Origin of the sequence: Paraburkholderia saeva, from assembly GCF_907164555.1 — a bacterium.
Classification (GTDB): domain Bacteria; phylum Pseudomonadota; class Gammaproteobacteria; order Burkholderiales; family Burkholderiaceae; genus Paraburkholderia; species Paraburkholderia saeva.
Window position 1 is genome coordinate 57,672 of sequence record NZ_CAJQZC010000014.1, and the last position, 57,671, is coordinate 115,342.

The following is a 57,671-nucleotide window of genomic DNA, read 5'->3' on the forward strand; positions in this document are numbered from 1 at the left end:
CGACCAGCCCATCACGACCGCCGAAGTGACAGGCGTGGGCGCGCTGAATCTTCTCGAAGGCATTCGCATCGTGAACCCGAAAACGCGCTTCTACCAGGCGTCGACATCGGAAATGTTCGGCAAGGTGCAGGCCGTCCCGCAACGCGAAGACACGCCGTTCTATCCACGCAGCCCGTACGGCGTCGCAAAGCTGTTCGCGCACTGGTCGACGATCAACTATCGCGAGTCGTATGGACTCTTTGCGAGCAGCGGCATTCTGTTCAATCACGAATCGCCGCTACGTGGCCGCGAATTCGTCACGCGCAAGATCACGGATACGGTCGCGAAGATCCGGCTCGGCAAGGTGGACGCGCTCGAACTCGGCAACATGGATGCAAAACGCGACTGGGGTTTCGCGCTCGAATACGTCGAGGGCATGTGGCGCATGCTGCAGGCCGATGAACCGGATACGTTCGTGCTGGCCACGAACCGTACCGAAACCGTGCGCGACTTCGTACGCATGGCGTTCGCGGCGGCGGGCTATCAGCTCGAATGGTCCGGCAAGGCCGAACAGGAAACCGGCATCGACGTCGCGACCGGCAAGACGCTCGTGCGCGTGAACCCGAAGTTCTATCGCCCCGCCGAAGTCGACCTGCTGATCGGTTGCGCGGACAAGGCCCACGAAAAGCTGGGCTGGAAACCGGAGACCACGCTAGAACAGCTATGCCAGATGATGGTTGCCGCCGATCTCTCGCGCAACGAGCATCACCAGACGTTCTGACGCTACACGTCCGAAAGAAAAGCGCGACCTCGTATTGAGGTCGCGCTTTTTGTCTGAAGCACACGCTATGCGGCTTGCAGGACGCTCCCCGCCGCAATCGCTTCGTCATAGACCGAAGCCACGCGCTTCGCGATCACCGCGTTGTCGAAGTTCTCACGTGCATATGCGCGGCATGCGTCGGCATCCGGCAGCCTGAGCGAGCCATCGAGCGCCGCGGCAAGCCCGCTCGCGATCGCCTCGGCGCCTGTGGACGGCAGCACCAGATCCTGCGACAGCCCCGCCACCGCTTCCGGCAATCCGCCTACTGGGGTGACGAGCACAGGCGTGCCCGACGCGAGCGATTCCACCGTGATCAGCCCGAACCCCTCGAGCGCGACGGTCGGCACGACGCTGATCGTCGCGGCGCGATAGAGCGTCGCGAGATGCTGGTCGGGCACGAAGCCGAGCAGTTTGACGTTGTCCGCGAGACCGGCTTCGTCGATGCGTGCCTGCAGTTCCGCCTCGAGCCTGCCCTTGCCGGCGATCAGCAGCAGCACGTCGGGCTGCTGGCGTTTGAGGAGCTTCACGGCATCGACGAGGTCTTCGAGTCCCATGCGGCGCACAAGGCGCCGCACGGCCAGCACGATCGGACGGCCGAGCGGCAGCTGCAGTTTGAGCCGCGCCTCGATGGGCGTCACCGGCAGGTTGAACTGCTCGACGTTCACGCAACCCGGCACGACACGAATGCGCTCCGGCGAAATGCCATAGCGCGACGTCAGGATCTTGCCGAACGCATCCGAAAGCACGATCAGGCGCGACGAGCGCGAATACACGGCCTGTTCGAGATAGCGCTTCGCGCGCTGGCCGAGCGAATCGGCGCCTTCGACGTGACTTTCGTCGGCCCACGGCCCCTGAAAATGCGAGACCTGCGGAATGCCGCGCGTCACGTCGAGGCCCGGAAACGTGTACAGCGCGAAGTGCGACGAGATCACATCGGGCCGCTCGATATCGATTGCATCGCGCAGCGCGCGGCGCGCGGCCATCAGACGCCGCGGTAGCGACTGCGCCGCGGAACCGAAGCCGCGAATCGCGCCATCGGTGTCTTCCGCGACCCGCGACGAGCCCGCGACGACGCCCCGTACCGCGACGCCCGCGCCCGGCAGTGCGCCGACGAGCGAGTAGTACATGCGGTCGAGTCCGCCGGCACGCTCGGGGAACCAGTGCATGCCGATTTGCAGCGATTTGATTGAACGGGTTGTCATGGCTGTTCCCTCGTTATTTTTGAACATGACCGCAACGGCGCGCTGCGGTCAGCGTAGCGATGATCGATACGTGAATCATTCGGCCGTCTCGCGGCGCGCGAGCATACCGGCGCGCCCTGCTTCGCCCTGGGTGCTGCGCACGTTGCGCGGGCCGCCGCGACGGCCGCTGATCTGCCGGTACAGATCGATGTACTGGCGTGCCATACGCGCCCAGCCGAAGCCGGTCGCGAGTTCGCTGGCGGCACGGCCCATCGCGCGGCGCACCGGGTCGGACGCCGCGAGGCGCGCGATTGCCCCCGCAAGCGCATGTGGATCGTCCGGATCTTCGAGCACGATGCCGCACTCGGGCGTGATGATTTCCGCGCCCCCTGCCGTGCGCGCGGTAACAACGGGCAGACCGGCCGCCATCGCCTCGAGCAGCGACAGGCTCATCGCCTCATAGCGCGACGGAAAGACGAACGCATCGACGGAATGCATCAGCACCGGCATCTCTTTCACGAGCCCGAGAAAATGCACGCGATGCTCGACGCCGAGCGCACGTGCTTCGTCCGGATACGGGCTGCCTGGCAGATAACCGGCCACGGCGATATGCACGTGCTCGGGCAGTTCCTTCAGCGCCTTGAGCACAGTGCCGAGGTTCTTGCGCGGCGTGCGCAGATCGCCCACAAAGAGGAGCAGAAACGCGTCGTCCGGCAGGTTGAATTTCGCGCGATCCTCCGTAGCGGCCGCGAAACCCTCGGTATCGACGCCGTTGTAGATCACGTCGACGCGATTGCGCGGCGTCAGACCGAGCGCGCGGATTTCGTCGGCGACCTTCTGCGAGACGGCTGTGATCACGCTGGAGCGCCGGTACGCCCAACGTTCGAGCTGCGCGTTCACGCCGGTGTAGAGAAACTGGTAGGCAGACCACACGCCCTTCGCGAGCCCGAACGGATAGTAGCGGCTGTCGAACCAGCCGCTGTGCACGAAGTGCGCGGTGTTGACGTCGGCGGCGATCCACGAGATAAAGCCGTTCACATGCAGGACGTCGTATTCACGACGATGCCGGCGCAACCACCATGCGCTCTTGAGCGCGAACACCTGCTGGCGGAGCAGGTTCGACGGCCACCATTTGCCGATCCGTATCGGGATCCAGCGCACGTCGGGATGCGCCAGCAGTTCCGGCGCGACGTGCGACGCAATGAGGGTCACCGCAATATTTTCATCCAGGGCCGCGCGCGCAATTTCATGGTTGACGCGTCCCTGGCCGTCGTTATGACGCACGACGTGCGTGACGATGGCGACTCTCAATCAGTGCCCTCCATGGAGTATGAGATTCCGCCGGCGGTTCAGCTTTTGCCAGTGCGCCGCGGACAGAATCGAGAAGAAGCTCATGAACAGCAGCAGGCCGCCTGTGCCCACGAGCGAATTGGTGAAGACCAGCATCGAGAAACACGCAAGCCCGAGGCTCAGGCACGCGCCCGCGAACTTGTCGTCCTTGAGCGAGAACGAAGCGAGTACGGCCCGCATCAGGAGCCACACAATGCCCGACATGTAGAGCAGCGTGCCAGGCCAGCCCAGCACGAACGGAATGTTCATCACGCCGCTGTCGAAGTTGCCGTACTTGCCGAGCTCGCCGCCGCTGTCGCTCGACAGTTTGGTCGACGTGCCGGTGGCGCCGAGGCCTTCGCCCTGCACATCGGTGAACGCGGTTTTGGCGAAGGTTGCGTAGAACTGGTTACGCGCTGCGTAGCTCGTGTCGTCGTTGAGGTTGACGATGGTTTCCAGACGCGTCTGCATCCGCTCCGCAACCGGGCCGACGGCCAGCAGCGGCACGCACAGGCCCCCGAGCAGCACGGCGGTCGCGATGATCCGCACGCGCACGCGGTTGCTCGACTTGATGAGCTGGATCATCAGCGCGACGACCCAGCCGCCCCACGTCGAGCGCACGAGGCTCAACGCGAACGCGAGAAAGCCGAGCGCGCCCGCGATCCAGCGCACGCGATGCTGCGCCGCCATCACGAACACCATCGCGCCCATCATCGCCAGCGCGAACGGGCCGGACGAATTCATCGTGCTGAACACGCGCACGCCGAGCGGCACGGCGTCGCCCTGTGAGTTCATCTGCGAACCGAGCATCCACATCACGTCCCATGCCGGCATGATGAAAAACTGCACGAGACCGTAGGCGCCCATCGCGAGCATGCCCCAGATGAACGTGTTGACGATCACCTCGCGGTACTCGGGGTACTGGCGCGTGTGCGCCATGATGTGAAAACCGATCAGCACCGGATAGAGCCAGTTCGCAAGGTCGTACAGCGCGGCGAGCGGCCCGCTCGACACCACGCCGACCAGAAACGCGTAGGCCAGACCCGCGAGGATCAGCAGCACCGGCAGGCCGCGCCGCTGCGCGAGCAGCGGGTAAAAACGAAGCAGCGAGAGGCCGCTGATCATCGTGACGGCGAGCGGCGCGACCTGAATCAGGCTCGTCGGCGTGAACGAGCCTTTCGACCAGTCCGCGAGACGGCGCACTTCAGGGCTCAGGAACCACAGCCACCACATGAAGCCGACATAGTGCGCGGGGCTTTTGAAGTAGAGCCAGAAGCCCGTGAGAATCGCGAGCACCGGAAACGCGAGTGTCAGCACGGTGCCCTGGTGCGCGCCGATCAGGACGGCCGTGACGAGCCACAGCAGCGCCTGCGGCAGCCAGGCCTTGCGTTCGCTGCTGAAAAAGCGCGACGGACGTGCGTCGATCGGGGCGCGTGCGACAGCCATCGTCATTGCCCCCTGCCGGCCTGATGCCGTGACTGCGGCTGCGCGCTGCTGCCGCCCGCCCGGCGCCGCGCTTCGTCGACGGAGCGGCCGCGCGGCGCGCTCCGCCGGCTCATCAGCTCGCGCGTGATGCGCACGTGCTGCAGCGCGAATTGCTCGGTCGTGAGCTTGCGTGCGATCAACTGGCGCGCGGCGGCCTGCGCCTGACGCAACCCGTCTGCCGGCGCGGCGACGAGGCGCTCGACCGCCTGACGCAGCGCCTCCGGATCGAACGGCGGCACGTAGGCCGCCTGCGAGTCAGTGAAATAGTCCTTCAATGCGCCGACATCGGTGACGATCATCGGCTTGCCGACCGCCGCTGCTTCGAGCATCACCGTGATGCCCGACGCGTGCGCGTTCGGCCGCAGCGGCACGACGATCACATCGGCCCAGTCATACAGTTCGTGTTGTTTCTTGAGGCCGGCTGCGGGCGCGATCTCGACGTTCGAAGCGCGCAGCGACGAGGGAATGCGCCGGCGTGTCGCCAGCCTGACGGTGTAGCGCGCATCGTTGCCATAGGCGCTGATCAGACTTTCCCAGTCGCGGTCGCGATCGTTGCCGATCGCCGCGATGCGCACCGGCGTGTGCGGCTGCCATGCGACCGGTTCCCGCACCGGGAAATCGTGCGTATTCAGGCCGTAATACACATGCAGCGCGTCGCGCCCGAGGTAACGACGGCACAACGCGGCGTTTTCGGAGGCGAGCGTCGTCAGCACGTCGGCGCGCGCGACCAGCTTGCGATACGCCCAGCGACGCAGCGCGCCGTAGTCCGGCCATTTGTCGAGCAACCAGACGCTCTGCGCGAGCAGCAGCGGCTGGCGTTTCTCCCGGCGATTGAGCAGCAGCAACAGCGCCACCGAAAGGTATTCGTGTTCCGTATGCGTCCACACGACGTCGGAGCGCATGATTTCATCGCGATTGCGCAGTGTGTGGATGAAGTCGAAGCCCAGCACGGCCTTCAGTCCACGACGCAGGAGCCGCATCGGCAGACGCTCGCGCGCGTCCTGCGAATAGCTCAGCGCAAACTCGTCCGATTCGGCATGGTGATAGCCGTACAGGCAGCCGATGTTGTCGCCCTTGCGGTAAAAACGCGGGTCGGCACCGTAAAACAGATGGACGTGGACGTGGGTCACACTCATGCAGTAACTCCGGGCGGGTGATGGAAGGCAGCAGCCTGCGTTTCAGGACGCCGTGCGGCGTCGCGCCTCATGCGCGCCGGTACGCACCGCGCGCCAGCGCGACAGCGTCGCGCGGCCGCGCTTCGAGGCAAGCGCAAGCACCGCATGCGCCATGCCCGGATACACCCGCGTGCCGACCAGCGTGTACCACCACCACGCGGCCTCGCGGCGCAGCGGCGGCAGATGGTCGCGCAGGATCAGGTGCAGGTTGTACGCGGCGTTGCGCACGGCCTGCATCGTCTGCGCGTCGCGCCGGTCGTCGTCGAAACGTTCGGCGGGAAAGTGATCGACGGCGACCTGCGGGTCGTACACGAGCTTCCAGCCGGCATGCTTCACGCTCATGCTGAACGCCATGTCGTTATGTACCTGGGCGCCCGCGCCTCGCAGGCGCGGATCGAAGCGGATCGTGCGGATTGCTTCGCGCCGGTAGCTCATGTTCGCGCCTTTCAGCAGGTCGACTTCGCGCGCACCGCCCACACCAAGATGGTGATTGCCGATGATCCTGCCCGACGCGCGCAGCTTGCCGACGAGCGGCCGGGCGCCATCGAGAATGCCGCCTTTCTGGTGTACCCAGTCGCGCCCGCCGAGCGCGCCCAGCAGCAGGTCGTTCGAGAACGCGTCGGCGATGCGTTGCGCCCAGTCGGGGCGCGGTGCGGCGTCGTCGTCGGTAATGGCGATCACGTCGCCCGTCGCCGCATCCAGCCCGCGGTTGAGTGCGGCGACCTGCCCCGGCGTTTCGACGATCGCAACGCGCAGCGGCAACGTGCCCTTCACGGCAGGGTCGTGGAGGCACGCGAGCGTTTCGGCGTCATCAGGGCGCACGACGACGATCACTTCATCCGGCGCGCGCTGCTGGCGCTGCAGCGCGGAGAGACAGCGCGCGAGATCGGCGGGACGGCGAAACGTCGGAACCAGTACGGTGACTTTCATGGTGGGTCCTTTCGTGCGCTCAGGCGCTCAGATATTCCTGCATGGCTGCATAACCACGCGAATAGTTGCCGCGCGAGCGCGCCGGCATCGCGTTGAATATCGCGCCCTGCACGGTCACGCCCGCGTTGTTCAGGCGCTTTAGCGCATCGTTGATTTCCGGCTCGCTGTGCATGCCCGAACGCAGCACGAGGAACGTCGCGCCCGCGTGCACCGCGACAATCGACGCATCGGTCACGGCCAGCACCGGCGGCGTGTCGATCAGGATCACGTCGTAGCGTTTCGCGAGTGCTTCGAGATACGTCTGCAGACGCGGCGACATCAGCAGTTCCGACGGATTTGGCGGACGGTGACCGCACGAGATAAAGCTCAGGTTCTCGGTTTCCGTGTGACGGATCGCTTCCTCGAGCGAGATCTGGCCGCTCAGCAACTCCGACAGGCCGATATCCTGCGCGCCGCCGAGATAGCGCTCCAGCGCGCCGCGCCGCATGTCGCCGTCGATCAGCAGCACGCGCTTACCGGAATGCGCGAGCAGCGTCGCGAGATTGACGGTCAGGAAGCTCTTGCCGACACCGGGCATCGGGCCCGTCAACACGACGATGCGGTTGCGTGCGTCCATCATCGTGAACTGCATCGACGTGCGCAGGCTGCGCATGCTTTCGACGGTCGCATCCTTCGGGCGGGCCGCGGCCAGCACCTTGCGCAGACGGTTGCCGCCGCGCTCGAAGCTGTTTTCCAGCACGGCCTGCTCAGGGCTCATCGGCACGAGACCGTATACGGGCAGATGGAACATGCGCTCGATGTGTTCCGGATCGTCGATACCTTTGAAGAGATTGCGGCGCAGGAACACAAAACCGGTGCCGAGGATGAGACCCAGGATCACGGCCGCCGAGATGATCAGCATCTTCTTCGGCTTGACCGGCGCGCCCGGACGCAGCGCCACGTCGACGATATGCACATTGCCGCCCGTGCCGGCCTTCTGCACCGACAGTTCCTGCACGCGGTTCAGGAGCAGCACGTAGATGTCTTCCGCCACCTTCGCGTCACGCTGCAACTGCACGGCCTTCACTTCGGTGGCCGGCAGATTGCGGAATCGGTCGGCGTATTTTTCGCGTTGCGCCTGCAGTTCGGCGAGCTGTGCACGCGCCGCGATGAGCATCGGGTGATCGTTGCCAAAACGCTGTTCGAGCGACGCGATCTGAATACGCAGCGCGGAAATCTGCGATTCGTACTCGACGCTGCCCTGCAGATACACCTTCGCTTCGTCGCTTGCGTTAATCGAGCCTGACTTGCTTTGATAGGCGGTGAGCGCGGCTTCGGCACGTTCGAGATCGCCCTTCAGGCGCGGCTCCTCGCTCTTCAGGAAGTCGAGCATCTTGCTCGCGTCGGCCTGCTTGCTCGCGATGTGCTGGCGCAGATACGACTGCGCGAGCGCATTCGCGATTTCAGCGGCGCGCTGCGGGTCCTGGTTTTCCAGCGAAATCTGGATGACGCCCGTGCCCTTGCCCTGCTCCGACACCTGGATCGCCGACTGGAACGACGCGATCGCATCAAGATCGTTCGCGCGCATCACGTTGAACTGGGTGCCCGGACGCGCCACCAGCCGGTTGACGAGAATCGACACGCCGCTGCCCTGCGCCGGCTGGCCTGCCTGGCCGCGCAGCAGCAGCGAGCCGTTGGGCGCCTGCAGTTCGTACTGGTCGTTCTCCAGCGCGGTCATCGTCATCTTCTGCCCTTCGAGCGCGGGCGGCACTTCGACGTAATCGACGTCGGCGATTTCGCCGCCCCACGCGTAGCCGCCCAGGCGGTCGAGAAGCGGCCACGGGCGCGCCGGCTCGCCCGGCGTCGCGAGCCGTGCGGCGAGGCTGCCGATCACCGGCAGCATCTTCGGCGCGACGCTGAAGTTCAGCTTCAACTGCTGGACGACCGGCGCCACCACGCCGCGACTCTTGATCATCTCGATCTCGGCGTCGGTCGGCAGCGCGGTCTGGCCGGACGAAATGTTCGCGCCGGTCTGCGTCTGCGTGAGTGCCTGCGACGTGTTGTCGGACTGCTCGACGCGCACGTGCGCATCGGCCGAATACACCGGCTTCGCGATGTAGCAATAGAACACAGCGACCGCGACGATCGACAGCGCAATGGCAATCAGCCACCAGATGTCGTCGATGATCACCTGCACCAGTTGACCGAGGACAACGTCCTCTTCTTCGGTCCTGGCCGGTCCGGCCAGAGGAGTGTTTGCGTGAGTGCTCACAGTTCGATCCTGGTTGGTTCACCTCGGGCCCGACGGGTCCGCCACGATGTTCCGTGCGGGCCCGCCGGGCTGTTGGCGGTCATACGACTAGCGCGTCAGCTGCTTCAGATAGAACAACGTCTGGATGGTCGGCAGCACCTGCTGCAGCACACGGTTGAACGTTGTCGACGCGGCAGTGCCCACGTAGACCACATCCATCGGTTGCAGCTGGAACTGTGTGGACAGCATGATGGCGTCCGGCTGCGTCATGTCGAGGCGATACACGTCGGGCGTCGTCGGGTTGTCCTTCATGCCGCGCATCACGTAGATCTGGCGCGGGTTCGCATCGGTGTCGAGAATGCCGCCAGCCTGCGTGAGCGCATCGGCGATCGACAGACGGCCCTTGATCATCTGCAGCTGGACCGGCGCCTTCACTTCACCCATCACGAACACGCGGCTGTCGATGCGGTCCGGCACGTTGATGATGTCGCCGTTCTGCAGCATCACGTTCTGCGAGACGTCGCCGTTATCCAGCATGCGGTTCGCGTCGAGCACGTACAGCTGCTTGTTGCGCGTCAGGCGCACGCGCTGCAGGTCGGCGTCGTTCGTGAGGCCGCCCGAGCGCGTAATCGCATCGACGAGCGAAAGCGGCACGTCGCTGATGGCGAGTGGCCCGGGCGTCTTCACCTGGCCTGTCACCTGCACTTTCTGGCTGCGGTACGACAGGATGCGCACGTCCACCTGCGGATTCTTGATGTAGCGCACGAGCCCGGCTGTCAGCTGGTCACGCAGGTCGCCCACCGTCTTGCCGGCGGCCCGGATGCGGCCGATGAACGGGAAATAGATCGTGCCGTCGGCGGCGACGGTCTGGCCGTACGGATCGGCCTGGCCCGGCAACGCGGTGGTGTACGGCTGCTGCAGCACCGCGCCGACCGACTGCGTCGTGTTGCCGCCTGAGGAGAGCGTGCTGCCGTTCGGGGTAGTGAGTTCAGGGTGATCCCAGACCGTCACGCCGAGAATGTCCTGCGGCATGATCCGGTAGACCCACTGCGACGGATCGGTGTAGCGCGACTGCGGCAGCAGCTGCGGCGCGGCGGCGGCCTTCGCCTGATCCATCACGACCTGCGCGTTGATCACATGCACCGGATAGTCTTCAGCAGGCGCCTGCTGCTGGTCTTCCTTCAGGTGCGACGTGTCGAGGTAATTCCCCGGCGCGGTCGCGCAGGCCGACAGAAAGGCCGCGAGCAGCAGAGAGAGTGTGAGGTTTCGCATCAGCATATTTTTTTTAGCCATCCCATGACCAGGTGTTCGATGAGCACGAGACTTGCCCGATAGCCGGCAACGTGTCCGCCATGCGGATCGGCGACATCGGAGTCCTCCCATTTGCCAAGCGGCCAGACCTTGCCGCGCGAAGTCGGATCGAGCGCTTCGACCTCCTTCACCTGCGCGCGCTCGGTGACCAGCACCAGATCGGCGTCGCGCACGAGGCGGCGGTTCAGGCGTCGCGCCCGATGTCCGCTGGTGGCGACGCCCTGCTCCGTGAGCAGGCGCCGCATGACGGGGTCCATGCTCTCGCCGTCGAACGCACAGATGCCCGCCGACTGGAAGGCCATGCGCGCGCCCAGACGGGGCAGCGCACGGGCCTTGAACAGCATTTCCGCGGCCGGCGAGCGGCACACGTTGGCGTGGCAGACGATGAGTACGTTGGCGAACATGGTCCGGTTCCGTGAGGTGCGTGGTGCGTTCAGCGGGCCGTGGTCTCGACCGCCTGCGGCACGGCACGCGCGGGCGTCGAATCCGCGTGTGTTGCACGTGCAGGCTGCCGACCAATCGCGTGGTACTCGATGCCGAGTTCCACCATCGATTCCGGCTCGTACAGATTGCGGCCGTCGAAAACCAGCGGCGACTTCAGCAAGGCCTTCAGGCTCTCGAAATCGGGGCTCTTGAAGACCTTCCATTCGGTGAGGATCACGAGCGCGTCAGCGCCTTGCGCGACATCCATTTCCTCGTTCATGAATTCGAGGCGGGCAAGCTGTTGCGGTGCGTGCTGCAGATCGAGCGCGAACACGCGCTTCGCCTCGTCGATCGCAACCGGGTCGTACGCCTTCACGCATGCGCCGCGCGCGAGCAGTGCCGCGATCAGACGGCGGCTCGGTGCTTCGCGCATGTCGTCGGTGTTTGGCTTGAATGCGAGACCCCAGACGCCGAAGGTGCGGCCCGTCAGATCGGCGCCAAGGCGCATCTCGATCTTGTGCGCGAGAATTTCCTTCTGGTCGTGATTGACGGCTTCCACCGCGTTCAGGATGCGCAGATCGGCGCTGTGTTCGCCGGCCGTGCGGATGAGCGCCTGCACGTCCTTCGGGAAGCACGAGCCGCCGTAGCCGCAACCCGCATACAGGAAGTCATAGCCGATGCGCGGATCGGAGCCGATGCCGCGGCGCACGGCTTCAATGTCGGCGCCCACGCGGTCGGCGAGATTCGCGAGTTCGTTCATGAACGAAATACGCGTGGCGAGCATCGCGTTCGCCGCGTACTTCGTGAATTCGGCGGAACGCACGTCCATGTACAGCGTGCGTTCGCGGTTGCGGTTAAACGGCGCATAGACGCGCTTCATCACGTCGCGGGCCTTTTCGCCGGGCACGTCCTCATCGCAGCCAAGCACAATCCGGTCAGGCCGCGTGAAATCCTCGACAGCGGCGCCCTCCTTCAGGAACTCCGGATTCGACACCACGGAAAACATGTGCTTTGCGCCCCGCGCGGCGAGTTCTTCCGCGATCACTTCGCGTACCCGCAGCGCGGTGCCGACCGGCACGGTCGACTTGTCGACGATCACCTTGAAGCCGTTCATGTGGCGGCCGATATTGCGCGCCGCCGCCAGCACGTACTGCAGGTCGGCGGAACCGTCTTCGTCCGAAGGCGTGCCGACGGCGATGAACTGCACGTCGCCGTGCGCGACAGCCGCTTCGATGTCGGTCGAGAACCTGAGGCGCCCGGCCTTGCGGTTACGCGCGATGACTTCCTGCAGGCCCGGTTCGTGGATCGGCACGCCGCCGCCGTTGAGCACGTCGATCTTGCGTTGATCGAGATCGAGGCAGAACACGTCGTTGCCGATGTCGGCAAGACACGCGCCCGTTACGAGCCCCACATAGCCGGTACCCATGATCGTCAGGTTCATCTGTTACACCTCGAAAATTTGAACATTCCAGAAACGGAAAACGCATGTGCCGCGGTTCGCTGTCGTGCCCCGCGCTGCGGCGCGCTCAATAAGCGTTGCGACCGGCAAAGCCCTTGTAGAGCGTCAGGGCGACGATCTTGATGTCGAGCCAGAAGGTCCAGTGCTGCATGTAGTACAGGTCGAGCTTCACGCGTCCCATCATTTTTTCGATGCGGTCCGTCTCGCCCCGATACCCGTTGATCTGCGCCCAGCCCGTGATGCCCGGCTTGATGCGATAGCGGTGCATGTAACCCTTCACCAGATCCTTGTAGATGTCATCGTGTTCGAGCGCATGCGGACGCGGACCCACCACCGACATCTCGCCCTTCAGCACGTTGATGAACTGCGGCAGTTCATCGAGGCTCGTCTTGCGCAGGAATGCGCCGACTGCCGTGATGCGCGGATCGCCGCGCGTCGCCTGCGTGACCTTGCCGGCCGTTTCCGCGTGCACTTTCATCGAGCGGAACTTGTAGATCTCGAACTCGTGGCCGTCGATGCCCTTGCGCTTTTGCCGGAAGAACACCGGCCCCGGCGACGAGAGCTTGACCATCGCTGCGATCACGAGCATCAGCGGCGACAGCGCCGCAAGCGCCGCAAGCGCGAACATGCGGTCGAACACGAACTTCGGCAGCACACGCACATCGGTGATCGGCGAAGCCGCGAGGTTGATCGCCGGCACGCCCAGCAGGTCCACCACCGGCTGGTTGAAAAGACTCAGGCTGCGCACATCCGGAATGAAGCGGATGTTCACGAACTCGTTGCGAAACTCCATCACGAAGCGGTGAATCGTTCGCTCGTGCGACATCGGCAGCGCGAGCCACAGTTCGCGGATGCCGCGCGTGCGCACCGCGCGCACCATCCGGTTGAAATCGCGCTCGACGGGAATACCTTCCAGTTCGACCGGCAGGTTCGCCGCGCCCACAGGCGCCTCGATGCGATCACTTTCGCGACGGCCGCCCGGCTCGTCGAACACGATGACGGGGCTGAAGCCCGCTTCCGGGCGGTCGCGCATCTGCTCGATCAGAAAGCGTCCATACAGCGCGCCGCTGACGATCGCCACCGCCTTCTGGTTGTAACCTTCGCGACGCAGCCCTTTCAGCACGCCGTGTACCAGCGCCTTGGTGATCATCAGCAGCACGATCGTCGCGACGGCCCAGTACACGAGCCACAGACGCGACAGCAGGTCCGAGCGGTGCAGGCTGAAGCTCATCAGGATGCCGGCGCCCTCCACGATCAGCCAGCCGCCCGATACGCGCCACAGGAGGTCGTACACGGGCTTGCCGCGCCATGACTGATAGATGCCGAGCGCAGGAAAAAACAGGACCATCAGCAGGCAGTTGAACAGCAGCGAGACGCTCTGCATGTCGTTCAGCCATACGAACGTCCCGCGTTGCACGGCAGCCGCGATAAGTGCGCCGAGGCCCACCATCGCGATGTCGATAATCCTGGATAGAACGCTCAGCATGAGCCGCTCCTCGGTTCGTCAGTCAAGTTCCGTCCGTGTTTGATTGCACTTCGCGCTGCCCGAACGGGCGGCATGGACAGGTGGTCGTGCCACTCAGCCAGACGCCTGTCGTCTGCTGATAAAGGCGAATCCCGGCTATTGACCTGTCGAAGCGAAATTTCTGGTCTGAATGAGTAAATACCCTCGTACAGGTATAGATAAAGCGATATTAAAATTCGGGTTGCAAGGCGGCAAAATATCTCAAATTGTATCGGCAATTGTTACGCTATTTTCTGGCTTTTTGATCAGTAATAATTGCCACAAATATTGCCTTTTTCCCAATAAACAGGCAGAACGGGCACATCTTCTGACCGCCAGCAGCAAGCGACTCGAAACGCCATCTCCCTCTCTCCCGTCCACTATTTCCGGCAAAAAAATCTGGCGCCTCTTTTTACGTCAGTTTTTTTCTGTTTTTATTTTCTTTCGTAAATAACAAGGACATATAAAAGTTATTGTCCATTAATTTCCTTATTACATTTGAGCAACAGGAATTTAGTGCTTCTTTTATTGGCAAATTACGTCGTGATACAACTCGACGCATTGATCCAGCCTTCAGGAGCCCTCGCATGACAGCGCACATCGCAGCGCCCGACGTCGACATTCGGTCTTCAAATGCCGCCACCGTGAAACTCAAAGTTCATCCCGTGATTCTGGCCGGCGGGTCCGGCACCCGGTTGTGGCCGATGTCGCGCGAGCAGCATCCGAAGCAGCTGATCGACCTGCTCGGCGACGAATCGCTGCTGCAGTCCACCACGCGCCGTCTCGATGCGCTCGATGCGGGCTACCCCGTTGCTGACCAGCTAGTCGTGGTCAGCAACGAGGAACATCGCTTCACGACGGCGGAACAGTTGCGCGTGAGCGGCAAGGCCGCGCGGCTGGTTCTCGAACCGGTCGGTCGCGATACCGCGCCTGCGCTGACGATCGCCGCGCTGTCGATCATCGCCGACGCGCAGGATGGCCTGATGGTCATCATGCCCGCCGACCATGCGGTGTCCGACATTGCGCGCTTCCATGCGAGCGTGAGCGCAGGCGTGCAGCAGGCCGCGCTCGGCCACATCGTGACGATGGGCATCGTGCCCACGCGTGCGGAAACGGGCTACGGCTATATCCGCGTGGGGGAAGCTGCGCCGAACGCCGGTACGTCGGACGCGCGCAAGCTCGACCGCTTCGTCGAAAAGCCGCATCTCGAACTGGCGCAACGCTATGTGAGTTCCGGCGAATACTGGTGGAACAGCGGCATTTTCATCATGCGTGCGTCAACGTGGATCCGTGCGATCAAGCACTTCCAGCCGGCGATTTATTCGGCCTGCGCGCAGGCGTTCGCGGGCGGCAAGACCGATGGCGATTTCTTCCGGCTGCAGCGCGATGCGTTTTGCGCGTCACCGTCGAATTCGATCGACTACGCGGTAATGGAACGGCTGAACACGGATACGTCCGTGTGCGCGGGCGTCGTCGTGCCGCTCGATGCAGGCTGGTCGGATGTGGGTTCGTGGGACGCGATCTGGCAGATCCTGCCGAAAGATGCGGACCAGAACGTGGGGCGCGGTCATGTGATGTTCGAGGGTGCGGCGTCGACGTTCGCGCATTCGGAAGGCCGCCTGATCGCGTGCGTCGGCACGCAGGATCTCGTCGTCGTGGAAACCGCGGACGCGATTCTCGTCGCCGACCGCTCGCGCGTGCAGGACGTGAAGAAGGTGGTGGGGCGCATCCGCACGCAAAACGGCCCCGAAGCGGCGAATCATCGCAAGGTTCACCGTCCGTGGGGCTACTACGATTCGGTCGATACGGGCGAGCGCTTCCAGGTGAAACGGATCGTGGTGAAACCGGGCGCGCGCCTGTCGCTGCAGATGCATCATCACCGCGCGGAACACTGGATCGTCGTTCGCGGTACGGCGCTCGTCACACGGGGTGAAGAGCGCTTCATCGTCTCCGAGAACGAGTCGGCCTATATTCCACTGGGTGTCACGCACCGCCTCGAAAACCCCGGCAAGATGCCGCTCGAAATCATCGAGGTGCAGTCCGGCTCCTATCTCGGCGAAGACGACATCGTGCGCTTCGACGATACGTACGGACGCCAGTAAAGCGACAGCGTGATGTGTTGTTGTGATTCCCGTGTGTCGGTCGCTAACGTCACGCTACCGGCCGCGGGTATCTCCAGCGCTCATCCCACGTGGGAGATGCATTCGGAAGCCGGCGCGAAACGGTCACGGCCTTTGCTGCTGTCATCGGTGCTGCTGTCCGTGCTGCTTTCCGCGCTGGTTTCCGGATAACGGCGCAGCGGCATCCGGCGTGCATTCACAGCTGCTTGCGCGGCAGCGTGCACATTCGCCGGACTGACGTTGACGGCTTGCGGGACGGACGACGCAGCAGACTGGGCGAGCGCGGGTACGCGTGCAGTTGTACCCGGCGCGGACACAGCACTGCCGGTCGCGACCAGGCCTGACGACGCGACAGGTGCCGCTGGGCGCGGCGCCGGCATCGGACGCGACACCGGACGCAACGACCCGGCGTGCAGCGTGTCGTCATGCGCGGCGGCGACGAGCGTGCGCTCGTCACGATCGATCCATTGCTGGGCCCAGTCGAGTGCGTACTGCTCCGCCGCTTCCGGCGTTTCGAAGCGCGGGCCGACAAGGCCCGAACGCTCGACGCGCCTGCCATCCTTCATGATCTCGGCCCACGCGCGATACATGTCGCCGGGCACCGGTTGCGCGATCACATCGATGACATAGCCGCGGCGGTCCGAGAACTGCGTCCCATGCGAAGAGAGACCCATCCGCATCGCAGAGCGACTGCCGTCGTCCTGATGCGCGGTGGCGTGATGCGCCGCTCCATCAGGATGATGGGCCGCATGGGCATGACCTGCCACTGAAACACGCGCCTGCGCGTCATCATCGGGCGAGCCCGACAGTTGCCGCGTGATCTCGGCGAACGGATCGACGGGACGCCATGCTTCCGCGTCGTCGTGCGGTGCCTGCCACGATTCGGGGCTCTTCCAGAACACGCCGCGCACGCCTTCATCCTCGCGTGCGGCTGGGGTGGCGACGGGTTGGGCAGCGCGTTGCGGCTCAGCGGGTGTCGACGGTTCCGGAATGTACGCGAACCGGCGTCCGGTCTGCGACAGCAGCTGCACCATCCCGGCCAGCGTGCCGTTCAGCTGCCACTCTTCAAAGCGGCGACGGCATGTCGGACCCGAGGGATAACGGCCAGGAAGTTTGGACCACGGTTCACCGGTGGTCAGGATCCACAGCACCGCGTTTGTCACGATGCGCGGTTCGGCGCGGGGGCGGCCACGTCGATTGAGACGGACCGCTGGTTCATCTGAAACGAGCGCTGAGAGTAGCGCCCACTCGTCATTGCTTAGCTCATCGAAAAACATACGTTTCTCCACGCAGCACGGCCAGGCTGCGGCTTTGGACACGCACAGATTTCTTGTTTCGTGATCTGTGTCATGCCCCCGGTTGCACAATATGCTTATACGTTTTGGTTCGTTTAGGGGAAACCGCACAGCCTTAGTGCGGATAATCCCGTTAGCGACGCACAAAACGTGGTCTCACTCGTGCATCGGAGAATTTGTGCACGAAGCATACCATCACCAGGGTTTGCATGAATATGCATGAGACAAGTGTTACTGATGGAAACAAACTTGTCCTTTTTGCGGCGTTGCCCGGTCCGTTTTCGTCACGCGATTGTCGTGATCGCAACCCTCCTGTTCGACAATGATGCTCACACATCCCGCGCACTCGCCCGCAATCCCGGCTAACGGACCGGTGAACTCGCATGTTCTCCGACAACGGTCGTCCACGCCCGCACGCGCCAGTGTGTAACGAGCCCGGCGCGCACGTATGGATCTGATGCGGCGAACGCTTCGGGAACATCGGCAGAGTCCGCTTCGAAGAGCAGGATCGCGCCGTCGACAGGCTCCGCAAGTGCACCCGCGAGCAACAGTTCGCCACGCTCGACCGCGGCCCACGCGTACTTCAGATGCTCCGCGCGATATTCTCCGCGCCGCTGCAGATATTCGGCCGATACGTCGTACATCAACAGATAGTGCATGGTCATGCCTCCATGTTCAGGTGTCGGTGTGTTCGCTTGCTCATTGAAGATGCCGCGTGCCTGACGATATCAGGGAAGAATCTTACGGCGCACCTGTCAACCATATTATGGTTTTAGCCGTTTTGACGGACAGCTTTGCCATAATGGTGACAGCGATGGGCCATGGATCTTTCGATGCCCGCTCGCACGACCGCCAACAACGTTCAACAACGATGGAGTGTCCCATGAAGATCCAGTCCGCTATCGCTGCGCTCGTCCTTGGCGGCATGCTCGCCTCGCCGCTCGCTTTCGCCGAAAACAGCCAGCAGTCGAAGATGACTGCGTGCAACAAGCAGGCGGGCGACAAGAAGGGTGACGAGCGCAAGGCATTCATGTCGAGCTGCCTGTCGGCGAGCGCCCCGGTTGCCGCTTCCGCGCCGATGACGCAGCAGGAGAAGATGACGGCATGCAACAAGCAGGCAACCGGCAAGAAAGGCGACGAACGCAAGGCGTTCATGTCGAGCTGCCTCAGCAACAAGGGCTAGTCATCCCGCGCGGCGCATCGCGTTGTGCCGCATTTTGACGGACGGCCATGTGCGGATCGATCCGTTTCCAGTCCGGCGTGACACAGCACCTCAAGTAGCATCGTGACACCTGCATGCCGCGCACGACAATGCGCGCGGCATGCATCGGCACCCTCCTTCTTTTTCCGCCTGATCCCCGTTTCAGCACCACGTTCGCCGCTCTGTGCCGTTTTCTTCTATGATGGCTGCGGAGACGGCCCCAGTACCCCACAAACATAAGCAGGCGGGCCGCCATCTTGTCGTTGATGCCGAAGAGCATTGAACGGAGGCAAGAATGGTTGGGAGACACAAGAACCGCTGGCTCAGACGCTGGCTCGTCGTCATCGTCTTCTGGGCGGTGCCGGTGGCGATCGTCGCGGTCAACGAGATTCGTGAGGAGATGGCGTACAACGCCGTCGACCTGAACACCGCACTCACCACCTGGCAGTTCACCGACGCGCAACGCGCCGCCGGTGCGCCTGCGCGCTGTCACGGCATGCCCGACGATGCGCGCGCGGCCGGCTGTCCCGCCGATGTCCTTAGCGCCAACGCACCTCGCCAGCAACAGGCCATCGATGAATACGCCGTGCGCAAGAGCACGCTCGCGAGCTATCTGTGGCATGCATTCGTCGGCTACTGGATCGTGCCGGCCGCCACGCTTTTTGCAATCGGCGCCCTCATCGGCGGTATCCGGCGCGCGCTGCGCCGCCCGCCACCGCCCGTCAAGGGCACGGCCAACCACTGAGCAATCGCCCGGTTGCGGCTTCCAGACAACACTTTGTGCCGTCGCCGCGCGCTCGCGACGGTGAAGCCAAAGCGGAAAAAATGACCGAAAAGAGTTCAGTCCGCGCGTCCGGGCGGCGGATGTCGGACCCGGTGAATGCCATTATCCGGATCGCGGCGCACGCTCTGTGCGTGAGAAAAAGTCCCCGCACGAGCATCGGTAAAATCTACAACGCCGTATTTGTGACCACGCGCAAAGGCCCGCGCCATAAGGGTTTTCGTGATCCTGGGGGCGCGATCTTTCTGCCCGCGTGTGATATAACTGGCGAGGCAATCCGACTCAACAATAAGGTTGCGCCCAGGAACCACGACGGAGAAAAACGATGCAAAGACGAAACTTCATTTTGAAGACTACTACTGCGCTCGCTTTCGGAACCCTTGCAATCACGGGCTGTACGACAACAGGAAACAAGCCGGACTCGGCCGCGACCGATGCCTCAAAGCGCCAGTCGATTGACGCCAGCGTCGACGGCACGATCTCACGCCTCTATTCCACTGTGCCGGGTTCGCGCGAACTGGTCTCGAAGGCCCGCGGCATTCTGGTGTTCCCGTCCGTTATCCAGGCCGGCTTTATCGTAGGCGGCCAGTATGGTGAAGGTTCGCTGCGTGTAGGCGGCGGCACGGTCGGGTACTACAGCACGATATCGGGTTCGTTCGGCCTGCAGGCCGGCGCCCAGTCGAAGGCCATCATCTTCCTGTTCATGACGCAGGATTCGCTCGACAAATTCCGCAATTCGGACGGCTGGTCCGCGGGTGGAGACGCATCGGTCGCGCTCGTGAAGCTGGGCGCCAATGGCGCCATCGATACCACCACGGCGACGGCACCGGTCGAAGTGTTCATCCTGACCAATGCCGGTTTGATGGGCGATGTTTCGATCGCCGGTACGAAGGTGTCGCGTCTGAAGATCTAGGTTTATCCGTTATGCCATGCCCCGGCATGATTGCCGGGGCATGCGCCGCGTGAACGACAACGCCTGCAACGTTCACCACCGCACGCTGTCGCGGCTTTAGCTCGATGACGTGTCGATCACCTTGAAGCGCGAACGTTTCTGCGCGCGAATCACCGACTGATACGCCTCCACATACTGCTGCGCCATCCGGTGCGACGTGAAGCGTTCTTCGAAGCGCTTGCGCACGCCCGCGCGCGGCAGCTTGTGCAGACGGTTCACCGCGGCCACGGCGCCGATTTCATCTTCGACGATAAAACCTGACACGCCATCGTCCAGCACCTCAGGCACGGAGCCGCGATTGAACGCGATCACCGGCGTGCCGCAGGCCATCGCCTCGATCATCACGAGACCAAACGGCTCCGGCCAGTCGATCGGAAACAGCAGCGCATGCGCGCCCGACAGGAAACCGGCCTTCTCGCTGTCGGCGATTTCGCCGATGAATTCGACGTGTGGTTGCGCGAGCAACGGCTTGATGTCGCGCTCGAAATATTCGCGGTCGGCAGCATCGACCTTCGCCGCGATGCGGATTTTCATGCCGCAATGGCCCGCAATCCGGATCGCCGTATCGACGCGTTTTTCCGGCGAAATCCGGCCCAGAAACGCGAGATACGCCTGCTCGACCGGCTGCGGCGTATAGAGCTTTTCAGGCAGACCGTGATAGACGGTGGTCAGCCATTTCGCCTGCGGCAGGGGCGCGCGCTGCGCGTCCGAAATGGAGATCACGGGTGCGGTGTTGAACGTATCGAACACCGGTTGCTGCTCGGGCAAATCGAGCCGGCCATGCATCGTGGTGACGAACGGCGTTTCCTGACGTTTGAACACCGAGAACGAGTAGTAGTCCATGTGAAAGTGCAGCACGTCGAACTCGTCGGCCTGACGGCGGACCAGTTCCATCAGCAGCATGTGCGGCGCGATGCGGTCGCGGATGCCCGGGTCGAGCCGCAACGCGCGCGGCCAGACCGCTTCGAGCTTCGCGCTCGTGACCGAGTCGCCGCTCGCAAACAGCGTGACGTCATGGCCGAGTTCAACGAGCGCCTCGGTGATGTACGACACGACCCGCTCCGTGCCGCCGTAAAGCTTCGGCGGCACCGATTCGGTGAGGGGGGCGATCTGTGCAATTCTCATTCTGTGTGTCTCCTGTCGACAAGAGTCAGCGCCTGTCGCTCACTCTGGTCTCATGCAAGGCAACTTGCGGTCGACCCGCGTTGGCGTGACGGCTGGCATGGGCGCTCTAGCGCTTGCTCCAGCTCCATGCACCTCACCCGGGTCCCATGCAAGATAAGTACTGAAAACGGGCCGGACGACGGACCGGATATCTTCTGCGTCCGCGGACGGCAGCGGCGCCCGAGTATGCCAGCGCGCATCCGTGCAATCAATGCAGTCGTCGGCGCGAATATCCTGATTATTGGGCATTTCGGGCGCAAAAAGCGCTGCTATTTCAATTGCTGGGCGCTGTTACAGTCGCGAAACATTCGATGACGAGCGTTTTTTGCGATGCTTTCGCACTTCACGCGGCGCCGGCAATGCGTGCGGACTCAGCGGGCCGGCCACTTCCATGCGGGCAGATCGATGTCGTCGTTGCCAGCGATGCGGGTCGCGCCAAGCTGCTTGTCGAGCACGACCGACTGGCTTCCCACCTCGCGTTCCAGCGACGCGATGAGTCGCGCCGCGTGCGACACCACCAGGACCTGCGATTGCGCCGATGCACGTGCGATCAACCTCCCCAGCGCTGGCAGCAGGTCGGGATGCAGGCTCGTCTCCGGCTCGTTCAGCACGAGCAGGGCGGGCGGACGCGGCGTCAGAAGCGCCGCGACGAGCAGCAGATAGCGCAGCGTGCCGTCGGACAGCTCGGCGCCCTTCAGCGGCCGCAACAGGCCCTGCTGCTGCATCGTCACTTCGAAGCGGCCGTCGTGATTCGTGATTGCGACGCGCGAGCCCGGAAAGGCGTCGTCGATGGCCTGATCGAGCGCGGCCGGGTCGCCGATTTCGCGGATCGTCTGCAGCGCGGCGGCGAGATCGGCGCCGTCGTCGCCGAGCACCGGCGTATGCGTGCCGACCTGCGGCAGACGCACGGGCGATTCGGCATCGGTACGGAAATGATCGTAGAAGCGCCACGAGCGGATCTGCTCGCGCACGGCGAGCATTTCGGGCGCGGTTCGCGGGTCCGCGAACTCCGTCATCATGCTGTCGAAGCTCGCGACTGTCTGTGGCAACGTCTGCCATTCGCCAGCGTCGTCGCGCGTGCGGATCGCCGCGCCATGCCGGTCGACGAGCATCGCCGATGGTCGCAGCACCGGCCCGCTCCAGATGCACTCGCGCTTGATCACCGGATCGAGCGCGAACTGCGTCCGGCCGGGAATGGGCAGACCGAGATCGATCGCGTAACCAAACGCGTCGCCCGCGAAACCGAGCCGCAGGCTCACCGGCTCCTTGCGGCGCGTGCCTTCCACCGCGGTTTCTCCCGCGAGCATCGCGCGCGAGAAACGCTCGGGCCCGGCCCACAGCGTGGATTGCAGACCGCCTTCGCGCGCAAGCGAAGGAATCACGCCGCCACGCGCGGTCGCCGCAAGCAGCCGGAGCGCACGATAGACGCTCGACTTGCCGCTGCCGTTCGTCCCCGTCACAACGTTCAGGCTGCCGAGCGGCACGATCAGCTCACGTAGGGACCGGTAACCGGCGATTGCGAGCGTCGTCAGCATGGCCGCGCGCCGTGCCGGTCACGCGGATGCCTCACTTCTTCGACCTGCGTGTGGCCTCGCTGGCGGCCACGCTGCGCAGGTCGCGCAAAAACGAATCGCGCCACACGCCGAGATCGTTCTTGCGTAGCGCGGCCATGTTCATCTCATGACGGCGCTTGCGTTCATCGAGCGGCATACCGAGCGCGCGCTGCAACGCCTCGCACATGCCGACCGAATCGTGCGGGTTGACGATCACCGCGCCAGTCAACTCCGCGGCCGCGCCGGCGAACATCGACAGCACGAGCACGCCGGGATCGTCCGGGTTCTGCGCGGCCACGTATTCCTTCGCGACGAGGTTCATGCCGTCGTGCAGCGGCGTGACAAAGCCGACCTGCGACTCGCGAAACAGCGACATCAGCTTCCAGCGGTCGTACTGCTGGTTCAGATAGCGGATCGGCGTGTAGTCGAGCCCGGAATAGCGGCCGTTGATGCGCCCTGCTTCGTATTCGAGGTCCTGGCGGATCTGCTGGTAGGTCGCGACGTCCGAACGCGTGGGCGGCGCGATCTGCACGAGCGTGACGTTGCCGCGCCATTCCGGCGAGCGTTCCAGCAACTGCTCGAACGACTTGAAACGCTCGACGAGCCCCTTCGAATAATCGAGGCGGTCGACGCTCATGATGAGCTTGCGCCCTTCGAGGCTCTGCTTCAGGTCGAGCACATGCTGACGGCTCTCGTAGCGCTTGGCCTGCTCGGCGATCTCATCGGGGAACACGCCGATGCGGTAGACGCCCGTGCGCAGCTTGCGCCCGAACGCTTCGACGCGGTTGCCTTCTGTCACCGTGCCGCGCGCATGGCGCGTGATGTAGTCGTGAAACGCGAGCTCGTCGGTGTCGGTCTGAAAACCCAGCAGGTCGTAGCAGCACAGCGACTTCACGAGCTCTTCGTGCGGCGGAATGTTCAGCAGGATCTGCGGCGCCGGAAACGGAATATGCAGGAAGAAGCCAATGCGGTTCGTCACGCCTTCGGAGCGCAATGCTTCGGCGAACGGAATCAGGTGATAGTCGTGAACCCAGATGACGTCATCGGGTTGCAGCAGCTTGATGAGCTTGTGCGCGAGCCACGAATTGACGCGCCGGTAGCCGGCGTATTCGTCGCGTTCGTAGCGGGCGAGATCGTTGCGATAGTGGAACACCGGCCACAGCGTCGCGTTCGAAAACCCGCGGTAGTACTGGTCGTAGTCCTTGCGCGTGAGGCCGGCGGTGGCGAACGTGACCGCACCATCGGTTTCGAGCGTCGGGCCCGCGTTCGCGACGGTCTCGCTCACGACGTCGCCGCTCCAGCCGAACCACACGCCGCCGGCGTCCTTCAGCGCGCCGAAGACCCCGACGGCCAGTCCGCCTGCCGACCCCTTCGTTTCAGTCGGCGTTGCAACGCGATTCGATACGACGATCAAACGACCCATCAGTGCTGCCCTCCCTGTTCGTGCGGCGCCTGAAAGCGCGCCGGATTACCGCTCGAGGCGCGGCAGGCAGATCAAGCTCGAGACGCACGGCGCAAGACGCGCAGCCCGTGACGCCAGGCAACGGTCAAGCGAGATCCGGGTTGGATCTCAGGACAACTCAGCCGCCCGTCTTGCAGGGAAACGCCTTGCCGAGCCCGAGCGAGACCGCGGTGCTCGCGTTGTAGCCGGCGACCATCGGATTTTCCGCGATGTATTTGCGTACGGCGTCCGTCAGCTGCGCGGAACGCGCGTCCTGCGGCAGGCAGAAGTATTGCCCGACGCGCGGTCCGGTCGTGCCGCCGATCGCATCGATCGTATTGAAGACGCCGTCCGCGGCGCCTTCGATGTAGGCTGCGCACGCACTGCGCGACGCAATGTCGGTCTTCGTGCACAGCTTGTTGAGGTCTCCACCCGTGAATGCGGCTGCCGACAACGGCACGGCCAGCGCGCTTGCGCAAATCAAAACCCGCAGCATGGTATCCCTTTTATGTGAGCGGTTTCGTGAGCAGCATCGAGCGGCCGGGTCTTTGCCTGCCGCTTCGGATCAGCCTTCGCGCGGCACCGGCCGCCGCGCCAAGGCTGCTATTTTGCACTGTTTTACTGCGCCGCTGGGGCGCTCGCGGCCTGCTGTTTCTGCATCTGTTCCATGCGCGCCGTCAGTCCCTTGACCGTGTCCGGCTCCTTGTAGTGCTTCGCGAAGTCGAGCGCATTCAGGCCGATCTGGTTCTTGATGTTGATGTCCGCGCCCGCATCGAGCAGCAGCTTCGCGGTCGAAACGTGCCCGCCGCGCGCGGCCATCATCAACGGGGTCGTGCCGTTCGGCGAGCCGGCGTCGACGTATGCGGAATACTTCAGCAGCAGCGTGACGATCTCGTCGTTGCCGTTTGCGGCCGCGTAATGGAGCGGTGTCCAGCCCTTCTTGTTGACTTCGGCGCCCTTGGCGATCAGCAGCTTCACGAAATCCATGTCGCCGTTCAGGGCGGCCAGCATCATCGCGTTTTCGCCGGCGCGGTCGAGAATCTCGACGTTGGTCTTCGGATTGTCGACGAGCAGCTGGCCCACCTGATCTGACTTCTCACGCGCGGCGAGCACGAGGAGCGGCATGCCCTGGTCGTCGGTCATGTTCGGGTCCATGCCCTGCGAAAGCTGCTTTTTGACTTCCTTCACGTCGTCGAACTTGACGGCCTTGATCATCGTGTCGGCAGGCGCAGCCTGAACCGGCAGCGCACCGAACGCCGCGCAGGCAAAGCCGCCTGCCAGTGCCAGGCGCGCTACGCTGCGCCACACGGCTTTCTGCGCGCGAAAGCCCGTCGTTCCGCGAATGGCGCCTGAAAGGGTCGATGACTGTGTCGGAATATTTTTCATAGATTACTTTAGGAAACTTCCCTATCCATTTGATCAGTATGAATTTTTTCGTCAGACGGAGGCCGTTTGGGGGATCCTGAACAGGCGGAAAAAATTCTGGGTCGTCGCGGCGGCGAGATCGGCTTCGGCCATTTCGCGTTGCTGCGCGATGAAGCGTCCGACATAACTTACGTACGCAGGTTCATTGGGTTTGCCGCGATACGGTACCGGCGCAAGATACGGCGAGTCGGTTTCGATCAGCAAACGGTCGAGCGGTACGCGGCGCGCGACGTCCTGAACCTCGGTCGCGCTCTTGAACGTGACAATACCGGAGAGCGACACATAGAAATTCTGCGCGAGCGCCTTTTCCGCGACATGCCACGGTTCCGTGAAGCAGTGCATCACGCCGCCCGGCACGCGTGCGTTTTCCTCTTCCATGATGCGCAGTGTGTCTTCCCACGACGAGCGCGTGTGGACAATCAGCGGCTTCATCGTGGCATGCGCGGCGCGGATATGCGTGCGAAAGCGCTCGCGCTGCCATTCCATGTCCTCGATCGAGCGGCCTTCGAGGCGATAGTAGTCAAGCCCGGTCTCGCCGATCGCGACAACCTTCGGATGCGCCGCCAGTTCGACCAGTTCGGCCTGCGTCGGCTCGCGCATGTCCTCGTGATCCGGATGCACGCCCACCGACGCGTAGACGTTGTCGTACGTGCGCGCGATATCGAGCACCGAAGGCAGCGTCTCGAGATCGACGGAGACGCACAGCGCGTGCGTCACCGAATGCGAGCGCATGTTCTCGAGGACCTGCGGCAGGCGGTCGGCGAGTCCTTCGAAGTTGATGTGGCAGTGCGAGTCGACAAACATGGTGATGTCCTGCGGGTTGACGGTGAGCGCGGCACCCTCGTCCAGGTGGCGCGTTTAAACGGGGATTCAGGTCGCGTGTTCGAGCCGGCGCCCGAGAATCACGAGATCGCGCTCGACGCCGTCCAGCACCGCGACGCGCGGCAGCGTGCCCCAGTCGGCAAAGCCGAAGCTGTGGAAAAGCCGCATGCTCGCCTCATTGTGGCCGAACACGAAGCCGAGCACGGTGTCGATTTTCAGCGCCGGCGCCGCTTCCAGCGCGGCGGCCAGCAGTTTCCTGCCGAGGCCCTTGCCGCGCGCGGCTTCGTCCAGATAGATGCTGACTTCGGCGGTACGGGAATACGCCGGCCGGCCGTAGAAGTCCGAAAAACTGAGCCATGCGATCACGCGGCCGGCTTCCTCGACCACCCACAACGGCCGCGCGCTCGGGCCGTGCGCGTGAAACCAGGCGTGCCGGCTTTCGACGCTCACCGGTTCCAGGTCGGCCGTGACCTGGCGTGACGGTACCGTCGAGTTGTAGATGGCAACGATCGCGGGCAGGTCTTCGAAGGTGGCGTCGCGGTACAGATGGCTCATGATTCTGGCGGCTTGAAAGGAGGAAATGCAGTCGAATGGACCGGGTGATTATGACTACGCAAACAGGTCGCGATAGCCCAGAAAGAGTTCTTCGAACACGAGGCGCGCGTTGAGCGGATGATTCTCGACGGCGCGCTGGCGCGTGACCGTTTTCTGGAACCGCGCGAACGCGTTGGCGTCGATCGCGCTCGCGCATCGCGCGAGCGCCGCTGATGCGGCCGGAAAATAACGCGGCGCACCCGCCGTGCGCTCTGCCAGCAGGTCGTACAGCCAGCGCTGCAGCCAGCCGAGCACGAGCGGCACTGGCAGCTTCTGCAGTGCCTCGCCGCAGGCGAAGGCGTCGCAGTTCGGGCCGGCAGCAAGTTGCTTCAGCGTCCAGTCGCGCAGCGCCCGGCTGTCGTCGCTGGCGAGCGCGAGTGCTGTCAGCGGCGCACCGCCGGCTTCGGCAAGCAGCGCGCGGGCATCGTCGACGCCCTGTTGCGCGAGCCACGTCGCCGCAACATCGGTTGCGGGCGTGGTCATCGGCCACTGGCGACAGCGGCTGATGATGGTCGGCAGCAGACGGTCGATGCGCGCCGACACCATCAGGAACACGACGCCTGCCGGCGGTTCTTCGAGCGTTTTCAGGAGCGCGTTGGCCGCGGCGACGTTCAGCGCTTCGGCCGGATACAGGACGACCACGCGGGCGCCGCCGCGGTGCGAGCCGACGCCAACAAAGTCCAGCAGCGCCCGCACCTGTTCGATCTTGATTTCCTTACTGGGCGCGCGGGTCTTCTTGCCCTCGTCGCCATCGGCTTTTTCCGGTTTGGCCTCCTCGGATGCGGCGGCCGCGAAACCGGCTTCGGCCGCAAGCGCCTCGGGCAACACGATCCGGTAGTCCGGGTGATTGCCCTGCGTGAGCCAGTTGCAGGCCACACACGCGCCGCACGGCTCGCCGTTCGCCTGCGGCGCTTCGCACAGCAATCCCTGCGCGAGATGCTGGGCGAACCGCAGCTTGCCGATACCGCCTTGCCCGTGAAGCAGCAGCGCATGCGGCCAGTGCGCGCGCAGCTGTTGCAGGCGGTTCCAGTCATCGGTTTGCCACGGATAGATCATGATTTCTCTTTCAGTTCAGTCAGTTGGCTTCATCTGCTCATGTACCGCGTGAGCATTGGGGCAGCAATATAACGTGTATTTATATTTGTTTAAATTCAGATACTTGCGATCAAATCTTCAAGCTGGGTCTGAATTTTGGGAATGCTCTGCGTCGAGTCGATCACCGCGAAACGATACGGCGCTTCTTCCACCCGCCGCAGATATTCGGCGCGCGTGCGGTTGAAAAACGCCTCCGATTCGCTCTCGAAACGGTCCGGTTCCCGCGCTGCGCTGCGGCGCTCGCTGGCCGTATCGGCCGGAATGTCGAACAGCACCGTCAGATCCGGCTGGAAGCCGCCCTGCACCCAGCGCTCCAGCGCTTCGAGCTTGTCGCGCGGCAAGCCGCGGCCGCCGCCCTGATATGCGAACGTGGCGTCGGTGAAACGGTCGGAGAGCACCCAGTCGCCACGCGCGAGCGCCGGCTCGATCACCTCGGCGAGATGTTCGCGGCGCGCGGCGAACATCAGGAGCGCTTCGGTTTCGAGGTCCATCGGCTGGTGCAGCAGGATTTCCCGCAGCGCCTCGCCGAGCTTCGTGCCGCCCGGCTCACGCGTCATGACGACGGACCGCCCGCTCGCAGCGACCTTCTCCGTCAGCCGGTCGCGAAACCACGCGAGGTGCGTCGTCTTGCCGGCGCCGTCGATGCCTTCGAACGTAATGAATTTGCCCCGCGCCATCATTGACCCCGGATATATTTGTCGACGGCCTTGTTGTGGGCGTCGAGTGTGTCAGAAAAGATGCTGCTGCCGTCGCCGCGCGACACGAAGTACAGCGCCGTAGTTTGCGCCGGGTTCATCGCTGCCTGCAAAGACGCCACGCCGGGCAGCGCGATCGGCGTGGGCGGCAGGCCCATGCGTGTATAGGTATTGTAAGGAGTGTCCGTCTGCAGATCCCGCTTCTTCAGGCGCCCGGCGTAACTTTCGCCGAGACCGTAGATCACCGTCGGATCGGTCTGCAATGGCATCCCGACCTTCAGCCGGTTCGCGAACACGGCGGCCACCATCGGCCGGTCGGACGCCTTGCCGGTTTCCTTTTCGATGATCGATGCCATCGTCAGCGCCTCGTATGGCGTCTTGAACGGCAGATCCGCGGCACGCGTGTTCCAGGCTTCATCGAGCCGCAGCTTCATCAGACGGTACGCGCGACGGTACACCTCGAGGTCGCTCGTATTCTTGTCGAACAGATAGGTGTCGGGGAAAAAGAGCCCTTCGCCATTGCCGATCGACGCTTCCGGCGCGCCGATCGCCTTCATCAGGTCGCCGTCGGTCATGCCGGCCGTATCGTGCGTGAGCGCCGGATTCGCGTCGATTTCTGCGCGCATGTGGCGGAACGTCCAGCCTTCGATGATCGTCGCGACGTATTCGTTGACGTCGCCGCGTGCGATCTTCTGCAGCACGTCGTACGGCGTGATGCCCGCCTTGAACGCGTAGTTGCCGGATTTCAGCTGGCTTTGCAGCCCCAGCGCGCGGGTCATCAATACGAAGAGTTCAGGCTCGACCGGCACACCGCCGCGATTGAGCTGGCCCGCGACGCTGCGCAGGCTGCTGTGCGGCTTGATCGTGACGTCGAGCTGCGGGGTGCTGAGATCGATCGGTGAGGTGGCCCAGTGATAGCTGCCGGCGATAGCGGCTGCGACCAGCGCAATGAGGATAACGCCGGCGATGAGACATTTCTTCAGAAGGGGCATGCGAAACGTGGCTGGGGTGAAGCCCATATAATACTTGCTTGCCTAAGCTAAAGTCAGAATTGACTTCGACCGCGAACCCATGACTGCACCGCTCGATTCCGCGCCAGCCGCGCCCGTAACGGCGTCTGCCGCTTCTTCCACATCGCCCGCGTCCGTTCAGTTTCCGCGCCCCGATGCGGCTGACTTCGACGCCGTGCTCACGCGTGGCGCCTTCATGCCTCTCACGCAGTTCGGCGTGATCGATGCCAACGGCGACGACGCCGCCACGTTCCTGCACAGCCAGCTCACCAGCGACACCCAGCATCTCGACGCCGCGAACGCGCGCCTGTCGGGCTATTGCTCGCCGAAAGGCCGGCTACTGGCGTCGTTCCTGACATGGCGTTGCGGCGAAACCGTGCGTCTCCTGGTTTCGCGCGATATCCAGGCGGCCGTGCAGAAGCGGCTCTCGATGTTTATCCTGCGCGCGAAGGCGAAGCTCACCGACGCCACGCTTGAACTCGCCGTGATCGGTCTTGCGGGCGACGTGCGCCCGGCGCTCTCGCACATTTTCGACGCGATTCCCGACGGTGTGCACGTGAAGGTCGACGGCCCGGTGGGCTCGCTCATTCACGTGCCGGACGCAGCCGGCCGCCTGCGCTACCTGTGGGTCGGTCCGAAAGCCGAAGTCGAGGCACGCCTGCCCGCGCTTGAGGCGAAGCTCGCACGCGTGTCGCCGGCCGTGTGGGACTGGCTCGATATCCGTGCCGGCGAGCCGCGCATCACGCAACCGGTGGTCGAGCAGTTCGTGCCGCAGATGGTCAATTTCGACGTGCTTGGCGGCGTCAATTTCCGCAAGGGCTGCTATCCGGGACAGGAAGTCGTCGCGCGCAGCCAGTATCGCGGCACGATCAAGCGCCGTACGTCGCTCGCCAATGTTGCGGGCGAACTGGCCACCGTCGCGCCGGGCGCGGAGCTCTTCCATTCGGACGATCCGGGCCAGCCATGCGGCATGGTGGTCAACGCGGCATCGGCGCCTGAAGGCGGCGTCGATGTGCTGATCGAGATCAAGCTCGCCGCACTCGAAGGCGGATCGGTGCACCTCGGTGCCGCCGACGGCCCCGCATTGACGATCCTGCCCCTGCCGTATTCGCTGCCGACCGAGGTCTGACGCGTTGGCCGCGCGCATCCGGCCGGCTTCGACTTCGGTTGAGGTCTCACGGCACACGTTCAGGGCGGCACACCGATGTGCCTGATCGTCTTCGACTGGCGCCCGCAGGCATCGACGGGCGCACTCTTCACGCTTGCGGCAAATCGCGACGAATTCCTGCGCCGCACCGCCGATCCGATGCAATGGTGGGCGGATGCGCCCGAATTGCTGGCGGGACGCGACCTCGTCGGCGGCGGCACGTGGCTTGGCATCACGCGCGACGGCCGGTTCGCCGCACTCACGAACTATCGCGCGCCGCACGAAATGCGCCCCGATGCGCCCACACGCGGCACGCTCGTCAGCGACTGGCTGTCCAGCGCGCCCGGCGAGCGTGGCACGCCGCTGGATTACCTGCAGCAGGTCGCACGCACTGGCGAGATCTACAACGGCTTCAACCTGCTCATCGGCGATTTTGCGCGGCGCGAGCTGGGCTGGTACTGCAATCGTTCGAGTGCCGCGCCCGTGCTGCTCGAAGCCGGCACGCACGGCATTTCGAACGCGGTGCTCGATACCCGCTGGCCGAAACTCGTGAAGAAGCGCGCGGAACTCGCGGCGTTCGTGCAGGACGGCCAGATACCGGCGCTTGCGCAGCTGATCGGGATGATGCGCGACCCGCGCCTCGCCCGCGATGACGAGTTGCCTTCGACGGGCATTCCGCTGGAACGCGAACGCGCGCTGTCGGCCGCGTTTATCGACACGCCGGAATACGGCACGCGCGGGACGACGGCGCTGCGGGTGAGCGTCGCCGGCAATACGCTGTCGGTCGAAGCCGCCGAGCGCAGCGACGACAACGGCTCACACCGTGTGACGCGGCCTGGCGATTTCGAGCGCACCTACACGTTCGACGCCACGGCCTGAATCGCCCCCGCGAGCGTCAGTCAGTCGTCCACGCCGAACGCCGCACGCAGCGCCGCGGCCGCATCGGCGTGCGCTTCGGCCACGTCGGGCACGAAGCCGCCCATCTTGAAGAATTCGTGGATCATGCCCGCGTACGTTTTCAGCGTGACGGTGTTGCCTGCCGCGCGCAGTTTATCGGCATAGGCCGCGCCTTCGTCGCTGAGCGGATCGTATTGCGCGGTCGCGATCCATGCGGGCGCGACGCCATGAAAATCCGGACCCGTGTGTGAATCGCCGTAGCCCTCGTGTCCGTCGAGCGGCGCGAAGCGCCAGTCGTCGCGATCGGCAGGGTCGCGTACGTACTGCTCGAAAAACCACTGGATCGTTTCGCCCGAAAGCAGGAAGCCGCTCGCGAGTCGTGCATGCGACGCAGTCTGCTGATGACCGGTTGTGCCTGGATAGATCAGAAGTTGCAGCGCGAGCCGGATGCCGGCGTCGCGGGCCAGCACGGCGCTCACGGTCGCGAGCGTGCCCCCCGCGCTGTCGCCGCCGACAGCCAGCCGTTGCGGATCGACGCCATACACCGCCGCGTTGGCATAAAGCCACGTGAGCGCATCGAACGCATCGTTCGCCGCGGTCGGAAAACGGTATTCAGGCGCGAGCCGGTAATCGACCGACATCACGACGCATCGCCCGTCGCGCGCGAACATGCGGCACAGCGCGTCGTGCGTATCGACGCTGCCCACGGTAAAGCCGCCGCCGTGAAAATAGACGAACGCCGGCGCGGGTTCGGCCCAGACCGGCTCGACCGGATAATAGAGACGCGCGCGGATCGATGCGCCGTCGCGCACCGGCACGGCGATATCCTCGACGCTGAACATCGGCGCCCTGTCGATCTCGAGAATCGGCGCGCTGCGCTCGTAGGCGGCGCGCGCCTGCTGCGGCGTCAGCGTGTGATATTCGGGGCGTTTCGCCTTCGCGATCATCTCAAGCACCTGCTTGATCTTCGGATTCAGCGGCATGGGGCGTCAACGCGGCACGGGTGCGCCGCTCGCAGGAAATGAGCGCCGTATGATGCCATGAAGCTGTGGCCTGAGACTTTAGCGTGACGCCTCGGACTTCACTTCGGGCTTCACCTGGCGTTAAGCCAGGCTAAGCCCCAAAACCTGCCATAAGCATCGAGGTTATCAACGGGCGGCGGATCTACGCCGAGCGAGCGTACAAGGCGCACGATTTCGATCGATGTTTCATAACTTGCTGGACGCTGTTGCCCGACGAGCTTGAATGGGCCAAGGCGCAAATCGCGTGGCGAACAGCAGCGGCGAGGCCTGCTGACGCTGCTCAAGGTCTTCCGGCAAGCGCATCATCCCCCCGCTCGACGGCAGCCCAGCGGTCATTGTCGATCACATCCGCGCAGCCGGGAACCTGCCCGCCGAGGCGCAGTTCGGGTACAACACCGGCGCATCGCCGACACTGCTTCGGTATGCATGATCCGGATCATGGCTTCATCCCGTGCGCTACACGTATCCTGCGCGGACACGCCTGCGAGTGAAGCCAGGTCGCGGCGCCCTGCGTGCTCGCGTGGCGGACGACGTGCGCTTCATCGTAATAACCTGGAAAACAACGAATGACATTGATGCGTGCCGCTCTCGTTTTTGCCCTGTTGCTTCTGGCCGGATGCGGGACACCGCCCCCCTATGTGCAATATCCCGGCCCGGTCGCGGATCCGCAAGTCGTCTACCGGATTGACGACAGCCGATATTTCGAACTGGTGCCGCAACAGGCCGCCGCATGCGTCGAAGGCACGTTGACTTACGTCGATCAGCAGCAGGGCATCCGGTCTGCCGTGTTTCACTGGACGGGCCGTGATTACCGGACGATCCCCGACGACGGTTTCGTCATCGATGCGGCCAACACCCGTTACCTGATTGGACCGTGGAAACGCTTTCCGTATAGCTGCCAGTCCGGCGGCGGCGGATGCGTCGACCGCCTGCCCTATTCGACCGACAGCGGCCGAACCTGGCAGTTCACAACGCCCATTTCGGACGGCAATGGACTCTACGCAATTGGCGACGACATATATGTCGTGTTCGACGAGCACGACGCTTCGGTGGCGGAACTGACAAAGCCGCTAACGACTTTCTCCGACTGGACGCGCTTTGATGTTGCCGCGCATCCGTTACAACGAATCGCCAAAGCCCCCCTCGATAACCGCTTTCACTGCACACCCAACGGAAAAGAATGATGAGCAATCTCAGTACCCTGATGCCTGTGAGCCCGGACATGGGCAAAGCCTACTGGAAGCAAAGCCGTTTCGAACGAAGCGAAATCGACGAAGAAAAGCGGCTCATCACGCACCACATGATTGTGCCGTCCATCATGCCCGGCACAATCATTTTCGTGCACGGCGTGAACTCTGAAGGCGAATGGTATGCCAAGGCGGAGGAACAATTCTGCAAGGGCTTGAACCTGCGACTTGGGCGTAGCGATTTAGCGCGCAGTGAATACAACCCGACGACCAGGCGGTTTTACCGCGCGCGCGAAAACAATGAGCTATTTGCAAGCCCGGTGATCCCTTTCTACTGGGGCTACAAACTGCAACCCGGCGACGAGCAACGCTACCCCGGCATCTACCATCGCGACGACAAGGCATGGGGCGGCGGACCGTTCCAGAACGGAACCAACAACCTGTTGCAGTTCTGGCAGGACGGCTTCAGGCGCCACCTTTTAGGCGGGGTCGTCGATCTGCAGGCGTTGAATCCGGAAATCTCCCGTCAATTGCAGGACGCCCCGCCACGGGGCTACTACGTGCATGCGGCGAAACGGCTGGCCAACCTGATCGATACCATCCGTTCGGATTTTCCGAACGAGCCGATCAATGTGATCGCGCATAGCCAGGGAACGATGATCACCCTGTGCGCAATGCTGTATGTGCAGAAGCGTCCACCGGACACGGTGATTCTCAACAGCTCGCCCTACAGTTTCGATACCAAAGTGACGGATTATCTGTCGGCGGCGAACGGTGACGCCGACGTGCAAACCGCCGACGCACGCAGGAACACGTTCTGGTCGATCAGCAAGAAACTCACTGAAGCCCGAACGCAGTATCCCGAGAAAGACAAGTATGACCACGAGTGCGGCTGGGAAGGCGTCAACGGTATAACCACGCTGCACGTACACGTAGATCCAGGTCATCCGCAGGCGAACAGTCATGTCGGCGGATTGGTAGACGATCAGCCGTGGCATGAGCACGAACATAGCGGACGCGACAACCGGGGAAAACTGTTCGTGAACTTCAACCCGGCAGACCGGGTGATCGGCGTATCGGCCGTCGCGGGTATCGGCTGGCAAGGTATCCCCAGCAAAATCCTGAATGAAACTTCACCGATGTTCGCCAACGTATATCAGCGCGTCTTCGCCCGTAATACGACGGTCGGGGACCGGAGCAACTACTGGTTCAATTTTTTCAACCTCACGACGTTGCGCCAGCAGGTCGAATCGCGCGCTGGCGGAGTGACGACAGGCTACGGGGCGCCACTCCAGACGCAGGGCACTTACCTGCAAACCTTCGACGGCAAACCATCGCGAGATTTCTGGATGCCCGCGAGTCCCAGCGTTGCAGGCGTAGTCCCGGAACTGGCCACTCCGACCGACAGTCAACGCGTGTGGATTAACGCACCAGTGGTGCCCGACCCGGTCAGGCTCGGCAGCGATTTCCAGGAAATGTCGATCCGCTTCGACGGCGTTGGACTGCAGGACAACGGTGCGCAGGCGCACGATTTCAGCGACTTCAGGCAGTTTTACCAGCCGGTCGACGTGACGGAAAAGGATGTGTGCGGGCAGGCCGTCACGCGCAAGGAAACGCCGGAAGAAGTCGCTGCCCGCATGGCAAAGTATGGTCAACAACAGATCGCGCAAACCAACCACGGCCAGATCCTGGAATACGATGGCAACGTTAGCCACGTGCTCGCCTATGACATTACCGTTGGCTTCGGCCACGCTTTCGGTGATCCAGCCTACTGGAACTACCTCAAGGACATGGCGGACTGGAAGATAAGCGATCCTTATTACAAAACGGGCCAGTTGCCGGACATCGGCGGCTATCCGAACGGACTGGATACCGGAACGAACAAGGAGCAGCGTGAGCAGCAGGCGCGCTGGCGGGAAATGTGGGACAAGAAAGCGCCTGCGGCACCCTCCGATGATGCAGCGAGCGGATTTTTGCGCTCGCGGTGAATGCGAAAGCTGCCAGTACGGACACGCTCAGCCGACATGCCGCTTTTCAACGAGTCGGCACATCGGCCAGCCGGAACGTACCCAAATGTACATGGCGGAGAACACCGCCTCAATTTCACCCGTTGGTCGTTGTATGACAGGTTTTTGGACCTATCCTGGCTCAACCCCCACTTCAGGCTTCAGCGACAACGGATCGGTCGGGTTGCGCTGCTGCTCGATATCTTCGTGACGCAGACGCACGGAGTCGAGAATGCCCGGGTGCGTGAGGATGTAGAAGCGTCCTTCGGCGATGGCTTCGAACGTGAGATCGGCGACTTCGGCCGCTGTCCGTTTGCCGGACTGCACCGCCCGATGCAACTGCTTGCCGGCAGCGAGTTGCGAGCGCGTGGGCGCTGCGTCGTTGCGCAACGTCTCGGGGCGCGCGCGCTCCGCATCGGCGATACCGGTCGGCACGAACGCAGGACACAGCAGCGAGCATCCAACCTGTCCGCCCGCGAGCCGGAGGTCGTGATAGAGCGTCTCCGTCAGCGAAACGACCGCATGCTTCGATGCGTTGTAGACGCCCATCGCTGGCGGCGACAGCAGCCCCGCGACCGAAGCCGTGTTGACAATATGCGCCGGCTCATCCTGGCGCAGCATGATCGGGGTGAACACGCGCACACCGTGCGCGACGCCCATCACGTTGACGTTGAAGACCCACGCCCAGTCGTTCGCACTGCTTTCCCACAGAAAGCCGCCCGCGCCGACACCCGCATTGTTGAACAGGAGATGCACCTTGCCGAACGCATCGAGCGCGGCCATCGCGAGCGCTTCGATCTGCGAAGGATCGGACACGTCCGTGGGCACGCCGATCGCATCGGCGCCTTCGGCGCGCAGCGCATCGACGGTTGGCGCGAGCGCATTTGCATCGACATCGGCAAGCACGAGTTTCATGCCGAGCGTCGCGCCCTTCTGCGCAAACGCGCGGCCAAAACCGCTCGCCGCACCCGTGATCACCGCGACTCTTCCATCGAACTGGAACATCGTGTCTCCTCGCTTTCTTATCGTATGGACCCGCGTCGCAGCAGAGCGCCTCACGCTCCAGTCGACCTGGAACGCGGACGATCTGCCCATGCGACGTCAGATCAGCTTGACGAGCTGCTTGCCGAAGTTCTTGCCCTTCAGCACCCCGAGGAACGCTTCCGGTGCATTCTCGATTCCCTGCGCGATGCTCTCGCGATACTGCAGCTTCTTCGTCGCGACGAGCGTGCCGAGCTGCTTCAGCGCTTCCGGCCACACGTCCATATGTTCGCTGACGATAAAGCCCTGCACGAGCAGCCGCTGCGTGAGCATCAGCGCCGGGTGTTTGAGCGGCAGCGGCGCGCCGTCGTAACCGGCGATCATCCCGCACAGCGCGATGCGCCCGAACGCGTTCATGCGTGCGAGCGTCACGTCGAGCACTTCACCGCCGACGTTTTCGAAGTAACCGTCGACGCCATCCGGCGTGACCGCCTTCAGGTCCTTGTACAGATTGCCGGCCTTGTAATCGACGCACGCATCGAAGCCCAGCGTTTCGACAACATAGCGGCACTTCTCCTCGCCGCCCGCAATGCCGATCGCGCGACAACCCGCAAGCTTCGCAAGTTGCCCGACGACGGTGCCTACCGCCCCGCTCGCCGCGCTGACGACAACCGTTTCGCCCGCCTTCGGCGCGATGATCCGGTTGAGCCCGTACCATGCGGTCACGCCCGGCATGCCCACCGGCCCGAGATACGCGGAAAGCGGCACGTGCGTGGTATCGACTTTCTGGATGCCCTTACCGTCCGAGGTGCCGAATTCCTGCCAGCCGAACATGCCGACGACCTTGTCGCCCGCCGCGAACTTCGCATTGTTCGACTCCACCACCTCGCCGACCGTACCGCCGATCATCACTTCATCCAGCGGTTGCGGCTGCGCGTACGACTTGCTGTCGTTCATGCGGCCGCGCATATACGGATCCAGCGACAGGTAGTGATTGCGCACGCGCACTTCGCCATCCGCGAGCAGTTTCAGCGGCGTTTCGACGAGCCGGAAATTGTCCACCGACGCCGCGCCCTGCGGCCGTGACGCAAGCAGGATCTGACGATTGACTTCAGTCATGAGGAATGTCTCCGTAATGTGTAGGTGGCGCCGTGCCTGAACCTGCAGAATGCAACGCCCTGCTCAGCCGTCGCTTGGACCGGGTGTTGCCGTCGGATCGCTGCGCATGCGCTGCTGCTTCACGTCGCGGCCCACCGCGAGACGGCGCATGTACTTGAACGTACCGAGTGCTTTCGCGACGAAGTGACCTTCCGTGTCGCGGATTTCGCCTTCGCAGTAGGCCATCGTGGTCGAGCGGTGCAGCACGCGGCCGGTGGCGCGCAGTTCACCGCGACCCGGCTGCATGAAATTCACCTTCATCTCGACGGTGACGACGCCCACGCCGTCGCCGGCCACGCTGCGCGCGGCCATTGCCAGCGCCACGTCAGCGAGCGTCATGGTGACGCCGCCGTGCGCGACGTCCCACGTGTTCAGCAATTGCGGTTGCAGCGGCAGCACGACTTCGCTCACGCCGTCCACGGCCGAGACCAGCTTCGCGCCGAGATGATCGACGAACGGGCTTTCGATCACCGGCATGGCCTGCGCCGGCGTTTCCGTGCCGGGTTTGCGCGCTTCAGTCATCGTGCTGTCTTACACGACGAAATCGACGGCTTGACGTGCTTCGCGCACCGCGCCGACGAAGCCCTTCAGCGCTTCGTGCTTCGGGTGAATCTGATAGGCGTCGAGTGCGGCCTTGTCGGCGAAATCGGAGATGAGCACGACGTCATAGGACGATTCGAGGCCCGGCGTCGCGATACCGACTTCAAGGTGCAGGATGCCCGGCACGATATCGCGGCAGCCTTCGAGTTTTTCCTTGAGTTTCAGCGCGTTTTCTTCGCGGCTTGCGCCTTCGGCGGATTCCTTCAGCTTCCACATCACGATATGACGGATCACGGTTTCACCTTGCCTGAGTTGAAACCATCAAGCCTATCAAAATAACGGCCTGTCCTGGTCGCAATCTCGCGTGACCGCGGCATGAAAAACGCCTGAAAAACCCGTAAAAACGAAGGTCATTCGATACTGACGCGAAAAACCGTGGCATGCACGTCTTTCAGCAGCGCGCGATGTCCGAGGCCGCCGTGGTTCAGCGGACGATACGCCCCGGACACGAGCAGCCGGGCGATGGTGCCCGCGCGGCGGACCGTCGAGGTGGCCGCGCCGTACAGATCGGCGCGACGGCGGAGGCGCTCGCCGAGCGCGTGGTAGTACGTCGCGGCGGCCGCCGCGCGCTCGCGAACGGGCAGCGGCGCATCGCGCGAGACGTTGCGCATCTTGCCGGCGCGCCCGAACGCGGCGTTCGCCATGCGCCGGTAATGCGTGGCGCCCGCTACCTTCGCCATTTTGACCTTGTCGCCGACGTCGCGATCCGGCGCGACGCCGCAGGCGTTCGCGCCGTGCTGACGGTACAGTACGAGCGCGTCGTCGATCGCCGAGATCTTGCCAAGCGAGGTGGCGACGAACCAGGCCCACGTGTCGTGTGACATCGGAAAGCCCGGGTCGATCGGATGCTCGGGACGCTCGCGCCAGTCGATGAAATCGTAAATCGAGCGCCGCACGACCGTCGACATGCCGAACAGCACGTACCACGGGTTCGTCGTCAACGGATCGTAGACGCCGCGATACGACCAGTGGCCCGCCGTATTGTCCTCGCGCTCGTTCAGATCGCCGTCGACCACTTTCACGCCATGTACGACCAGCATGACGTCCGGGTCCGCGAATTCACGCGCGACGCGTTCGAGCTTGTTGTCGGTCCAGACGTCGTCCTGGTCGCAGAACGCGATGAAATCGCCCTCGCACAGCGAGATCGCCTTGAAAAAATTCGCGTGAAAGCCGAGACGTTCCGTATTGCGCACGACGCGCACCGGAAACGGCACGCGATGAGCGAATTCAAGCGCGATGTCGGCAGTGCCGCTGTCGGGACTGTCGTCGGTGATGACGAGTTCGTACGGCAGGAGAGTCTGGCGAGCGATGCTGTCCAGCTGCTCGCGCAGAAAGCGTTCACCCTTGTAGGCGGCCATCGCGATCGAAATTTTCATGGCGGGTCCATTGCGTAAGGGTCGAATGGAAAGGCGGGAACACAGTTCCTCCACTTTGATGCCTGCCAGCCTAGCAGGCCGTCCCTGAACGTAATTCCGCAGAAACTAAAAAATAATTCAGCGGTGCGCCGAAGCGGGAAAAACGCCACGAAATGCGGCGAGCGACGCTCAGGACCCGGAATGTTTAACCGGTCAACGATGGGTTGTACGGGCGCAATGTAAAAACTCAAGCAACAGCCGAATCGATACGCAAGGGCTTTGCACATGGGCTGGCCCGGTACAACCGGTATGCCGATCCGGCCGACTCTGGAGGTCCTGCCGTGCCATCCATCTACGCGGTAAAGTCCACCCGTTTTTTTCTGGCCGTCGTGCTGTTCGCGTTGGTGATGACGGTGATGACGGGCTGTGCAAACCTGACGGGCCACGAAGACATGCGCGTGAACGTCGTGGGGATCGAGCCGCTCGACAGCCAGGGGCTGGAGCTACGCTTTAACGTCAAGCTGCGCCTGCAGAATCCGAACGATACTGCCACCGGTTTCGATGGAATTTCACTCGACCTCACCGTGAACGGCCAGCCGTTTGCAAGCGGCGTGAGCGACCAGACCGGTACCGTGCCGCGTTTCGGCGAAATGGTTGTAAGCGTGCCAGTGACAATTCCGGCGTTCTCTGCGGCTCGCCAGGTGATCGCGTTTGCGAACCGCACATCATCCGGCGATCTGCCCTATGTGCTGCGCGGCAGGCTGGCGGGCGGCCTCTTCGGCGGCACCCGCTTCACCGATCAGGGCACGCTGCCATTTCCCGGCCTCGGCCCTTGAGTCAATCACGAACGACGGCGCAAACCTGCGCCGTCAATCCGCTTCACTGCATCAAACGACTTCGAACAGGCCGGCCGCACCCTGCCCGCCGCCAATACACATCGTCACGACAACGAGCTTCGCGCCGCGGCGCTTGCCTTCGATCAGCGCGTGCCCCGTGAGACGCGCACCCGACACACCGTACGGGTGACCCACCGCGATCGCCCCGCCGTTGACGTTCAGGCGGTCCATCGGAATGCCGAGCGTGTCGGCGCAGTACAGCACCTGCACCGCGAACGCTTCGTTCAGTTCCCACAGGTCGATGTCCTCGACCTTGAGGCCGGCCTGCTTCAGCAGTTTCGGCACCGCGAACACCGGGCCGATGCCCATTTCGTCCGGCTCACAGCCGGCCACCGCGAAGCCGCGGAAAATACCGAGCGGCTGCAGCCCTTCGCGTTCTGCGACCTGCGCGTTCATCACTACACACGCCGACGCGCCATCGGAAAACTGGCTCGCGTTACCGGCCGTGATCACGCCGCCCGGCATCGCAGTGCGGATCTTCGAGACGCCTTCGAGCGTCGTGTCGGCGCGAATGCCTTCGTCGGAAGAAACCGTGACTTCCTTCGTGTACATGCGGCCTGTTGCCTTGTCGGCGACGCCCGCGAGCACTGTCATCGGCACGATTTCGTCCTTGAAGCGGCCGGCTTCGAGTGCGGCCGCGGCGCGTTGCTGCGACTGCACGCCGTATGCGTCCTGACGTTCTTTCGAAATTGAATAACGCTTCGCGACGTTTTCAGCCGTCTGCAGCATCGACCAGTAAATTTCCGGCTTGTTCTTGCTGAGCCAGCCTTCAGCCAGCATGTGGCTGTTCATTTCGTTCTGCACGCACGAGATGGATTCCACACCACCCGCGACGAACACATCGCCTTCGCCCGCGATCACACGTTGCGCGGCGAGTGCGATCGTCTGCAGACCCGACGAGCAGAAGCGGTTCACCGTCATGCCCGGCACGCTGACCGGCAGGCCGGCGCGCAGCGCAATCTGGCGGGCAATGTTGGCGCCCGTCGCGCCTTCGGGGTTGGCGCAGCCCATGATCACGTCCTCGACGCGGTCGGGGTCGATCTTCGCGCGCTCGACCGCGGCCTGCGTTGCGTGGCCGCCGAGCGTCGCGCCGTGCGTCATGTTGAAACCGCCACGCCACGATTTGGCAAGACCCGTGCGGGCGGTCGATACGATTACGGCGTCAGTCATGCAAGTCTCCTGCTTCCAGTGTTTGTTTGCGGTTCGCGCGGCCGTGCCGGTTCATGTCGAAGAACCCGGCATCAGGCGAGCAGCGAGGCGCTCTGCACGCGGCTCACGCCCGCGTTCCGCAGATCGCGCCAGGCGGCGTCGAGCGAACCATTCAGATCGATTGCGCGGCATGCGTCCTCGATCACCGCGACGTCGAATCCGGCGGCACGCGCATCGAGTGCGGACCACGCGACGCAGTAATCCGTCGCGAGGCCGCAGCACCACACGCGCTTCACGCCCGTGTCGCGCAGATAACCCGCGAGACCGGTCGGCGTCGTGCGATCGGCTTCGAGAAAGGCCGAATAGCTGTCGACGTCGACGTGATGTCCCTTGCGAATGACGAGCCGCGCGTGCGGCACATCGAGATCGCGATGGAGTGCCGCGCCCGGCGTGTTCTGCACGCAGTGCACCGGCCAAAGCACCTGTTCGCCATACCGCAGCGTCATCATCTCGAACGGTGTGCGGCCCGCGTGATTCGCGGCGAACGACACGTGTGAGGCGGGATGCCAGTCCTGCGTCAGCACGACGTGACTGAACGCGCGGGCGAGCCGGTTCACCACCGGCACGACCTCGTCTCCACGCGCGACGGCAAGTGCGCCGCCAGGCATGAAATCGTTCTGCACATCGACGACGAGCAGCACTTCATCCGCGCCTTTCATCCCGTTCTCCGCCTCTTCGCTTCAAGTCCCGCTTTCAGTCATTAAACCCGCGACCCTTTGCGGCGAGCTCGACCAGGTTCGGCGCGATCTGCCACGCATCGCCGTTCGGGCGCGACGCGTAGCGGCGAATCGCGCGCTCGACGTTGTAGAGACCGACGGTGTCCGCGTACAGCATCGGGCCGCCGCGCCACAGCGGGAAGCCGTAACCCGTCAGATACACCATGTCGATGTCCGACGCCTTCGACGCAATGCCTTCTTCGAGAATCTTCGCGCCTTCGTTCGCGAGCGCGAACACCAGACGTTCGACGATTTCCTCGTCGCTGATCTTGCGACGCTCGGCGCCCACGTCCTTCGAGAACGCGACGATCATTTCCTCGACGAGCTTCGACGGATGCGCGGTGCGGTCGCCCGCCTTGTAGTCGTACCAGCCGCCGCCCGTCTTCTGGCCAAAGCGCCCGGTTTCGCACAGGCGGTCGGCGATCTTCGAGTAGTGCATCTCAGGATGTTCCTGATAGCGACGCTTGCGGATCGCCCAGCCGATATCGTTGCCGGCCAGATCGCTCATGCGGAACGGGCCCATCGCGAAGCCGAACTTCTCGATTGCGCGGTCGACCTGTGCGGGCAGCGCGCCTTCTTCGAGCATGAAAAGCGCCTGACGGATGTACTGTTCGATCATCCGGTTGCCGATGAAACCATCGCATACGCCCGAGACTACAGCGGTCTTTTTGATCTTCTTCGCGATCTTCATGACGGTGGCGAGCACATCTTTCGACGTCTCCTTGCCGCGCACGACTTCAAGCAGCTTCATCACGTTGGCCGGGCTGAAGAAATGCATGCCGACCACGTCCTGCGGACGCTTTGTGAACGCAGCGATCCTGTCCAGATCGAGCGTCGACGTGTTCGATGCGAGAATCGCACCCTTCTTTGCCACTTCGTCGAGACGTTTGAACACCTGCTCTTTCACGCCGAGTTCCTCGAACACCGCTTCGATGATCAGGTCGGCGTTGCCGAGGTCTTCGTACGACAGTGTCGGCGTGATCAGCGCGATGCGCTGTTCGAGCGCCTCCGGCGTGAGCTTGCCCTTCTTGACGGTGCCTTCGTAGTTCTTGCGGATCGTCGCGACGCCACGGTCCAGCGCTTCCTGTTTCGTTTCGAGCAGCGTGACGGGCACACCCGCGTTGACGAAGTTCATCGCGATGCCGCCGCCCATCGTGCCCGCGCCGATCACGGCAACCTGGCGGATCTCGCGGGCCGGCGTATCGGAAGGCACGTCGGGAATCTTGCTCGCAGCACGTTCGCCGAAGAACGCGTGACGCAGCGCGCGGCTTTCCGGCGTCTGCACGAGCGACATAAAGCACTCGCGCTCGAACGCAAGGCCCTTGTCGAAACCGTTCTTCACGCCTGCTTCGACGGCGTCGATACATTTGTGCGGCGCAGGGAAATTCTTCGCGACGCCCGCGACGCCGTTGCGCACGAACTGGATGAAGCCTTCGGCATTCGGATGCTCGATCTTGCGATCGCGCACACGCGGATGCGGGCCGGCCTGCGCGCCAACCTTACGTGCGAACGCAAGCGCGGCCTCGAGCAGATCGCCTTCGACGATTTCATCGAAGAGCCCCGTGCCCGCGAGCTTTTCCGACATGACGGGCGCACCCGACACGATCATGTTCAGCGCGGCTTCGAGACCGATTGCACGCGGCAGACGCTGCGTGCCGCCCGCGCCCGGCAGAATGCCGAGCTTCACTTCGGGCAGCGCGATCTGCGCGCCGGGCGCGGCGACGCGGTAATGCGTGCCGAGCGCGAGTTCCAGACCGCCGCCCATCGCGACACTGTGAATCGCGGCGACGACCGGCTTCGTGCTGCCTTCGACGACCTGGATGGCGGTCGCGAGCGTCGGTTCCTGGGTCGCTTTCGGGGTGTTGAATTCGGTGATATCCGCGCCGCCGGAAAACGCCTTGCCGGCGCCCGTCAGCACGATCGCGGTAACGGACGCGTCGTTCTGCGCGCGCTCGATGCCTTCGACGATGCCGGCCCGTGTCGAGAGACCGAGACCGTTGACGGGGGGATTGTTGAGCGTGATGACGGCGACGCCGTCACGGGTTGTGTAATCCACTGCCATGTGCCTGCCTCCATGCGCCTGGCTGCGCGAAAATAGCCTGCCGGCTCATTGTCCGACGTTCGTCGAACTCATTGTCCGATATTCCAGGATCAGGAGCAGAATACACAAAAAAGCACGCTCGTTCAATTTATTGCGACACCGGGTTTGCCCTGGCGGGCCCGCATTGCGGGCTCGTTTGAACACGTTCGGGCTACCGGCGTCCGATGTCAGGACGGTTCCGGAAATGGGCAATCCGGGACGTCGACGGCGGTGGGCAGGATGTGCGTGCGGAACTGTTCCCGCAGCTTGAGCTTCTGGAGTTTGCCGGTCGCGGTATGCGGCAGTTCGTCGACGAACGCGACGTCGTCGGGGATCCACCACTTCGCGACCTTGCCTTCGTAGAACGCGAGCAGTTCTTCGCGCGTCACATCCATGCCCGGTCGCTTCACGATCACCAGCAACGGTCGCTCGGTCCACTTCGGATGCGCACAGGCGATGCACGCCGCCTCGGCCACCGCCGGATGCGCGATCGCGACGTTCTCCACGTCGATCGAGCTGATCCACTCGCCGCCCGACTTGATCACGTCCTTGCTGCGGTCGGTGATGTGCAGAAAGCCGTCGGGGTCGATCGTCGCGACGTCGCCGGTGGGAAACCAGCCGTCGATCAGCGGCGACTCCTCTTTCTGGAAGTAGCGCTGGATCACCCACGGCCCGCGCACATGCAGGTCGCCGAACGCCACGCCATCCCACGGCAGATCTTTTCCGTCCGCGCCGACGATCTTCATGTCGACGCCAAACATCACGTGGCCCTGCTTTTCGCGCAGCCGGCGCTGCTCTTCCGGCGGCCGCTGCGACTGCTCCCACGTGAGCTTCGCAAGCGTTCCGAGCGGCGACATCTCCGTCATGCCCCACGCGTGGATCACCTCGATGCCGTATTCGTCCTCGAAGACACGCAGCATCGCCGGGGGGCACGCCGAGCCGCCGATCACCGTGCGCTTTAACGTCGTGAAGCGCACCTTCGCGTCCTTCAGATGGCAGAGCAGCCCGAGCCACACGGTCGGCACGCCGGCCGAATACGTGACGCCTTCGGCTTCCATCAGTTCGTAAAGCGACTTGCCGTCCAGGTCCTTGCCGGGAAACACGATCTTCGCGCCCGTGAGCGGCGCGGCGTGCGGAATGCCCCACGCGTTCACATGGAACATCGGTACGACAGGCAGCACGGAATCGCGCGCGGAGAGGCTCATTGCATCCGGCAGCGAGGCGCCGAACGCATGCAGCACCGTCGAGCGGTGCGAGTACAGCGCGCCCTTCGGATTGCCGGTCGTGCCGGACGTGTAGCAGAGATACGAGGCCTGGCTTTCCTCGATGCGCGGCCAGTCGAACGCGCCGTCCTGAGCGGCGATCAGCGTTTCATAGCTGAGGAGCGGCACGGGCAGCGCAGTCTGCATCTTCGGCAGATGGGCTTCGTCGGTGAGCGCGATCCAGCCGCGTACATGCGGGCACTGCGGTGCGAGGATGTCGACGAGCGGCGCAAACGTGGTGTCAAAGAGCACGTAGCGATCCTGCGCGTCATTGATGATCCAGGCGATCTGGTCCGGGAAAAGCCGCGGGTTGATCGTATGGCACACCGCGCCGAAACCGGCGACGCCGTAATACGCCTCGAGATGCCGGTAGCCATTCCATGCAAGCGTGCCGATGCGCTCGCCTGGCGCGACGCCGAGCGCGATCAGCGCCTGCGCCAGCTGCTTCGCACGCTTCTCGCAGTCGCGATACGTATAGCGGTGGATGTCGCCCTCGATACGGCGCGAGACGATCTCCGTTGCGCCGAAGTGTCGCGCAGCATGCGCGATCAACGACGACACAGTGAGCGGCACATCCATCATCTGTCCCAGCAGAGGCGTTGTCATCGCTATTGTCTCCTCGCCATGTTCCTGAACCGGGTGCAGCCCGGATGCGTCCCGCGGGCTGCTCTGGCGGCCCTCCTGCAGGCCCGCGGGTGCGGACTTACAATATCGGTTAAACATGAGGCGCTCAATATGTCGTTTTCCCCAAGCAATGCCGGTCTGTCGGAGTCAATGTCGGCATTGGCCGGCACAATCGGCAGCCAGCGCGCAGGCTCGTTTGCGCAGCTCGGCACCACGTTCCTGACCCGACTGCCGGCGGCGCCGCTGCCCGCGCCCTATGTCGTCGGGTTTTCCGCTGAAACCGCCGCACAGCTCGGCTTCGATCCTTCAATCGCTTACGACCCGACGTTCGCCGAATTCTTCTCGGGCAACACGACGCGCGACTGGCCCGCGCAGGCGCTGCCGTACGCAACCGTCTATTCGGGCCACCAGTTCGGCGTCTGGGCGGGCCAGCTGGGCGATGGCCGTGCGCTCGGTCTCGGCGAGGTCGAGCACAACGGCAGGCGTCTCGAGCTGCAACTGAAAGGCGGCGGCCGCACGCCGTATTCACGTATGGGCGATGGGCGCGCCGTGTTGCGCTCGTCGATCCGCGAATATCTGTGTTCGGAGGCGATGCATCATCTCGGCATTCCGACAACGCGCGCGCTGTGCGTGATCGGCTCCGATCAGCCCGTGCGACGCGAGGAAGTGGAAACCGCCGCGGTCGTCACGCGGGTGGCGCCGAGCTTCGTGCGCTTTGGGCACTTCGAGCATTTCTATTCGAACGACCGCGTCGACGCGTTGCGCTCGCTCGCCGATCACGTCATCGAGCGGTTCTATCCCGCGTTAAAGGATGCCGACGATCCGTATCTCGCGCTGCTCGGCGAAGCGGTCCGCTCAACGGCCGACCTGATGGTGGAATGGCAGGCCGTCGGTTTTTGCCACGGCGTGATGAACACCGACAACATGTCGATTCTGGGTCTCACGATCGACTACGGCCCGTTCGGTTTCATGGATGCATTCGACGCGAATTACATCTGCAATCACTCCGATAACCAGGGCCGCTACGCATACCGGATGCAGCCGCAGATCGCGTACTGGAACCTCTTCTGTCTCGCGCAGGGACTGCTGCCGCTCCTCGGCGACCGGTACGAAGACAATGAGCGCGGCGAGCGCGCGGTGAAGGACGCGCAGCACGTGCTCGAAGGCTTCAAGGAACGTTTCGCGCCGGCGCTCGAGCGCCGCATGCGCGCCAAGCTCGGCCTCGAAACTGAACAGTCCGGCGACGACCAGCTCGCCAACAGCCTCTTTGAAATCATGCACGCGAACCGTGCGGACTTCACGCTGACGTTCCGCAATCTCGCGCGCATGTCGAAACTTGACGCGAGCGGCGACGCGCCCGTGCGCGATCTGTTCCTCGATCGCGCGGCGTTCGACGCATGGGCCGCCGGCTACCGCACACGTCTCGCGCTGGAAACGCGTGATGACGCGTCGCGCGCCATTGCAATGAACCGGGTCAACCCCAAATTCGTACTTCGCAATCACCTCGCGGAAACCGCGATCCGCAAGGCGAAGGAAAAGGATTTCTCCGAAGTCGAGCGACTGGCGGCCGTGCTGCGTCATCCGTTCGACGAGCAACCTGAAAACGAAGCGTACGCGACGCTCCCGCCCGACTGGGCGAGCTCGCTCGAGGTCAGCTGCTCGTCGTGAGTCTTACCGCCTGTGACTTCCTGACAGTTTCATCATCAATTGTTCCGTCATGCTGAACCGCTTGCATCAGTTCCTTTCGCGTGAGCGATCAGGCCCCTCCTATCGACAGGACCCGACCATGAATACAGACGACTTCAAGACCGGCACGCCCGACACCCCCGCCGTACAGAAGGACGACGCCACCTGGCGCGAGCAGCTTTCGGAAACCCAGTACAGGGTGACGCGCCAGGCCGCCACCGAGCGGCCGTTCACCGGCGAATACTGGGATCATTTCGACCACGGTATCTATGACTGCGTCTGCTGCGGCACACCGCTCTTCGAATCAGCGACGAAGTTCGACGCCGGTTGCGGCTGGCCGAGCTACTTCAAGCCGATCAACGGCGAAGTGATCGCCGAGAAAACGGACCGCTCGCACGGCATGCTGCGCATCGAAGTGCAGTGCAAGAACTGCGGCGCCCATCTCGGTCACGTATTCGAGGACGGTCCCGCGCCGACGGGCCTTCGGTACTGCATCAATTCGGCTGCGCTACAATTCGAGCCCAAGTAACGCAGGCCGGGCGCGGCCGGATTCTGGCGGCCTCAGGCCGCCGGTGTACCGGCACCGCATCCGGACTGCGCCGCCGGGCCCGTCGAGCCGGCTGCCGGCCCCTGTCGCCGGCGCGGATCTGGCGCGCGGTGCGCGCGCCTGTCCCGCCGCGCACCGGCCCCCATTGAGCGCATCACTCTCGCGGATTCCCGACCCGATAATGAAATTCCTGTTCGACCTGTTCCCGATCATCCTGTTTTTTGTCGCGTTCAAGATCTGGGGCATCTTCACAGCGACGGCGGTCGCCATCGTCGCGACGCTCGTGCAGATCGCGTTCGTCGCCTTCCGGCATCGCAAGGTCGATCCGATGCTGTGGGTAAGCCTTGGCGTCGTCACCGTGTTCGGCGGCGCGACGCTCGTGCTGCACAACGACACGTTCATCAAGTGGAAGCCGACCGTCCTGTACTGGGCGTTTTCGGTCGCGCTCGTCATCTCGCAGCTCGCGTTCAACAAGAACCTGATCGAAGCGATGATGGGCAAGCAGATCACATTGCCGCATCGCGTGTGGGCGCAGCTCAATTATGTGTGGGCGGTCTTCTTCGTGCTGCTCGGCATCGTCAACCTGTTCGTCGCGTACAACTTTTCCACCGACGCGTGGGTCAACTTCAAGCTGTTCGGTGCGACGGGTCTGCTCGTGGTGTTCATCGTCGGCCAGAGCCTGTGGCTCGCCAAATACATGAAAGAGGAATGAACGATGAGCGCTGACGTCTTCCTCAACGCCACCACCGCCGAGCGCGCCGCGCTCATCGAGAGGCGCCTTCTGGCAGCGCTCGCGCCTGTCGTCTCGATCGACGTGCGTGACGACAGCGCAGAGCACGCCGGTCACGCCGGCGCCGCTGCCGGTGGTCATTTCAGTGTCACGATCGTCGCCGCCGCATTCGCCGGCAAGCCCCGCGTGGCAAGGCATCGACTGGTGTATGATGCGCTGGCCGATGGCATGCAGCGCGGCATCCACGCACTCGCAATCACGGCTTATACGCCCGAAGAATTCGACTTGTTGCCCCGTTAGGAACCTTCTGATGACCTTGAAGAAAACCCGCTCGTGGGTGTTGCTGGCTGCGTTTGCGGCCGCGCCTGCGTTCGCACAGAACATCGCCGTCGTGAACGGCACGCCGATCCCGAAAGCACGCGCCGATGCGCTGATCGAACAGCTCGTCCATCAGGGCCAGCAGGACACGCCGCAGCTTCAGATGGCGGTGCGCGAAGAACTCGTGAACCGCGAAATCCTGATGCAGGAAGCGGCACGCCGCGGCATCCCGAATCATCCCGACGTGAAGGCGCAGATCGCCGTCGCACAGCAGACCGTCGTGCTGCGCGCACTGATCGAAGACTTCGTGAAGAAGAACGCCCCGACAGACGCCGAAGTGAAAGCGCGCTATGACGAACTGATCAAGGGCGCGGGCCCGGGCGGCAAGGAATATCACCTGCACCACATCCTCGTCGAAGACGAACAGCAGGCGAAGGATCTGATCGCGAAGATCAAGGCCGGCGCAAGCTTCGAAGATCTGGCGAAGCAGTACTCGAAGGACCCGGGATCGGGCAAGAACGGCGGCGACCTCGACTGGTCGGACCCGAAGGCTTACGTGCCGGAATTCGCCGATGCGGCCACGAAGCTGCAGAAAGGCCAGATGACCGACACGCCGGTCCATACGCAATTCGGCTGGCACATCATCCGTCTCGACGACACGCGTGCGGTCGCCCCGCCGCCGTTCGACCAGGTGAAGGCGCAGATCGCCCAGCAGATGCAGCAGGAAAAACTGCAGGCATTCGAAGAAGGCCTGCGCAAGAACGCGAAGATCCAGTAAGCGTTTTGGCTTCCAGAACGACAATGCCGCCCGAGGGCGGCATTGTCGTTTCCGGGTCCTGCTCCTGCAATCCGCCTTGCTCGGACCGGGCGCCTGAATCCGCGCCCGTCCCGCTGTTCAACGAAGCGCAATCAACCCAGCCGGCGACGTGCGTTCTGGAACGCGCGCATCCACGGGCTTGCCTCGGGCCAGCCTTCCGGATGCCAGCTCATCGTCACGGTGCGATGCACGCGCTCCGTGTGCGGCATCAGCACCGTAAAGCGGCCGTCCGGCGTCGTCACCGACGTGATGCCCTGCGGCGAGCCGTTCGGGTTGAATGGATACTGCTCCGTCGCCTGACCACGGTTGTCGACGAAACGCATCGCCACAGCCACGCGCGCTGCGTCGCCCTGCTGCGAGAAGTCCGCGAAACCTTCGCCGTGCGCGACCGCGACCGGAATGCGCGAGCCTTCCATCCCGTCGAAGAAAATCGACGGCGACGACTGCACCTCGACCAGCGAGAAACGCGCCTCGAATTTCTCGGACTTGTTGCGCGTGAACTTCGGCCAGGCTTCGGCGCCCGGGATCATCGACGCGAGGCTGCTCATCATCTGGCAGCCGTTGCAGATACCGAGCGCGAACGTGTCGGCGCGACCGAAGAACGTCGCGAACATCTCGGCGAGCTGAGGATTGAAGCGGATCGTCTTCGCCCAGCCTTCACCGGCGCCCAGTACGTCGCCGTACGAGAAACCGCCGCAGGCTACCGCGCCCGCGAAATCGGCCAGCGTCGCGCGGCTGGACAGCAGGTCGCTCATGTGGACGTCGTACGCGTCGAAACCGGCGCGGTCGAACGCGTACGCGGTTTCGAGGTGCGAGTTCACGCCCTGCTCGCGCAGGATCGCCACGCGCGGACGCGCGCCCTTGCGAATAAACGGCGCGGCGACATCTTCAGCCGGATCGAAGGTGAGATGCGGCGTGATGCCGGGATCCGCTGCGTCAAGCAGCGTGTCGTGTTCGGCATCGGCGCAGGCCGGGTTATCGCGCAGGCGCGAGATGCGCCAGCTGACTTCGTCCCACGCGCGATGCAGTTCGGTGCGCGGCGCTTCGTAGATCTTCTTCGCGTCGCGCCAGACTTCGAGCGTGTCGCGCTCGTTCGGCTTGCCGATCACGTGCGAGCAGGCGGACAGGCCGTGTTCGCGCAGCGCGCCCAGCACCGCGTCGCGCTCCGCTGCGCGTACCTGGATCACAGCACCGAGTTCCTCGCTGAAGAGCGCGCGGATCGTGCGGTCGTCACGGCGGCCGCTTGTCTGCTTCGCCCAGTCTTTCGCGTCGCCGTAGTCGGACTCGTGATTCGGATCGAGCACCAGCATGTCGACGTTCAGCGACACGCCCACGTGACCCGCGAACGCCATTTCGGCAACCGTCGCCCACAGGCCGCCGTCGGAGCGGTCGTGATACGCCAGCAGCTTGCCGTCGGCATTGAGCGACTGGATCGCGCTGAAGAAGCGCTTGAGGTCTTCGGGGTCGTCGACGTCCGGCACCGTATCGCCGACCTGCTGCGTCACCTGCGCCAGAATGCTCGCGCCAAGGCGGTTCTTGCCGCGGCCGAGGTCGATCGCGATCAGCACCGTGTCGCCCACTTCGCCTGCGCGGCGCAGTTGCGGCGTGAGGTGACGGCGCACGTCTTCGACCGGCGCGAACGCCGAGATGATCAGCGAAACCGGCGCGACCACTTCCTTCGCCACGCCGCGGTCTTCCCACTTCGTGCGCATCGACAGCGAATCCTTGCCGACCGGAATGCCGATACCGAGCGCCGGGCACAGTTCCATGCCGATTGCCTTGACTGTGTCGTAGAGCGCCGCGTCTTCGCCCGGGCTGCCGCACGCGGCCATCCAGTTCGCAGAGAGCTTCAGTTTATCCAGCGATGCAATCGGCGCCGACGCGATGTTCGTCACCGCTTCGCCGACGGCCATACGGCCCGACGCCGGCGCGTCGATGACGGCGAGCGGCGTGCGCTCGGCCATCGTCATTGCTTCGCCACGAAAGCCTGCGTAATCGGCTGCGGTAATCGCGCAGTCGGCAACCGGCACCTGCCACGGACCGACCATCTGGTCGCGCACGCTCGTGCCGCCCACCGAACGGTCGCCGATCGTGATGAGGAACGACTTGCTCGCCACCGTTGGATGACGCAACACGCTCACCGCGACTTCCGACAGATTCACGTGCGTGACATCCACCGGCTGCAGCGCGACCGTTTCGCGCTTCACGTCGCGATGCATGCGCGGCGGCTTGCCGAGCAGTACTTCCATCGGCATGTCGACGGGTTCGTGCGCATCGGCGGTGTGTTTGTCGGTGTCGATGAGTTGCAGCTGGCGCTCGGCGGTTGCCACGCCAATCACCGCGAACGGGCAACGCTCGCGTTCGCAGATCGCCTCGAACATCGGCAGATCGGCTGGCGCGATCGCCAGCACGTAGCGCTCCTGCGCTTCGTTCGACCAGATCTCGCGCGGCGACAGACCGCTCTCTTCCAGCTGGACCTTGCGCAACTCGAAGCGTGCGCCTTTGTCCGCGCCGTCCACCAGTTCCGGGAACGCGTTCGACAGCCCCCCCGCGCCGACATCGTGAATGCTCAGGATCGGGTTCTGCTCGCCCAGCTGCCAGCAACCGTTGATGACTTCCTGCGCGCGCCGTTCGATTTCCGGGTTGCCGCGCTGCACGGAATCGAAGTCGAGCTCGGCCGTGTTCGTACCGGTCGCCATCGAACTGGCCGCGCCGCCGCCCATGCCGATACGCATGCCCGGGCCGCCGATCTGGATCAGCAGTGAGCCTTCCGGCAGGTCGTGCTTGTGCGTGTGCTGGTCCGAGATATTGCCGATGCCGCCCGCGATCATGATCGGCTTGTGATAGCCGCGCACGCGGCCCGCGACGTTCTGCTCGTACACGCGGAAGTAGCCGCCCAGATTCGGCCGGCCGAATTCGTTGTTGAAGGCTGCGCCGCCGAGCGGGCCGTCGATCATGATCTGCAGCGGCGCAGCGATGCGGTCCGGACGGCCGTACGCTTCCTGCGTATCGGCCTCGTTGCGATGCGCGACCGGCTGCGCGGCGTCGCGAGCGTTTTCCCATGCTTCGCGTGCGTCCGGCAGATCGAGGTTCGACACGGTAAAGCCCGCGAGACCCGCCTTTGGACGTGCCCCACGACCCGTCGCGCCTTCGTCGCGGATTTCGCCGCCCGCGCCCGTCGCGGCGCCGGGGAACGGCGAGATCGCGGTCGGGTGATTATGCGTTTCCACCTTCATCAACGTGTGCGTGAGTTCGGTGTGACGGCCGTAATGTTCGGCCATGTCGCCTGACGCCGCCGGCTTGCGCGGGAACCAGCGTTCCGCCATGCCGCCCGCCATGATCGACGAGTTGTCCGAATACGCGACGATCGTGCCCTGCGGGTTCAACTTCTCCGTATTGCGGATCATGTTGAAGAGCGAGATGTCCTGAGGCTCGCCGTCGATCGTCCAGTCGGCGTTGAAAATCTTGTGCCGGCAATGCTCGCTGTTCGCCTGGGCGAACATCATCAGTTCGACGTCGGTCGGATTGCGGCCGAGCTTCGTGAACGCATCGACCAGGTAGTCGATTTCGTCGTCCGCCAGCGCAAGGCCGAGTTCCGCGTTCGCGGCTTCCAGCGCCGTGCGGCCCTCTTTCAGAATGTCGACGGTTTGCAGCGGCTTCGCCGGCAGTTCGTCGAACAGATGCATCGCGTGATCGCGCGACGGCGCAACGCTCTCGGTCATGCGATCGTGCAGCGCGGCGACGACGGCGGCACGCGCCTCGTCGGAGAGCGCCTTCTTGCCGCCCAGCAGGCCCGACTTCAGGATCACCGTGTATTCGACGCCGCGTTCGATGCGGCGCACGTTCGCGAGGCCGCAATGCAGCGCGATGTCGGTCGCCTTGCTGGCCCACGGCGACACCGTGCCGAAGCGCGGCACCACGAGGACGGTTTCGGTCGTACCGCGCTCTTTCGCTGCTTCGAACGGTTCGCCGTAATGCATCAGCGCCTCGATCTTCGCGCTGTCATCGGCCGAAAGCGGCGTCGATGCATTGACGAAATGCAGGAATTGCCCGCGTACGCCGGTGATATTGGCGTCGATGCGGGTGAGCGTTTCGAGCAGACGGGTTTGACGGAAATCGGAGAGGGCCGAAGCGCCGGGGAAACACGAGAAGTGGGCCATGGACTTGACGTTGCGTCGATCAGTCGCGCGTGCAGGCGACGGGAGGCGAAAGGAAGTCGGAGATTATACCTCGGGACGGCCCGTCAGACCCGCCCCACGTAGCGCGACGAACCTTCTGGCAGCAATGTCCGGCGCGCTCCGGCGGCGCATGGCATTGCGGCGGGCAACGTGGCGGCCGGCCCCGTTTGGCTGCTATCATTCGCCCTTTCCACTGACCGGCACGGCAGATTCCCCCACCCGCGCCGCCCGTCACGCATACGGGCACGCCCGGTCACCCGCGTCCTGCCCGCAAATCGAATCAATCATGGATGTCATCGTCATTGGCGGCGGAATCACCGGCGTCGCCACCGCTTATCAGCTGCGCGCGGCCGGTCACCGCGTGTGCGTCGTCGAACGGCATGCGACGGTTGCGCAGGGCGCCACCTACGGCCACAGCGGCACCGTGCTGCCCACGCCGCTCGACGTCTGGTTCGGCCCGACCTTCATGGAAAACCGGCGCACCGCGAAAAGCGGCGTCGTGACCAAAATCGGTTTCAATTCGGGCGCCCGCGATTTTCTGAAGCGCCTTGCCACCTTGCAGGAACCTGCCGCGTTCGAGGAACAGATGGGTCGGCTGCGCCCGCTGATCGAGCTCTCGCGCGATACGCTCGCCGACATCGAAACGCGCTTCGGCCTCGAATTCGAACAGCGTAACGGCGTGCTCCACGTGGTGCGCTCCGCCCACGAATGGGAATTGACCCAGCCGGCGCTCGACCTGCTGCGCCGCTACGAAGTCCCGCATCATGTGCTGACCGCGGCCGAATGCGCCGCGCTCGAACATTCGGTGCCGACCGACCCGGATTTCGCGGGCGGCGTTTATTTCGAATCCGAACGCACCGCGAACTGTCCGCTCTTCGCCAAGCTCGTGAAGCAGCTGCTCGACGAGCAAGGCGGCGTGACATTCCAGACTGGCCGCGAAGTGACCTCGATCCGCGTCGACAACCAGCGCGCCGCCGTCGAACTGGCGCCGCGCACGGGCGATTCGTCGCGATCGCGCGAAGTCGACGTGATTGCGGGCGACGCGATCGTCGTCGCGGCAGGCGTCGGCAGCCTGCCGCTGCTGGAGCAGCTGGGCCTGCGTCTGCCGCTGCATCCGCTGCGTATGCACACGCTCGCCGCACCGGTCGCGCACGAAGAGTGCGTGCCTCACATGACCGTGATCGATGCGGTCAAACGCATCACGATCACGCGTATGAACCATCGTCTGCGCATTGCCGGCGGTGCTGTCGTGCAGCCGGCGAACCTCGTCAACAAGCCGCTTGGCGAGGCGCTCACGCGCGAAGCCCTCGCGCTCCTCGGCCAGGCCACGCACGACTGGATTCCGGGTGCCGCGAAAATCTCGGCGGCCCTGCCCTGGGAAGGTCTGAAGCTGCTCTCGCCGGACGGCATGCCGCTTGTCGGCAACGCGCTGCATCCGCGGCTTTTTGTGAACGCCGGCCACGGGCCCTCCGGTTGGGGAATGGCGTGCGGGTCTGCTAAAGTGATCGCTGATCTCTTCGCCGGTGCGACGCCCGATGTGCCGCCCGATACGCTTGCAGCATTGCGGCCGGAACGGTTTCGCGATTGAGGTTGTTCTGGCGCGACGCGGCCGGGCACGCACCTTTACCGTTTGTCTTCGTCCTGCCTGCGCCATGACCGACACTACGCCGCCCGCCTCCGCCCGCTCCCCCGGTTCCCCCCGTTCCGCCACGCTCGTCGACCCGTACGACCGTCCGCTGCCGCTCCTTTCAGTCGATGCCCTGCGCACGCTCGAAAAGGAAGCCGCCGCGGCACTCCCCGAACACACGCTGATGGCTCGCGCGGGCGCTGCGGCAGCCCGCTTCCTGCTCGACCAGAACGCCCACGAATCGTTTGACTACGCCGATCATCCGGTCTGGCTCGTCGCGGGGCCCGGGAACAACGGCGGCGATGCACTCGTGATGGCGACGGAGCTACACCGCGCCGGCCTCGCGGTCGATGTCTGCATGCCGGTCGAGGTCAAGCCCGACGACGCGCGCCGGGCGCTGGAAGCCGCCCGCGCGGCGGGCGTACCGATCGCGACGACACCACCTGCTTCGTTCGAGCGCTACGGCTGGCTCGTCGACGGCATGTTCGGCATCGGACTCTCGCGGCCGCTCGAAGGCATCTTCGCCGAACTTGCCCGGACGCTGTCCGAACGCGCTCGCAGCAAAGGCCACGTACTCGCGCTCGACGTACCGAGCGGCCTCGACAGCGATACCGGCACCGCCGTCGGTTCGGGTGTGGCCGTGCGCGCAACCCA

The 57,671-nt window shown here is 63.9% G+C and carries 51 protein-coding genes (2 of these 51 cut by a window edge); 18 read left to right on the forward strand and 33 right to left on the reverse strand.

Annotation, left to right across the window (positions count from 1 at the left end; genetic code table 11):
* Positions 1–760, forward strand: the 3' portion of a protein-coding gene (gene gmd / locus LPA36_RS26645; RefSeq protein ID WP_228883305.1) for a GDP-mannose 4,6-dehydratase. It extends 284 nt beyond the left edge of the window; the window shows 760 of its 1,044 coding nt (coding positions 285–1,044); its start codon lies beyond the left edge, outside the window; it ends in the stop codon at positions 758–760.
* Positions 761–825: 65 nt separating this feature from the next.
* Here the strand turns inward: gmd and LPA36_RS26650 are convergent, their stop codons facing one another.
* The 10 genes from LPA36_RS26650 to LPA36_RS26695 all read right to left on the reverse strand — a co-directional run bounded on the left by LPA36_RS26650 (position 826) and on the right by LPA36_RS26695 (position 13,808).
* Entirely contained in the window at positions 826–2,001 is a 1,176-nt protein-coding gene (locus LPA36_RS26650; RefSeq protein ID WP_228883306.1) for a glycosyltransferase family 4 protein, read from the reverse strand.
* A 75-nt stretch (positions 2,002–2,076) separates the two neighbouring features.
* Entirely contained in the window at positions 2,077–3,291 is a 1,215-nt protein-coding gene (locus LPA36_RS26655; protein WP_228883308.1) for a glycosyltransferase family 4 protein, read from the reverse strand.
* On the reverse strand, positions 3,292–4,755 hold the full coding sequence (locus LPA36_RS26660; protein ID WP_228883422.1) for a glucose-6-phosphate isomerase: 1,464 nt from the start codon (positions 4,753–4,755) through the stop codon (positions 3,292–3,294).
* A gap of 2 nt (positions 4,756–4,757) precedes the next feature.
* Complete coding sequence (locus tag LPA36_RS26665; protein ID WP_228883310.1) at positions 4,758–5,930, reverse strand: glycosyltransferase family 4 protein; 1,173 nt, start codon at positions 5,928–5,930, stop codon at positions 4,758–4,760.
* A 42-nt stretch (positions 5,931–5,972) separates the two neighbouring features.
* On the reverse strand, positions 5,973–6,899 hold the full coding sequence (locus tag LPA36_RS26670; RefSeq protein WP_228883312.1) for a glycosyltransferase family 2 protein: 927 nt from the start codon (positions 6,897–6,899) through the stop codon (positions 5,973–5,975).
* 19 nt (positions 6,900–6,918) lie between these two features.
* Positions 6,919–9,126, reverse strand: a complete 2,208-nt coding sequence (locus LPA36_RS26675; protein ID WP_228883424.1) for a polysaccharide biosynthesis tyrosine autokinase — start codon at positions 9,124–9,126, stop codon at positions 6,919–6,921.
* Positions 9,127–9,237: 111 nt separating this feature from the next.
* Positions 9,238–10,422, reverse strand: coding sequence for a polysaccharide biosynthesis/export family protein (locus LPA36_RS26680; RefSeq protein ID WP_228883314.1), 1,185 nt, complete (start codon positions 10,420–10,422; stop codon positions 9,238–9,240).
* Entirely contained in the window at positions 10,401–10,844 is a 444-nt protein-coding gene (locus LPA36_RS26685; RefSeq protein ID WP_228883316.1) for a low molecular weight protein-tyrosine-phosphatase, read from the reverse strand. The genes LPA36_RS26680 and LPA36_RS26685 overlap by 22 nt, the downstream gene beginning before the upstream one ends.
* A 29-nt stretch (positions 10,845–10,873) precedes the next feature.
* Complete coding sequence (locus LPA36_RS26690; protein WP_228883323.1) at positions 10,874–12,304, reverse strand: UDP-glucose dehydrogenase family protein; 1,431 nt, start codon at positions 12,302–12,304, stop codon at positions 10,874–10,876.
* Between the two features lie 85 nt (positions 12,305–12,389).
* On the reverse strand, positions 12,390–13,808 hold the full coding sequence (locus LPA36_RS26695) for an undecaprenyl-phosphate glucose phosphotransferase (RefSeq protein WP_228883324.1): 1,419 nt from the start codon (positions 13,806–13,808) through the stop codon (positions 12,390–12,392).
* A gap of 169 nt (positions 13,809–13,977) precedes the next feature.
* Here LPA36_RS26695 and LPA36_RS26700 point away from each other — a divergent pair, with 169 nt between their 5' ends.
* A complete protein-coding gene (locus LPA36_RS26700) occupies positions 13,978–14,280 on the forward strand; it encodes a hypothetical protein (protein WP_228883327.1) in 303 nt (100 codons plus the stop codon).
* Positions 14,281–14,413: 133 nt separating this feature from the next.
* Entirely contained in the window at positions 14,414–15,928 is a 1,515-nt protein-coding gene (locus tag LPA36_RS26705) for a mannose-1-phosphate guanylyltransferase/mannose-6-phosphate isomerase (RefSeq protein WP_228883328.1), read from the forward strand.
* 80 nt (positions 15,929–16,008) lie between these two features.
* Here the strand turns inward: LPA36_RS26705 and LPA36_RS26710 are convergent, their stop codons facing one another.
* Positions 16,009–17,223 (reverse strand): transposase, encoded by a 1,215-nt coding sequence (locus tag LPA36_RS26710; RefSeq protein WP_228883330.1) that lies wholly within the window; start codon positions 17,221–17,223, stop codon positions 16,009–16,011.
* A 380-nt stretch (positions 17,224–17,603) separates the two neighbouring features.
* Positions 17,604–17,900, reverse strand: coding sequence for a YciI-like protein (locus tag LPA36_RS26715; RefSeq protein WP_228883332.1), 297 nt, complete (start codon positions 17,898–17,900; stop codon positions 17,604–17,606).
* 224 nt (positions 17,901–18,124) lie between these two features.
* On the opposite strand from LPA36_RS26715, the gene LPA36_RS26720 reads away from it, so the two are divergent.
* The 3 genes from LPA36_RS26720 (at position 18,125) to LPA36_RS26730 (ending at position 20,136) form a co-directional block, all read left to right on the forward strand.
* On the forward strand, positions 18,125–18,424 hold the full coding sequence (locus LPA36_RS26720) for a PsiF family protein (RefSeq protein ID WP_228883334.1): 300 nt from the start codon (positions 18,125–18,127) through the stop codon (positions 18,422–18,424).
* Positions 18,425–18,737: 313 nt separating this feature from the next.
* The gene (locus LPA36_RS26725; RefSeq protein ID WP_228883336.1) at positions 18,738–19,187 is read left to right on the forward strand and encodes a hypothetical protein; all 450 of its coding nucleotides are present in this window, start codon (positions 18,738–18,740) and stop codon (positions 19,185–19,187) included.
* A 361-nt stretch (positions 19,188–19,548) separates the two neighbouring features.
* Positions 19,549–20,136: a BPSL1445 family SYLF domain-containing lipoprotein gene (locus tag LPA36_RS26730; protein ID WP_228883338.1), complete on the forward strand. Its 588-nt coding sequence runs from the start codon at positions 19,549–19,551 to the stop codon at positions 20,134–20,136.
* Positions 20,137–20,232: 96 nt separating this feature from the next.
* Here LPA36_RS26730 and LPA36_RS26735 read toward each other — a convergent pair whose 3' ends face one another.
* From LPA36_RS26735 to mltG, 10 genes are all read right to left on the reverse strand, one after another.
* Complete coding sequence (locus tag LPA36_RS26735; RefSeq protein ID WP_228883339.1) at positions 20,233–21,300, reverse strand: glycosyltransferase family 4 protein; 1,068 nt, start codon at positions 21,298–21,300, stop codon at positions 20,233–20,235.
* Between the two features lie 410 nt (positions 21,301–21,710).
* Positions 21,711–22,874 (reverse strand): AAA family ATPase, encoded by a 1,164-nt coding sequence (locus LPA36_RS26740; RefSeq protein WP_228883341.1) that lies wholly within the window; start codon positions 22,872–22,874, stop codon positions 21,711–21,713.
* Between the two features lie 31 nt (positions 22,875–22,905).
* Positions 22,906–24,315: an alpha,alpha-trehalose-phosphate synthase (UDP-forming) gene (otsA, locus tag LPA36_RS26745; RefSeq protein ID WP_228883343.1), complete on the reverse strand. Its 1,410-nt coding sequence runs from the start codon at positions 24,313–24,315 to the stop codon at positions 22,906–22,908.
* A gap of 157 nt (positions 24,316–24,472) precedes the next feature.
* The gene (locus tag LPA36_RS26750; protein ID WP_228883346.1) at positions 24,473–24,829 is read right to left on the reverse strand and encodes a Rap1a/Tai family immunity protein; all 357 of its coding nucleotides are present in this window, start codon (positions 24,827–24,829) and stop codon (positions 24,473–24,475) included.
* Between the two features lie 122 nt (positions 24,830–24,951).
* Positions 24,952–25,719 carry an ankyrin repeat domain-containing protein gene (locus LPA36_RS26755; RefSeq protein ID WP_228883348.1) on the reverse strand — a complete coding sequence of 256 codons (768 nt, stop codon included), beginning with the start codon at positions 25,717–25,719 and terminating at the stop codon, positions 24,952–24,954.
* A gap of 51 nt (positions 25,720–25,770) precedes the next feature.
* Positions 25,771–26,562: a TatD family hydrolase gene (locus LPA36_RS26760; RefSeq protein WP_228883350.1), complete on the reverse strand. Its 792-nt coding sequence runs from the start codon at positions 26,560–26,562 to the stop codon at positions 25,771–25,773.
* Positions 26,563–26,628: 66 nt separating this feature from the next.
* Entirely contained in the window at positions 26,629–27,135 is a 507-nt protein-coding gene (locus LPA36_RS26765) for a GNAT family N-acetyltransferase (RefSeq protein ID WP_228883352.1), read from the reverse strand.
* A gap of 54 nt (positions 27,136–27,189) precedes the next feature.
* Positions 27,190–28,230, reverse strand: coding sequence for a DNA polymerase III subunit delta' (locus LPA36_RS26770; RefSeq protein ID WP_228883354.1), 1,041 nt, complete (start codon positions 28,228–28,230; stop codon positions 27,190–27,192).
* A gap of 95 nt (positions 28,231–28,325) precedes the next feature.
* Complete coding sequence (gene tmk, locus LPA36_RS26775) at positions 28,326–28,946, reverse strand: dTMP kinase (RefSeq protein ID WP_228883426.1); 621 nt, start codon at positions 28,944–28,946, stop codon at positions 28,326–28,328.
* Positions 28,946–29,956, reverse strand: coding sequence for an endolytic transglycosylase MltG (gene mltG / locus LPA36_RS26780; protein ID WP_228883427.1), 1,011 nt, complete (start codon positions 29,954–29,956; stop codon positions 28,946–28,948). Before mltG ends, tmk begins: the two co-directional genes overlap by 1 nt.
* A gap of 79 nt (positions 29,957–30,035) precedes the next feature.
* Between mltG and ygfZ the strand changes: the two genes are divergently transcribed.
* Both ygfZ and LPA36_RS26790 read left to right on the forward strand, forming a co-directional pair.
* Positions 30,036–31,103, forward strand: coding sequence for a CAF17-like 4Fe-4S cluster assembly/insertion protein YgfZ (gene ygfZ / locus LPA36_RS26785; RefSeq protein WP_228883355.1), 1,068 nt, complete (start codon positions 30,036–30,038; stop codon positions 31,101–31,103).
* 75 nt (positions 31,104–31,178) lie between these two features.
* Positions 31,179–32,000, forward strand: a complete 822-nt coding sequence (locus LPA36_RS26790; RefSeq protein ID WP_228883357.1) for an NRDE family protein — start codon at positions 31,179–31,181, stop codon at positions 31,998–32,000.
* A 20-nt stretch (positions 32,001–32,020) separates the two neighbouring features.
* Here LPA36_RS26790 and LPA36_RS26795 read toward each other — a convergent pair whose 3' ends face one another.
* Positions 32,021–33,001, reverse strand: a complete 981-nt coding sequence (locus LPA36_RS26795) for an alpha/beta hydrolase (protein ID WP_228883359.1) — start codon at positions 32,999–33,001, stop codon at positions 32,021–32,023.
* 605 nt (positions 33,002–33,606) lie between these two features.
* Here LPA36_RS26795 and LPA36_RS26800 point away from each other — a divergent pair.
* A complete protein-coding gene (locus LPA36_RS26800) occupies positions 33,607–34,224 on the forward strand; it encodes a T6SS immunity protein Tli3 family protein (protein WP_228883361.1) in 618 nt (205 codons plus the stop codon).
* Positions 34,221–36,215, forward strand: a complete 1,995-nt coding sequence (locus LPA36_RS26805; protein WP_228883363.1) for a T6SS effector phospholipase Tle3 domain-containing protein — start codon at positions 34,221–34,223, stop codon at positions 36,213–36,215. The genes LPA36_RS26800 and LPA36_RS26805 overlap by 4 nt, the downstream gene beginning before the upstream one ends.
* Positions 36,216–36,365: 150 nt before the next feature.
* Here the strand turns inward: LPA36_RS26805 and LPA36_RS26810 are convergent, their stop codons facing one another.
* The 5 genes from LPA36_RS26810 to LPA36_RS26830 form a co-directional block, all read right to left on the reverse strand.
* Positions 36,366–37,238: an SDR family oxidoreductase gene (locus tag LPA36_RS26810; protein ID WP_228883365.1), complete on the reverse strand. Its 873-nt coding sequence runs from the start codon at positions 37,236–37,238 to the stop codon at positions 36,366–36,368.
* A 96-nt stretch (positions 37,239–37,334) separates the two neighbouring features.
* Positions 37,335–38,333 carry an NADP-dependent oxidoreductase gene (locus LPA36_RS26815; protein ID WP_228883367.1) on the reverse strand — a complete coding sequence of 333 codons (999 nt, stop codon included), beginning with the start codon at positions 38,331–38,333 and terminating at the stop codon, positions 37,335–37,337.
* Positions 38,334–38,396: 63 nt separating this feature from the next.
* Complete coding sequence (locus LPA36_RS26820) at positions 38,397–38,894, reverse strand: PaaI family thioesterase (RefSeq protein WP_407674338.1); 498 nt, start codon at positions 38,892–38,894, stop codon at positions 38,397–38,399.
* 9 nt (positions 38,895–38,903) lie between these two features.
* Complete coding sequence (locus tag LPA36_RS26825; RefSeq protein ID WP_228883369.1) at positions 38,904–39,206, reverse strand: Dabb family protein; 303 nt, start codon at positions 39,204–39,206, stop codon at positions 38,904–38,906.
* Between the two features lie 116 nt (positions 39,207–39,322).
* Complete coding sequence (locus LPA36_RS26830; RefSeq protein ID WP_228883371.1) at positions 39,323–40,348, reverse strand: glycosyltransferase family 2 protein; 1,026 nt, start codon at positions 40,346–40,348, stop codon at positions 39,323–39,325.
* A gap of 329 nt (positions 40,349–40,677) precedes the next feature.
* Between LPA36_RS26830 and LPA36_RS26835 the strand changes: the two genes are divergently transcribed.
* A complete protein-coding gene (locus tag LPA36_RS26835; RefSeq protein WP_407674341.1) occupies positions 40,678–41,163 on the forward strand; it encodes an LEA type 2 family protein in 486 nt (161 codons plus the stop codon).
* A 51-nt stretch (positions 41,164–41,214) separates the two neighbouring features.
* Here the strand turns inward: LPA36_RS26835 and LPA36_RS26840 are convergent, their stop codons facing one another.
* The 4 genes from LPA36_RS26840 to LPA36_RS26855 form a co-directional block, all read right to left on the reverse strand.
* Positions 41,215–42,393 (reverse strand): acetyl-CoA C-acyltransferase, encoded by a 1,179-nt coding sequence (locus LPA36_RS26840; protein WP_228883374.1) that lies wholly within the window; start codon positions 42,391–42,393, stop codon positions 41,215–41,217.
* A gap of 71 nt (positions 42,394–42,464) precedes the next feature.
* Positions 42,465–43,091 (reverse strand): bifunctional nicotinamidase/pyrazinamidase, encoded by a 627-nt coding sequence (pncA, locus tag LPA36_RS26845; protein WP_228883376.1) that lies wholly within the window; start codon positions 43,089–43,091, stop codon positions 42,465–42,467.
* Between the two features lie 34 nt (positions 43,092–43,125).
* Entirely contained in the window at positions 43,126–45,210 is a 2,085-nt protein-coding gene (locus LPA36_RS26850; RefSeq protein ID WP_228883377.1) for a 3-hydroxyacyl-CoA dehydrogenase NAD-binding domain-containing protein, read from the reverse strand.
* A gap of 206 nt (positions 45,211–45,416) precedes the next feature.
* Positions 45,417–47,096 (reverse strand): 3-(methylthio)propionyl-CoA ligase, encoded by a 1,680-nt coding sequence (locus LPA36_RS26855; RefSeq protein WP_228883379.1) that lies wholly within the window; start codon positions 47,094–47,096, stop codon positions 45,417–45,419.
* Positions 47,097–47,225: 129 nt separating this feature from the next.
* On the opposite strand from LPA36_RS26855, the gene LPA36_RS26860 reads away from it, so the two are divergent.
* From LPA36_RS26860 to LPA36_RS26880, 5 genes are all read left to right on the forward strand, one after another.
* Positions 47,226–48,782, forward strand: coding sequence for a protein adenylyltransferase SelO (locus LPA36_RS26860; protein ID WP_228883385.1), 1,557 nt, complete (start codon positions 47,226–47,228; stop codon positions 48,780–48,782).
* Positions 48,783–48,900: 118 nt separating this feature from the next.
* The gene (gene msrB / locus LPA36_RS26865) at positions 48,901–49,329 is read left to right on the forward strand and encodes a peptide-methionine (R)-S-oxide reductase MsrB (protein WP_228883388.1); all 429 of its coding nucleotides are present in this window, start codon (positions 48,901–48,903) and stop codon (positions 49,327–49,329) included.
* Positions 49,330–49,528: 199 nt separating this feature from the next.
* Positions 49,529–50,059, forward strand: a complete 531-nt coding sequence (locus LPA36_RS26870) for a septation protein A (RefSeq protein WP_228883390.1) — start codon at positions 49,529–49,531, stop codon at positions 50,057–50,059.
* Positions 50,060–50,062: 3 nt separating this feature from the next.
* On the forward strand, positions 50,063–50,377 hold the full coding sequence (locus tag LPA36_RS26875) for a BolA family protein (protein WP_228883392.1): 315 nt from the start codon (positions 50,063–50,065) through the stop codon (positions 50,375–50,377).
* Positions 50,378–50,387: 10 nt separating this feature from the next.
* Positions 50,388–51,173, forward strand: a complete 786-nt coding sequence (locus LPA36_RS26880; RefSeq protein WP_228883393.1) for a peptidylprolyl isomerase — start codon at positions 50,388–50,390, stop codon at positions 51,171–51,173.
* Between the two features lie 131 nt (positions 51,174–51,304).
* Here LPA36_RS26880 and purL read toward each other — a convergent pair whose 3' ends face one another.
* Positions 51,305–55,372 (reverse strand): phosphoribosylformylglycinamidine synthase, encoded by a 4,068-nt coding sequence (purL, locus tag LPA36_RS26885; RefSeq protein WP_228883395.1) that lies wholly within the window; start codon positions 55,370–55,372, stop codon positions 51,305–51,307.
* Between the two features lie 304 nt (positions 55,373–55,676).
* Between purL and LPA36_RS26890 the strand changes: the two genes are divergently transcribed.
* Both LPA36_RS26890 and LPA36_RS26895 read left to right on the forward strand, forming a co-directional pair.
* Positions 55,677–56,978 (forward strand): FAD-dependent oxidoreductase, encoded by a 1,302-nt coding sequence (locus LPA36_RS26890; RefSeq protein ID WP_228883397.1) that lies wholly within the window; start codon positions 55,677–55,679, stop codon positions 56,976–56,978.
* Positions 56,979–57,042: 64 nt separating this feature from the next.
* Positions 57,043–57,671: the 5' portion of an NAD(P)H-hydrate dehydratase gene (locus LPA36_RS26895; protein WP_228883399.1), read on the forward strand. The gene runs 976 nt beyond the window's last position; 629 of the gene's 1,605 nt are visible here — the first part of the coding sequence; its start codon is at positions 57,043–57,045; the stop codon falls past the right edge of the window.

Coding starts and splice junctions, on each gene's coding strand:
- LPA36_RS26860 (WP_228883385.1), top strand. CDS start 47,226: ATGTCGTTTTCCCCAAGCAATGCCGGTCTGTCGGAGTCAATGTCGGCA.
- LPA36_RS26830 (WP_228883371.1), bottom strand. CDS start 40,348: ATGAAAATTTCGATCGCGATGGCCGCCTACAAGGGTGAACGCTTTCTG.
- LPA36_RS26695 (WP_228883324.1), bottom strand. CDS start 13,808: ATGCTGAGCGTTCTATCCAGGATTATCGACATCGCGATGGTGGGCCTC.
- LPA36_RS26715 (WP_228883332.1), bottom strand. CDS start 17,900: ATGCACTATCTGTTGATGTACGACGTATCGGCCGAATATCTGCAGCGG.
- LPA36_RS26805 (WP_228883363.1), top strand. CDS start 34,221: ATGATGAGCAATCTCAGTACCCTGATGCCTGTGAGCCCGGACATGGGC.
- tmk (WP_228883426.1), bottom strand. CDS start 28,946: ATGGCGCGGGGCAAATTCATTACGTTCGAAGGCATCGACGGCGCCGGC.
- LPA36_RS26840 (WP_228883374.1), bottom strand. CDS start 42,393: ATGACTGACGCCGTAATCGTATCGACCGCCCGCACGGGTCTTGCCAAA.
- LPA36_RS26720 (WP_228883334.1), top strand. CDS start 18,125: ATGAAGATCCAGTCCGCTATCGCTGCGCTCGTCCTTGGCGGCATGCTC.
- LPA36_RS26850 (WP_228883377.1), bottom strand. CDS start 45,210: ATGGCAGTGGATTACACAACCCGTGACGGCGTCGCCGTCATCACGCTC.
- otsA (WP_228883343.1), bottom strand. CDS start 24,315: ATGGGTCGTTTGATCGTCGTATCGAATCGCGTTGCAACGCCGACTGAA.
- purL (WP_228883395.1), bottom strand. CDS start 55,372: ATGGCCCACTTCTCGTGTTTCCCCGGCGCTTCGGCCCTCTCCGATTTC.
- LPA36_RS26820 (WP_407674338.1), bottom strand. CDS start 38,894: ATGACTGAAGCGCGCAAACCCGGCACGGAAACGCCGGCGCAGGCCATG.
- LPA36_RS26670 (WP_228883312.1), bottom strand. CDS start 6,899: ATGAAAGTCACCGTACTGGTTCCGACGTTTCGCCGTCCCGCCGATCTC.
- LPA36_RS26730 (WP_228883338.1), top strand. CDS start 19,549: ATGCAAAGACGAAACTTCATTTTGAAGACTACTACTGCGCTCGCTTTC.
- LPA36_RS26665 (WP_228883310.1), bottom strand. CDS start 5,930: ATGAGTGTGACCCACGTCCACGTCCATCTGTTTTACGGTGCCGACCCG.
- LPA36_RS26710 (WP_228883330.1), bottom strand. CDS start 17,223: ATGTTTTTCGATGAGCTAAGCAATGACGAGTGGGCGCTACTCTCAGCG.
- LPA36_RS26690 (WP_228883323.1), bottom strand. CDS start 12,304: ATGAACCTGACGATCATGGGTACCGGCTATGTGGGGCTCGTAACGGGC.
- pncA (WP_228883376.1), bottom strand. CDS start 43,091: ATGAAAGGCGCGGATGAAGTGCTGCTCGTCGTCGATGTGCAGAACGAT.
- LPA36_RS26685 (WP_228883316.1), bottom strand. CDS start 10,844: ATGTTCGCCAACGTACTCATCGTCTGCCACGCCAACGTGTGCCGCTCG.
- LPA36_RS26680 (WP_228883314.1), bottom strand. CDS start 10,422: ATGGCTAAAAAAAATATGCTGATGCGAAACCTCACACTCTCTCTGCTG.
- LPA36_RS26725 (WP_228883336.1), top strand. CDS start 18,738: ATGGTTGGGAGACACAAGAACCGCTGGCTCAGACGCTGGCTCGTCGTC.
- LPA36_RS26890 (WP_228883397.1), top strand. CDS start 55,677: ATGGATGTCATCGTCATTGGCGGCGGAATCACCGGCGTCGCCACCGCT.
- LPA36_RS26810 (WP_228883365.1), bottom strand. CDS start 37,238: ATGTTCCAGTTCGATGGAAGAGTCGCGGTGATCACGGGTGCGGCGAGC.
- LPA36_RS26760 (WP_228883350.1), bottom strand. CDS start 26,562: ATGTTTGTCGACTCGCACTGCCACATCAACTTCGAAGGACTCGCCGAC.
- LPA36_RS26875 (WP_228883392.1), top strand. CDS start 50,063: ATGAGCGCTGACGTCTTCCTCAACGCCACCACCGCCGAGCGCGCCGCG.
- msrB (WP_228883388.1), top strand. CDS start 48,901: ATGAATACAGACGACTTCAAGACCGGCACGCCCGACACCCCCGCCGTA.
- LPA36_RS26815 (WP_228883367.1), bottom strand. CDS start 38,333: ATGACTGAAGTCAATCGTCAGATCCTGCTTGCGTCACGGCCGCAGGGC.
- LPA36_RS26790 (WP_228883357.1), top strand. CDS start 31,179: ATGTGCCTGATCGTCTTCGACTGGCGCCCGCAGGCATCGACGGGCGCA.
- ygfZ (WP_228883355.1), top strand. CDS start 30,036: ATGACTGCACCGCTCGATTCCGCGCCAGCCGCGCCCGTAACGGCGTCT.
- LPA36_RS26660 (WP_228883422.1), bottom strand. CDS start 4,755: ATGGCTGTCGCACGCGCCCCGATCGACGCACGTCCGTCGCGCTTTTTC.
- LPA36_RS26870 (WP_228883390.1), top strand. CDS start 49,529: ATGAAATTCCTGTTCGACCTGTTCCCGATCATCCTGTTTTTTGTCGCG.
- LPA36_RS26750 (WP_228883346.1), bottom strand. CDS start 24,829: ATGCTGCGGGTTTTGATTTGCGCAAGCGCGCTGGCCGTGCCGTTGTCG.
- LPA36_RS26705 (WP_228883328.1), top strand. CDS start 14,414: ATGACAGCGCACATCGCAGCGCCCGACGTCGACATTCGGTCTTCAAAT.
- LPA36_RS26755 (WP_228883348.1), bottom strand. CDS start 25,719: ATGAAAAATATTCCGACACAGTCATCGACCCTTTCAGGCGCCATTCGC.
- LPA36_RS26770 (WP_228883354.1), bottom strand. CDS start 28,230: ATGATCTATCCGTGGCAAACCGATGACTGGAACCGCCTGCAACAGCTG.
- LPA36_RS26800 (WP_228883361.1), top strand. CDS start 33,607: ATGACATTGATGCGTGCCGCTCTCGTTTTTGCCCTGTTGCTTCTGGCC.
- LPA36_RS26740 (WP_228883341.1), bottom strand. CDS start 22,874: ATGCTGACGACGCTCGCAATCGCCGGTTACCGGTCCCTACGTGAGCTG.
- LPA36_RS26880 (WP_228883393.1), top strand. CDS start 50,388: ATGACCTTGAAGAAAACCCGCTCGTGGGTGTTGCTGGCTGCGTTTGCG.
- LPA36_RS26650 (WP_228883306.1), bottom strand. CDS start 2,001: ATGACAACCCGTTCAATCAAATCGCTGCAAATCGGCATGCACTGGTTC.
- LPA36_RS26855 (WP_228883379.1), bottom strand. CDS start 47,096: ATGACAACGCCTCTGCTGGGACAGATGATGGATGTGCCGCTCACTGTG.
- LPA36_RS26795 (WP_228883359.1), bottom strand. CDS start 33,001: ATGCCGCTGAATCCGAAGATCAAGCAGGTGCTTGAGATGATCGCGAAG.
- mltG (WP_228883427.1), bottom strand. CDS start 29,956: ATGCCCCTTCTGAAGAAATGTCTCATCGCCGGCGTTATCCTCATTGCG.
- LPA36_RS26700 (WP_228883327.1), top strand. CDS start 13,978: ATGAGTAAATACCCTCGTACAGGTATAGATAAAGCGATATTAAAATTC.
- LPA36_RS26735 (WP_228883339.1), bottom strand. CDS start 21,300: ATGAGAATTGCACAGATCGCCCCCCTCACCGAATCGGTGCCGCCGAAG.
- LPA36_RS26765 (WP_228883352.1), bottom strand. CDS start 27,135: ATGAGCCATCTGTACCGCGACGCCACCTTCGAAGACCTGCCCGCGATC.